General features: G+C 39.1%; 54 protein-coding genes and 2 tRNA genes (2 of these 56 cut by a window edge). 34 read left to right on the top strand and 22 right to left on the bottom strand.

Translation table 11 applies throughout. The features are described from left to right. The 6 genes from coaE to HSP_RS0108940 form a co-directional block, all read left to right on the top strand. Positions 1–610, top strand: the 3' portion of a protein-coding gene (coaE, locus tag HSP_RS0108965; RefSeq protein ID WP_007524804.1) for a dephospho-CoA kinase. It extends 23 nt beyond the left edge of the window; only the last 610 of its 633 coding nucleotides appear in the window; the start codon falls outside the window, past its left edge; the stop codon is at positions 608–610. Then, the gene (gene yacG / locus HSP_RS0108960) at positions 607–789 is read left to right on the top strand and encodes a DNA gyrase inhibitor YacG (protein ID WP_007525090.1); all 183 of its coding nucleotides are present in this window, start codon (positions 607–609) and stop codon (positions 787–789) included. The genes coaE and yacG overlap by 4 nt, the downstream gene beginning before the upstream one ends. Before the next feature lie 125 nt (positions 790–914). Beyond that, on the top strand, positions 915–1574 hold the full coding sequence (locus HSP_RS0108955; RefSeq protein ID WP_007524396.1) for an amino acid ABC transporter permease: 660 nt from the start codon (positions 915–917) through the stop codon (positions 1572–1574). Continuing rightward, positions 1564–2232: an amino acid ABC transporter permease gene (locus HSP_RS0108950; protein WP_007524761.1), complete on the top strand. Its 669-nt coding sequence runs from the start codon at positions 1564–1566 to the stop codon at positions 2230–2232. Before HSP_RS0108955 ends, HSP_RS0108950 begins: the two co-directional genes overlap by 11 nt. A 9-nt stretch (positions 2233–2241) precedes the next feature. Then, positions 2242–3006, top strand: coding sequence for an amino acid ABC transporter ATP-binding protein (locus HSP_RS0108945; RefSeq protein ID WP_010129909.1), 765 nt, complete (start codon positions 2242–2244; stop codon positions 3004–3006). Next, on the top strand, positions 2990–3841 hold the full coding sequence (locus HSP_RS0108940; protein ID WP_010129908.1) for a cysteine ABC transporter substrate-binding protein: 852 nt from the start codon (positions 2990–2992) through the stop codon (positions 3839–3841). Before HSP_RS0108945 ends, HSP_RS0108940 begins: the two co-directional genes overlap by 17 nt. Before the next feature lie 76 nt (positions 3842–3917). On the opposite strand, the gene dcd is transcribed toward HSP_RS0108940, so the two are convergent. Together dcd and udk are read right to left on the bottom strand one after the other, a co-directional pair. Then, positions 3918–4502: a dCTP deaminase gene (gene dcd, locus HSP_RS0108935; RefSeq protein ID WP_007525168.1), complete on the bottom strand. Its 585-nt coding sequence runs from the start codon at positions 4500–4502 to the stop codon at positions 3918–3920. A gap of 1 nt (position 4503) precedes the next feature. Beyond that, positions 4504–5160 carry a uridine kinase gene (gene udk, locus HSP_RS0108930; protein WP_010129907.1) on the bottom strand — a complete coding sequence of 219 codons (657 nt, stop codon included), beginning with the start codon at positions 5158–5160 and terminating at the stop codon, positions 4504–4506. A gap of 216 nt (positions 5161–5376) precedes the next feature. On the opposite strand from udk, the gene HSP_RS0108925 reads away from it, so the two are divergent. After that, positions 5377–5979 (top strand): NlpC/P60 family protein, encoded by a 603-nt coding sequence (locus HSP_RS0108925; protein ID WP_029495369.1) that lies wholly within the window; start codon positions 5377–5379, stop codon positions 5977–5979. A 61-nt stretch (positions 5980–6040) separates the two neighbouring features. On the opposite strand, the gene cmoB is transcribed toward HSP_RS0108925, so the two are convergent. Both cmoB and ycaO read right to left on the bottom strand, forming a co-directional pair. Next, positions 6041–7003 carry a tRNA 5-methoxyuridine(34)/uridine 5-oxyacetic acid(34) synthase CmoB gene (cmoB, locus tag HSP_RS0108920; RefSeq protein ID WP_010129905.1) on the bottom strand — a complete coding sequence of 321 codons (963 nt, stop codon included), beginning with the start codon at positions 7001–7003 and terminating at the stop codon, positions 6041–6043. 74 nt (positions 7004–7077) lie between these two features. Next, positions 7078–8841: a 30S ribosomal protein S12 methylthiotransferase accessory factor YcaO gene (ycaO, locus tag HSP_RS0108915; protein ID WP_010129904.1), complete on the bottom strand. Its 1764-nt coding sequence runs from the start codon at positions 8839–8841 to the stop codon at positions 7078–7080. Positions 8842–9003: 162 nt separating this feature from the next. Between ycaO and rng the strand changes: the two genes are divergently transcribed. From rng to HSP_RS0108880, 7 genes are all read left to right on the top strand, one after another. Continuing rightward, positions 9004–10479, top strand: coding sequence for a ribonuclease G (gene rng / locus HSP_RS0108910; RefSeq protein ID WP_010129903.1), 1476 nt, complete (start codon positions 9004–9006; stop codon positions 10477–10479). A gap of 127 nt (positions 10480–10606) precedes the next feature. Further along, positions 10607–12109, top strand: a complete 1503-nt coding sequence (lysS, locus tag HSP_RS0108905) for a lysine--tRNA ligase (protein ID WP_007525135.1) — start codon at positions 10607–10609, stop codon at positions 12107–12109. 200 nt (positions 12110–12309) lie between these two features. Next, positions 12310–12948, top strand: coding sequence for an outer membrane lipoprotein periplasmic chaperone LolA (lolA, locus tag HSP_RS0108900; RefSeq protein WP_007524345.1), 639 nt, complete (start codon positions 12310–12312; stop codon positions 12946–12948). Between the two features lie 67 nt (positions 12949–13015). Then, entirely contained in the window at positions 13016–13324 is a 309-nt protein-coding gene (trpR, locus tag HSP_RS0108895; protein ID WP_010129902.1) for a trp operon repressor, read from the top strand. Continuing rightward, on the top strand, positions 13311–14087 hold the full coding sequence (gene mtgA / locus HSP_RS0108890; RefSeq protein ID WP_010129901.1) for a monofunctional biosynthetic peptidoglycan transglycosylase: 777 nt from the start codon (positions 13311–13313) through the stop codon (positions 14085–14087). Before trpR ends, mtgA begins: the two co-directional genes overlap by 14 nt. A gap of 8 nt (positions 14088–14095) precedes the next feature. Continuing rightward, complete coding sequence (nfsA, locus tag HSP_RS0108885) at positions 14096–14815, top strand: oxygen-insensitive NADPH nitroreductase (RefSeq protein ID WP_007524924.1); 720 nt, start codon at positions 14096–14098, stop codon at positions 14813–14815. Then, positions 14812–15735: an ATP-grasp domain-containing protein gene (locus HSP_RS0108880; RefSeq protein ID WP_007524814.1), complete on the top strand. Its 924-nt coding sequence runs from the start codon at positions 14812–14814 to the stop codon at positions 15733–15735. The genes nfsA and HSP_RS0108880 overlap by 4 nt, the downstream gene beginning before the upstream one ends. Before the next feature lie 97 nt (positions 15736–15832). Here the strand turns inward: HSP_RS0108880 and HSP_RS0108875 are convergent, their stop codons facing one another. From HSP_RS0108875 to frr, 5 genes are all read right to left on the bottom strand, one after another. Beyond that, positions 15833–16042: a TOBE domain-containing protein gene (locus tag HSP_RS0108875; protein ID WP_007525241.1), complete on the bottom strand. Its 210-nt coding sequence runs from the start codon at positions 16040–16042 to the stop codon at positions 15833–15835. Between the two features lie 68 nt (positions 16043–16110). Further along, complete coding sequence (locus tag HSP_RS0108870; protein ID WP_007525110.1) at positions 16111–17145, bottom strand: ABC transporter substrate-binding protein; 1035 nt, start codon at positions 17143–17145, stop codon at positions 16111–16113. A gap of 21 nt (positions 17146–17166) precedes the next feature. Continuing rightward, the gene (locus HSP_RS0108865) at positions 17167–17955 is read right to left on the bottom strand and encodes an ABC transporter ATP-binding protein (RefSeq protein WP_007524944.1); all 789 of its coding nucleotides are present in this window, start codon (positions 17953–17955) and stop codon (positions 17167–17169) included. Further along, positions 17955–18941, bottom strand: coding sequence for a FecCD family ABC transporter permease (locus tag HSP_RS0108860; protein WP_007524589.1), 987 nt, complete (start codon positions 18939–18941; stop codon positions 17955–17957). The genes HSP_RS0108865 and HSP_RS0108860 overlap by 1 nt, the downstream gene beginning before the upstream one ends. Before the next feature lie 176 nt (positions 18942–19117). Further along, positions 19118–19675, bottom strand: coding sequence for a ribosome recycling factor (gene frr, locus HSP_RS0108855; protein ID WP_007524556.1), 558 nt, complete (start codon positions 19673–19675; stop codon positions 19118–19120). A 153-nt stretch (positions 19676–19828) separates the two neighbouring features. On the opposite strand from frr, the gene HSP_RS0108850 reads away from it, so the two are divergent. Both HSP_RS0108850 and HSP_RS0108845 read left to right on the top strand, forming a co-directional pair. Further along, positions 19829–20677 (top strand): DUF4189 domain-containing protein, encoded by an 849-nt coding sequence (locus HSP_RS0108850; RefSeq protein ID WP_007524370.1) that lies wholly within the window; start codon positions 19829–19831, stop codon positions 20675–20677. A gap of 73 nt (positions 20678–20750) precedes the next feature. After that, entirely contained in the window at positions 20751–21632 is an 882-nt protein-coding gene (locus HSP_RS0108845) for a DUF4189 domain-containing protein (protein WP_010129900.1), read from the top strand. Between the two features lie 61 nt (positions 21633–21693). Here the strand turns inward: HSP_RS0108845 and pyrH are convergent, their stop codons facing one another. Then, positions 21694–22407 carry a UMP kinase gene (gene pyrH / locus HSP_RS0108840; protein WP_007524599.1) on the bottom strand — a complete coding sequence of 238 codons (714 nt, stop codon included), beginning with the start codon at positions 22405–22407 and terminating at the stop codon, positions 21694–21696. 88 nt (positions 22408–22495) lie between these two features. On the opposite strand from pyrH, the gene HSP_RS0108835 reads away from it, so the two are divergent. The 7 genes from HSP_RS0108835 to HSP_RS0108805 all read left to right on the top strand — a co-directional run bounded on the left by HSP_RS0108835 (position 22496) and on the right by HSP_RS0108805 (position 29587). After that, positions 22496–24046, top strand: a complete 1551-nt coding sequence (locus HSP_RS0108835) for a phosphoethanolamine transferase (protein ID WP_007524410.1) — start codon at positions 22496–22498, stop codon at positions 24044–24046. Continuing rightward, positions 24046–25047, top strand: a complete 1002-nt coding sequence (gene yejK, locus HSP_RS0108830; protein WP_010129899.1) for a nucleoid-associated protein YejK — start codon at positions 24046–24048, stop codon at positions 25045–25047. The genes HSP_RS0108835 and yejK overlap by 1 nt, the downstream gene beginning before the upstream one ends. 64 nt (positions 25048–25111) lie before the next feature. Further along, complete coding sequence (gene bamE / locus HSP_RS0108825; protein ID WP_010129898.1) at positions 25112–25468, top strand: outer membrane protein assembly factor BamE; 357 nt, start codon at positions 25112–25114, stop codon at positions 25466–25468. A 79-nt stretch (positions 25469–25547) separates the two neighbouring features. Then, positions 25548–26177, top strand: a complete 630-nt coding sequence (locus tag HSP_RS0108820) for a hypothetical protein (protein WP_010129897.1) — start codon at positions 25548–25550, stop codon at positions 26175–26177. 301 nt (positions 26178–26478) lie between these two features. Further along, positions 26479–27828: an NADP-specific glutamate dehydrogenase gene (gdhA, locus tag HSP_RS0108815; RefSeq protein ID WP_010129896.1), complete on the top strand. Its 1350-nt coding sequence runs from the start codon at positions 26479–26481 to the stop codon at positions 27826–27828. A gap of 137 nt (positions 27829–27965) precedes the next feature. After that, a complete protein-coding gene (gene purR / locus HSP_RS0108810; RefSeq protein ID WP_007524936.1) occupies positions 27966–28982 on the top strand; it encodes an HTH-type transcriptional repressor PurR in 1017 nt (338 codons plus the stop codon). Between the two features lie 2 nt (positions 28983–28984). Beyond that, the gene (locus HSP_RS0108805) at positions 28985–29587 is read left to right on the top strand and encodes a DedA family protein (RefSeq protein WP_007525097.1); all 603 of its coding nucleotides are present in this window, start codon (positions 28985–28987) and stop codon (positions 29585–29587) included. Between the two features lie 46 nt (positions 29588–29633). Here the strand turns inward: HSP_RS0108805 and holA are convergent, their stop codons facing one another. The 3 genes from holA to leuS form a co-directional block, all read right to left on the bottom strand. After that, complete coding sequence (holA, locus tag HSP_RS0108800) at positions 29634–30659, bottom strand: DNA polymerase III subunit delta (protein WP_007524355.1); 1026 nt, start codon at positions 30657–30659, stop codon at positions 29634–29636. A gap of 35 nt (positions 30660–30694) precedes the next feature. Next, positions 30695–31201, bottom strand: a complete 507-nt coding sequence (locus HSP_RS0108795; protein WP_007524077.1) for an LPS-assembly lipoprotein LptE — start codon at positions 31199–31201, stop codon at positions 30695–30697. Between the two features lie 87 nt (positions 31202–31288). Then, on the bottom strand, positions 31289–33877 hold the full coding sequence (gene leuS, locus HSP_RS0108790; RefSeq protein ID WP_007524895.1) for a leucine--tRNA ligase: 2589 nt from the start codon (positions 33875–33877) through the stop codon (positions 31289–31291). A gap of 258 nt (positions 33878–34135) precedes the next feature. On the opposite strand from leuS, the gene hemA reads away from it, so the two are divergent. The 5 genes from hemA to purF all read left to right on the top strand — a co-directional run bounded on the left by hemA (position 34136) and on the right by purF (position 40338). Further along, a complete protein-coding gene (gene hemA, locus HSP_RS0108785) occupies positions 34136–35446 on the top strand; it encodes a glutamyl-tRNA reductase (RefSeq protein ID WP_007524644.1) in 1311 nt (436 codons plus the stop codon). Between the two features lie 239 nt (positions 35447–35685). Continuing rightward, entirely contained in the window at positions 35686–37692 is a 2007-nt protein-coding gene (gene mnmC / locus HSP_RS0108775; protein ID WP_007525192.1) for a bifunctional tRNA (5-methylaminomethyl-2-thiouridine)(34)-methyltransferase MnmC2/FAD-dependent 5-carboxymethylaminomethyl-2-thiouridine(34) oxidoreductase MnmC1, read from the top strand. An 8-nt stretch (positions 37693–37700) separates the two neighbouring features. Beyond that, positions 37701–38168: a ribonuclease HI gene (gene rnhA, locus HSP_RS0108770; protein ID WP_007524807.1), complete on the top strand. Its 468-nt coding sequence runs from the start codon at positions 37701–37703 to the stop codon at positions 38166–38168. A gap of 126 nt (positions 38169–38294) precedes the next feature. Beyond that, positions 38295–38801, top strand: coding sequence for a CvpA family protein (locus HSP_RS0108765; protein WP_007525477.1), 507 nt, complete (start codon positions 38295–38297; stop codon positions 38799–38801). Positions 38802–38814: 13 nt separating this feature from the next. After that, positions 38815–40338: an amidophosphoribosyltransferase gene (gene purF, locus HSP_RS0108760; RefSeq protein WP_007525228.1), complete on the top strand. Its 1524-nt coding sequence runs from the start codon at positions 38815–38817 to the stop codon at positions 40336–40338. A 139-nt stretch (positions 40339–40477) separates the two neighbouring features. On the opposite strand, the gene HSP_RS0108755 is transcribed toward purF, so the two are convergent. The 3 genes from HSP_RS0108755 to HSP_RS0108745 form a co-directional block, all read right to left on the bottom strand. Continuing rightward, on the bottom strand, positions 40478–41509 hold the full coding sequence (locus HSP_RS0108755) for an ATP-binding cassette domain-containing protein (protein WP_007525141.1): 1032 nt from the start codon (positions 41507–41509) through the stop codon (positions 40478–40480). A gap of 8 nt (positions 41510–41517) precedes the next feature. Further along, positions 41518–43527 (bottom strand): ABC transporter permease, encoded by a 2010-nt coding sequence (locus HSP_RS0108750; RefSeq protein WP_029495364.1) that lies wholly within the window; start codon positions 43525–43527, stop codon positions 41518–41520. Positions 43528–43608: 81 nt separating this feature from the next. Then, positions 43609–44655: an ABC transporter substrate-binding protein gene (locus HSP_RS0108745; protein ID WP_007525190.1), complete on the bottom strand. Its 1047-nt coding sequence runs from the start codon at positions 44653–44655 to the stop codon at positions 43609–43611. Positions 44656–44854: 199 nt separating this feature from the next. On the opposite strand from HSP_RS0108745, the gene HSP_RS0108740 reads away from it, so the two are divergent. Together HSP_RS0108740 and HSP_RS0108735 are read left to right on the top strand one after the other, a co-directional pair. Then, positions 44855–44930 (top strand) — tRNA-Gly (locus tag HSP_RS0108740). Positions 44931–44953: 23 nt separating this feature from the next. After that, positions 44954–45027: transfer RNA gene (locus HSP_RS0108735), tRNA-Cys, on the top strand. 74 nt (positions 45028–45101) lie between these two features. Here the strand turns inward: HSP_RS0108735 and HSP_RS11670 are convergent. The 6 genes from HSP_RS11670 to znuC all read right to left on the bottom strand — a co-directional run bounded on the left by HSP_RS11670 (position 45102) and on the right by znuC (position 52586). Beyond that, on the bottom strand, positions 45102–45230 hold the full coding sequence (locus HSP_RS11670; RefSeq protein ID WP_424320154.1) for a transposase-like zinc-binding domain-containing protein: 129 nt from the start codon (positions 45228–45230) through the stop codon (positions 45102–45104). 105 nt (positions 45231–45335) lie between these two features. Continuing rightward, positions 45336–46205 (bottom strand): succinate--CoA ligase subunit alpha, encoded by an 870-nt coding sequence (gene sucD, locus HSP_RS0108730; RefSeq protein WP_007524543.1) that lies wholly within the window; start codon positions 46203–46205, stop codon positions 45336–45338. Continuing rightward, complete coding sequence (sucC, locus tag HSP_RS0108725) at positions 46206–47372, bottom strand: ADP-forming succinate--CoA ligase subunit beta (RefSeq protein ID WP_007524364.1); 1167 nt, start codon at positions 47370–47372, stop codon at positions 46206–46208. It abuts the gene before it with no gap. 108 nt (positions 47373–47480) lie between these two features. Then, a complete protein-coding gene (odhB, locus tag HSP_RS0108720) occupies positions 47481–48707 on the bottom strand; it encodes a 2-oxoglutarate dehydrogenase complex dihydrolipoyllysine-residue succinyltransferase (protein WP_007524073.1) in 1227 nt (408 codons plus the stop codon). Between the two features lie 69 nt (positions 48708–48776). Beyond that, positions 48777–51590 carry a 2-oxoglutarate dehydrogenase E1 component gene (gene sucA / locus HSP_RS0108715; protein ID WP_007525267.1) on the bottom strand — a complete coding sequence of 938 codons (2814 nt, stop codon included), beginning with the start codon at positions 51588–51590 and terminating at the stop codon, positions 48777–48779. 189 nt (positions 51591–51779) lie between these two features. Next, on the bottom strand, positions 51780–52586 hold the full coding sequence (gene znuC / locus HSP_RS0108710; RefSeq protein WP_010129894.1) for a zinc ABC transporter ATP-binding protein ZnuC: 807 nt from the start codon (positions 52584–52586) through the stop codon (positions 51780–51782). Positions 52587–52712: 126 nt separating this feature from the next. Between znuC and mepM the strand changes: the two genes are divergently transcribed. The 4 genes from mepM to HSP_RS0108690 form a co-directional block, all read left to right on the top strand. After that, complete coding sequence (gene mepM, locus HSP_RS0108705; RefSeq protein WP_007525392.1) at positions 52713–54260, top strand: murein DD-endopeptidase MepM; 1548 nt, start codon at positions 52713–52715, stop codon at positions 54258–54260. An 18-nt stretch (positions 54261–54278) separates the two neighbouring features. Next, positions 54279–54971, top strand: coding sequence for a bifunctional protein-disulfide isomerase/oxidoreductase DsbC (dsbC, locus tag HSP_RS0108700; protein WP_007525022.1), 693 nt, complete (start codon positions 54279–54281; stop codon positions 54969–54971). 104 nt (positions 54972–55075) lie between these two features. Continuing rightward, complete coding sequence (gene recJ, locus HSP_RS0108695) at positions 55076–56791, top strand: single-stranded-DNA-specific exonuclease RecJ (RefSeq protein WP_007524872.1); 1716 nt, start codon at positions 55076–55078, stop codon at positions 56789–56791. A 117-nt stretch (positions 56792–56908) separates the two neighbouring features. Next, positions 56909–57671, top strand: partial view of an OmpA family protein gene (locus HSP_RS0108690; protein ID WP_007524601.1) — the 5' portion only. 89 nt of this gene lie beyond the right edge of the window; only the first 763 of its 852 coding nucleotides appear in the window; its start codon is at positions 56909–56911; its stop codon lies off the right edge, out of view.

Here is a 57671-nt window from a genome sequence, read left to right as displayed (position 1 = left end):
TGGTGGAATTGGTAGTGGGAAAAGTTTAATTGCCAATCTCTTTACTGAACTGGGTGTATCGATAGTCGATGCTGATGTAGTGGCAAGAACTGTGGTGGAGAAAGGTTCGCCATTACTTGCAAAAATTGCTGATCATTTTGGTGAATCTGTATTAAATGAGAAAGGCGAGCTCAATCGGGCTTATTTACGCTCATATATTTTTGGACATCCAGCAGAAAAAGAGTGGTTAAATAACTTACTGCATCCAGCGATTCGAACAGAAATGTTAGCCCAAATACAGGCAGTGGAAGCCCCTTATCTTTTATTAGTTGTGCCACTGCTAATTGAAAATCAGTTAACAACGTTATGCGACAGAGTGCTAGTTGTGGATGTGCCAATGGAAGTACAAATTGCTAGAACCACAGAGCGTGATGGGAGTGCGCTTGAAACGGTTAAGCAAATCATTGCCGCACAAGTTAATCGAGAAACCCGTTTGCAATATGCAGATGATGTTATCGAAAATGCACTTCCGTTAGCACAGAATTTAGTGAATTTAAAAGCCCAAGTGCTACAATTACATCAACGTTATTTATCATTAGCTGCACAGAAACAGAAAAAGGAAACTTTATGACAACTATTGTAAATTGCCCAACTTGCCAAACTGAAGTGATTTGGGCGAAAGAAAGCCATTATCGCCCATTTTGTAGTGAGCGCTGCCAGCTGATTGATTTAGGCGAATGGGCAAATGAAGAAAAGCGCATTGCAGCAGTAGAAGATGAGCCAATGAGTGGAGAATTAGAATCTTGGTAATAGAGAAAGCGAAGTTAGACTTCGCTTTTTTATTGCCTAAAATTATAAATAAGATATTTTCATTCTTTTGTGTTCTATTCGTTCTCTTCTAATATTCCTACATAACAATAGTGATGGATGTCGTTATGAATTGGGAATATATCTGGTCTGTTTTACCTCGTTTTGTCGATGCGACAGCTATGACGTTGCATCTTGCCTTTTGGGGCATTTTCATTTCTTTAGTGTTAGGGCTGTTATGTGCTGTGATTACAACTTATCGGATTAAACCTTTCGATTGGATTGTAAAAGGGTACATTGAACTTTCTCGCAACACCCCATTATTGATTCAAGTTTTTTTCCTCTATTTTGGCTTATCGAAAATAGGTATCAAGCTCGATGGCTTTACCTGTGGCGTTATTGGCTTAGCATTTTTAGGTGGTAGCTATATGGCTGAAGCGATTCGGGGCGGATTAGAAGCGGTTTCTAAAGGGCAGATTGAGTCTGCATTAAGCATTGGTTTAACTCCGTTGCAAGCTTTTCGTTATGTAATTTTCCCGCAAGCTTTTGCGATTGCGATACCGGCTATTGGCGCTAATTGCTTATTTTTAATGAAAGAAACTTCGGTAATTAGTGCAGTCGCTGTTGCAGAACTCATGTTTATGGCAAAAGAAATTATCGGAATGGATTATAAAACCAATGAAGCGCTATTTTTGTTAGTTGTGTTTTATCTGATTATTTTATTGCCGGTATCCATTTTAATTCGTTATATCGAGCGTCGTATGCGAGGAGCAAAATATGGGGCTTAACTTATTATGGGAAGGTAGTAATCTGAGCCGTTTGTTAAATGGGCTGGCGATTACCGCAGAAATCGCATTTATTTCCGTCTTCTTCGCTTGCATTTTTGGCGTGGTTTTTGGGCTGATAATGACGATAAAAAATAAATGGGTTCAAGCTATTAGCCATTTCTATTTAGAGTTCGTGCGCATTATTCCTTTACTCGCCTTACTCTTTATTGCCTATTTTGGTTTGGCAAAATGGTTCGATATTCATTTAAATGGCATAACCGTTTGTATTTTGGTCTTTATTTTTTGGGGCACGGCAGAGATGGGCGATTTAATGCGTGGTGCGCTCACTTCAATAGAAAAGCATCAATTGGAATCGGCCTACGCATTGGGATTAAATCGTTTACAAACATTTTACTATATTTTGCTGCCACAAAGCATTAAACGTGTCACACCTAGTGCAATTAACTTATTTACTCGAATGGTAAAAACAAGTTCATTAGCAATGCTAATTGGGGTGTTAGAAGTGATTAAAGTCGGACAACAAATTATAGAAACTTCTTTATTTACCGACCCAAGCGCTGCATTGTGGATTTATGGCGTGATTTTTATGCTTTATTTTGTGATTTGTTATCCATTATCACTCTTTTCGCGTTATTTAGAAAAACGTTGGATAGATTAAGGAATTTTTATGGCGTTATTAGAAATTAAACAATTAGTGAAAAACTACGGTGAAGTTGAAGCTTTAAAGGGAATTAACCTAAGTGTAGAAAAAGGCGAGGTTGTTGTCATTTTAGGGCCATCTGGCTGTGGTAAGAGCACTTTCTTACGCTGTATTAACGGCTTAGAATCAATTCAAAGTGGACAAATTTTACTCGAAGATGCAGGTGAATTAGGGAAAGATATTTCGTGGACAAAAGCACGTCAACGTATTGGTATGGTCTTTCAAAGCTATGAATTATTTTCTCATCTTTCAGTCATTGAAAATATCTTGCTTGGCCCACTGAAAGTGCAGCATCGTGATCGCGCAGAAGCAGAAAAGCAGGCTGATGAATTATTAAAACGAGTTGGGCTTTATGAGCGTAAAAATGCTTATCCGCGAGAACTTTCAGGCGGGCAAAAACAACGAATTGCGATTGTGCGTTCGTTATGTATGAATCCTGAAATCATTTTATTTGATGAAGTGACAGCAGCACTAGATCCGGAAATGGTCAGAGAGGTGCTAGATGTGATTTTAGGGTTAGCAAAAGAGGGGATGACCATGTTAATTGTGACCCATGAAATGAGTTTCGCTCGTCAAGTAGCTAATCGTATTATTTTTATGGATAAAGGCGAGATTATTGAGCAATCCACGCCAGAAGATTTCTTTACTAATCCAAGCTCTAATCGAGCAAAAACTTTCTTAAACATTTTAAATTATGAACCAAGAGGAACAAACTATGAAGACAACATTTAAGAAAATCAGCGCAATTTTAGCTTCTGTATTACTCGCAGTGGGCATTACTGCTTGTAATGAAAAGGAACCTGCAAACGCACAAAAAACAACATCAACAATTGAACAGCTTAAACAGGTTGGCAAAGTTCGTATTGGGGTATTTAGCGATAAACCACCATTTGGTTATGTTGATGCACAGGGTAAGAGCCAAGGCTTTGATGTTGAAATCGCCAAAGCAATAACGAAGGATTTATTAGGCGATGAAAACAAAGCAGAATTTGTTTTGGTTGAAGCAGCCAACCGTGCAGAATATTTAGTTTCTAACAAGGTTGATATTATTCTTGCTAATTTTACGGTAACGCCAGCACGTAAAGAAGTGGTTGATTTTGCTAACCCATACATGAAGGTGGCATTAGGTGTAGTGTCTAAAGATGGTGGAGTCATTACAGATATTGAGCAGCTAAAAGGGAAAACCTTATTACTGAATAAGGGGACAACAGCAGATGCTTATTTCACTAAAAATTACCCAGACATTAAAACTTTAAAATTTGAACAAAATACGGAAACTTTCGAAGCATTACGTGATGGGCGTGGTGATGCATTAGCGCATGACAATACTTTGCTATTTGCATGGGCAAAAGAAAATCCGGGCTTTACTGTGGGTATTAAAAATCTAGGCGATCAAGATACGATTGCGCCAGCAGTGAAAAAAGGTGATACCGAATTACTAAATTGGTTAAATGCAGAAATTCAGAAATTAGGTAAAGAAGGTGTTTTAAAACAAGCTTATGATAAAACTTTATTGCCAATTTATGGCGATGCAATTAGCGAAAAAGATGTGGTCGTCAGTTACTAAGTGATTTTGCAAAACTTTTCTGAAATGAGACCGCTTGTTAGCGAAAAAGCCTCAATCTGCTGATTGAGGCTTTTGTTTATTTATCTTCGTTAATACGGCTTGAAACAGCGCTTTGTTGGTTTTTATATTTGGCATCTTTGCGGGCATAATAAGGTTTTTCTGCGTGTCCGCTTAATACCTCAAAACTTAATGCACCGATTGCCATATTAGGGCGCAATGCCAGTGGTAATTTTCCAGCATTGAAAAATTCTAAAACGATTTTTCCCTCCCAACCCGGGTCAATTCGATGTGCAGTCACATGCACCATCAACCCTAAACGGGCAAGCGATGAACGGCCATCTAACCAGCCGACAATATTTGAAGGAAGTTTTACTGACTCAAGTGTGACTGACAGTGCTAGTTCACCAGGATGTAAGAAGAAGGCTTCATCATCTCCAATCACAATTTCCTCACTCATAACCTTATTCAGTTGTGCCGTGACTGCTTCACGAGGGCCACTGACATCAATATAAGGGGTAGAGTGTTCTCTGAAAATACGAAATGAGTTACCTAAACGTACATCGACTGTTGCACCGGAAATTTTATCATTCGTTGGGCGAGGGGTAATTTCAATTAACCCTTCGTCCAGATAACGAACAATATCAGTATCACAAAGACGCATATTATTTTCCTTTATGAAGTAATTGTTTGATTTGCGCTTTTAGAATATTGATAGCAATACGGTTTTTACCGCCTTTTGGTACGATAATATCTGCATATTGTTTAGAAGGTTCGATAAATTGTAAGAACATCGGACGAACCGTTTGGCGGTATTGTTTAATAATTGATTCCATTGAGCGACCACGCTCAACCATGTCGCGCTGTAAACGGCGAATGAAACAAATATCTAATGGGGCATCAACGAATATAGACACATTGATTTCATTACGAATTTCTTCATCAGTGAGCAATAGAATCCCTTCTAGGATAATGATTTTTTTTGGCTCGAAATGTTTGGTCGTTGTTTTGCGGTTGTGTTCGGTATAGTCGTATTCTGGAATCTCAATCGATTTATTTTGTTTGAGTAAACGTAAATGTTCGACTAATAAATGATGATCCATAGAACTTGGATGGTCATAGTTGGTTTTTATCCGTTCTTCCATGGTCAGATGGCTTTGGTCTTTGTAATACGCATCTTCTGAAATAATCCCGATATCATGCGTGCCTAATTCCTCCTGAAGTTCTTTATAAATGGTTGATGCGATAAGACTTTTTCCTGAAGCGGAAGCGCCTGCAATAGCAATAACAATACAAGCTGGGGTTTCATTTATTTCTAACATGGGATTCTCTCATCAAAAAAATTTGCAGAATTATACCTGATTTTGCCATATATCTCTGCCTATTTATGCAAAAAAATGAATAAAGTTTAGACTTTGATGTATTTTTAGCATATACTTGCCGAGTTTTTCTAAAAACCATTTTTATTATGGTTTTTTATTTTACGTATTAAATAGGATTATTGACGCTTAAGGTGTTCTGGCGAGACAAATATTATGATGAATAAAACAACTGCTTTAACTAAACTCAAACCACTTTTTTTACTTTCTCTTTTTACCGTTTTTAATGGGTATCATGCTAGTGCGCAAGCCAGTTTAAGCAGTCATCAACCTATCTTCTCTCGTATTGTGGCAACAGCAGCAACGCCAGAACAGATTCAAGCAACGGCTGCAACTCAAGCTCAAGTTCAAGCAATTACAGCACCAAGTGTAAAAACTTCAACTTTATCAGGTGAATCTCATCACGTAGCAAATCAAAAAATCAATAAAGTTTATCGTCAATGGGCGGGAACGCGTTATCGTATGGGCGGTACAGGTAGCGGTGGCATTGATTGTTCTGCCTTTGTACAAAAGGCAATGAGTGGCGCATTTGGCTTAGATTTACCCCGTTCAACCTCAGAACAACGTTATGAAGGTCATTCTATTTCAAAATCAGACTTACGTCCTGGCGATTTAGTATTCTTCCGTAAAAATCATCACGTTGGTGTGTATATCGGTAACGGTTTATTTGTTCATGCAAGCACTAGCCAAGGTGTAACGACCAGCTCATTAAGCGAAAGTTATTGGGCAAGAAATTATACCCAATCTCGTCGTGTACTATAAATTTAGCGTTTGTTGTGAAGATAAAAAGAAACCATGCTCTCAAGCATGGTTTTTTGTTTTTTTAGCTATTAGCAAGAATAACGGCACGTTTAGGTGCTGGAAGCCCTTCAATTGTCTTGCTGTGATCGTTAGGATCTAAGAAATCCACTAAGCTTTCATTTTCCAACCAGTCAGTTTTACGCTGTTCTTCAAGTGTAGTGATGGCTTGCTCGACGCAACGTACATTTTTAAAGCCCACTTTCTCTAGCCAGTTAATGAGCGCTGGAACTGATGGAATAAAGTAAACATTTTTCATTTTGGCATAGCGATCAGCTGGGACTAACACATCATTAACATCGCCATCAATTACTAACGTTTCTAAGACTAATTCTCCGCCTTTGACTAATTGTGCTTTAAGTTGCGAAAGATGATCTAAAGGTGATTTCCGGTGATATAACACGCCCATAGAGAAAACCGTATCAAAAGCTGCAAGCGGTTGCATTTCTTCAATACCTAGCGGAATTAAATTAGCACGACGGTCATTACCTAAGAGTTTTCGCACGACTTCAAATTGGCAAAGGAATAATTCAGTAGGGTCAATTCCCACAACCATTTTGGCGCCTTCCCCAACCATTCGCCACATATGATAGCCACTCCCGCAGCCGACATCTAAAATAGTTCGGTCTTTTAAAGGGGCAAGGTGAGGTAGTACGCGATCCCATTTAAAATCTGAGCGCCACTCGGTATCAATATGAATACCATGCAGATGATAAGGGCCTTTACGCCAAGGCATCAGCTGTTTGAGATGGTGTACTATGCGCTGTTGCTCACCGGCTGAAAGTGGTTCTGTTGGAATGGATTCCACTTTGTCTTTTAGGTTAATGCAAGCGGTCGAATTTGGCATAAAATCTGCAATTTTTGCCCACTTTGCATAATCGCCATGGGTTGTTTTTTCCCATTGCTTGAGTTGAGCGGGTAAGGTTTCAAGCCACGCAGAAAGATTCGTGGTGGCAATTTGTTGGTAAAATGGACGGAAGTCTATCATAGTGTTATTGAATGTTATGCTATGGTTTTAGCATAGGTTATGTATAAATCAGCCCCTGATGGGGCTGTGATAAATTAACGAGAAATAGGATTTACTTTCGCTTTTTGCAATTTGCGATAAGCATTCAGTAATTTCTGATGTGCCGCCATATTTTCAAGGGCTTCATCAGAGGCGGTTAAACCGTTAAATGGATTGCCTCCATTGATGGCATTCCAGGCAAATTCAACGGCTTGGCTGCCATACATTTTCTCAAAGACTGAGCGATATTGTGCCGGTTCGCGGTTTTTATCTAAGAACAATTCAATACTTTGAATTAAGCAGCGGTAGTAGTTATTACGCTCTGCTGAGAATACTGAACCATTCATATTTGCAGTCCAGTTTGCCCAATCTAAGGCTTCCTCTAAATTGCCTAAAGCTAAATGTAGCATCGATTTTAATTCACCAATACGTAAAGTCTGCATGGCTGAACCTTTTTCTGCCACGATACCGATGAATTCACGCACGCGAGTTAAATCATCGATGCCTTGCTCATCTAACTCATCTAAAAGCTCTTGATAAGTTTCTTTATCATGATGGAAATGCGGTAGGTCTAATAAAATCTCACGCCAATCCATGCCCATATTGTTATTGGCATAGATAAGGTCGTCCGACGGGTAAATGTTTGACATACCTGGCGATAAAATACGGCAAGCATAAACGCCTAAATGCTCATAATCCATAATATAAACAGGCTGTTTATATTTATTGAAAATAGCCATTAAGTGATTAAATTCTTGTTCGGTAGTACCAGAAAAATCCCAATACACAAATGGATAATCTGCGTCTTTCTTGAAAAGATCCCACGAAATTAGACCGCTTGAGTCAATAAAATGTGTTTCAAGGTTAGCATGTTCAGCTACATCTTCATTATTAAATGAAGGTGGGGCAAATACATCTAAATCTTTTAAACTACGACCTTGTAAAAGCTCGGTAACCGTACGCTCAAATGCCACTTGGAAATTCGGGTGTGCGCCGAAAGAGGCAAAGCAAGTGCCGTTATTTGGGTTTAATAAGATCACACAAATAACAGGGAATTCACCGCCCAATGATGCGTCATAACATAAAATTGGGAAACCTTCTTGCGCTAATTTTTCGATGGAAGCTTTAATTGTTGGGTAACTTTCAATCACAGCTTGTGGAATTTCAGGTAAGCTGATGGCTTCGCTAATAATGCGGTTTTTCACAAAACGCTCAAAAACTTCAGATAAACCTTGTACACGCGCTTCATTTTTGGTGTTACCCGCGGACATTCCGTTAGAAACAAAAAGGTTTGCAATGATGCTTTGTGGAATGTAAACCGTTTGATTGTCTGATTGGCGCACATAAGGCAATGCGACGATACCGCGATCGTAGTTACCTGATTGTAAATCGACTAATAATTCAGGTGTTAATTCACCATTAGGGTCAAAATATTCCCATAAAAAATCATCCATCATTTCTGCTGGTGGGAGTGCTTCATCTTCAATCACAAACCATTTTTCACTTGGGTAATGAACAAAGTCGCTATTTGCAATTTCTTGACCTAAATAGAAATCTGCCCAGAAATAGTTGGTTGATAAACGTTCGAAATACTCGCCTAAAGCAGAAGCAAGCGCTGCTTTCTTACTTGCACCTTTACCGTTTGAGAAACATTGTGGGCAATCAGCATCACGGATATGTACCGACCAAACATTTGGTACAGGGTTTAACCAAGAGGCTTCTTCAATATTAAAACCAAGTGTTTTTAGTTTATGTTGGAATGAGGCAATACTGTCTTCAAGCGCAGCGTCTTTGCCTGTAATAAAAGTTTGTTCAGACATTCAAATAGACCTTAAATGAGGTAAAAAATCGGCGTATTTTAGCAAACTTTAGGGCAAATAACTAAAAAAGATTGTGAGGCGTTCATCGGTATCTGATTTTCTTTTCGATAAGCGAAGTGGTAAACTAAATTTACTAAAATGAATAAAAAGCAATAAATTAAAATGAATAGTGCAGAATTATTAGTCAACGTAACGCCCCATGAAACGCGAGTGTCGTTAGTTGAAAATGGACTTTTAAAAGAGCTTCATATTGAACGAGAAGCTAAACGTGGCATTGTGGGTAATATTTATAAAGGTAGAGTTACTCGTGTTTTACCGGGAATGCAGTCTGCTTTTGTGGATATTGGATTGGAAAAAGCGGCTTTTTTGCATGCTTCGGATATTGTTTCACACACCGAATGTGTGGATGAAAATGAGAAAAAGCAATTCGTTGTAAAAGATATTGGGCAATTGGTGCGAGAAGGTCAGGATATTATTGTTCAAGTAGTAAAAGATCCGCTCGGCACTAAGGGTGCACGTTTAACAACAGATATCACATTACCTTCGCGTTATTTGGTTTTTATGCCAGAAAACAGCCATGTTGGGGTTTCTCAACGTATTGAAAGTGAAGCTGAACGTGAGCGCCTTAAAGCCTTAGTTGAGCCTTATTGCGATGAGTTAGGTGGGTTTATTGTTCGTACTGCAGCAGAAGATGTTGCCTCTGAAAGTATTGAACAAGATACGATTTTCCTAAAACGTCTATGGCGTAAAGTGTTAGAGCGTAAAGCAAAATATCCGCCGAAATCAATGTTATATGGAGAACTTGCACTTGCTCAACGCGTGTTGCGTGATTTTGTTGGCACGCATATTAGCTCGGTAAAAATTGACTCTAAGATGACTTATGAGCGCGTGAAGGAATTTTTATCAGAATTTATGCCAGAATTAACGGACAGTGTTTCGCTTTATAGTGGTACACAAACGTTGTTTGATGCTTATGGTGTGGAAGAAGCCATTCAAAAAGCGTTAGATAAACGAGTGAATTTAAAATCAGGCGGTTATCTGATTATTGAACAAACTGAAGCCATGACGACAATCGACATCAATACAGGCGCTTTTGTCGGGCATCGAAATCTATCGCATACTATTTTCAACACTAATATTGAAGCAACACAAGCGATTGCTCATCAATTACAGCTACGAAATCTTGGCGGTATTATCATTATTGATTTTATTGATATGCAAGAAGAAGAACATCGTCAGCGTGTATTACAATCATTAGAAGATGCACTAAAAGGTGATCGAGTCAAAACGAATGTGAATGGATTTACACAGCTTGGTTTAGTTGAAATGACACGTAAACGCACACGTGAAAGCCTTGAGCGTGTACTCTGCTGTGATTGCCCAACTTGTCATGGGCGTGGCACAATCAAAAGTGTGGAAACGGTTTGTTATGAAATTTTGCGAGAAATTGTGCGGGTGCATCGTTCATTTAGTACTGAAAGAGTACGCGTTTATGCATCCAAAGAGGTTGCAGAATACTTAATTGATCAAGAGTCACATGGCTCGATTGCTGAATTAGAGGCTTTCATCGGAAAAAATATCGAAATTAAATTAGAGCCATATTATCATCAAGATCAGTTTGATGTGGTGGTGATGTAACTGTCTGCAAGCGGTTTATTTTTGCAAATCTTTTGCAAAATTAGACCGCTTGTTTCCTATTCAATCCCTTGAAAATTCGCTATAATTACAAAGTTTTTCAATTTAAATAAAATCCAAAGGTATTCGAATGTCTGAAGTAGAAAATACAGAATTAGATCTTAATGGCGAAATGATTGCTCGCCGTGAAAAATTAGCGCAATTACGTGAGCGCGGTAACCCATTCCCAAATACTTTCCGTCGTGAAGATAAAGCAGCTGATTTACATCAAAAATATAACGACGTTGAGGGTGAAGAATTAAAAGAAAAAGCAATTCCAGCAGCGGTGGCCGGTCGTATCATGTTACGTCGTGTAATGGGTAAAGCGACTTTTATTACCATTCAAGATGTCAGTGGTCAAATTCAGCTTTATGTCGCGCGCGATAATTTACCAGAAGGTGAATATCAAAACACTGTTGGCTTATTAGATTTAGGCGACATTATTGGGGTGAAAGGAACCTTATTTAAAACCAAAACTGGCGAGTTAACTGTTCGTGCTTCAGAATTACAGTTATTAACCAAAGCACTCCGTCCGTTACCAAACAAACATAAAGGGTTAACCGACCAAGAAACTCGCTATCGTCAGCGTTATCTAGACTTAATTGCAAATGAAGAGTCTCGTCGTACCTTTGTGATTCGTTCTAAAGTGGTTTCTGGCATTCGTCAATTCTTCTTAGATAAAGGCTTTATCGAAGTTGAAACCCCAATGTTACAAGTGATTCCAGGTGGTGCAGCCGCAAAACCTTTTATTACTCACCATAATGCATTAGACGTAGATATGTATTTGCGTATTGCTCCTGAGCTTTATTTAAAACGCTTAGTAGTAGGTGGTTTTGAACGTGTGTTTGAGTTAAACCGTAACTTCCGTAATGAAGGTGTTTCTGTTCGTCATAATCCTGAATTTACGATGATTGAATACTATCAGGCTTATGCAGATTACATTGATTTAATGGATAACACTGAAGAATTATTACGTAAATTAGCAATTGATATTTTAGGCACTACCACCGTACCTTATGGCGAATATGTCTTTGATTTTGGTAAACCATTCGAGCGTATTACGATGCATGATGCGATTGTTAAATATGGCAACGGTATCAAACGTGAAGATTTAGATAACTTCGAAAAATCGGTTGAAATTGCTAAAGGTTTAGGCATCGAAATTCAAAAATCTTGGGGTCTAGGTTCAGTAGTGAATGCAATTTTTGAAGAAGTGGCTGAACACCAATTAATTCAACCAACTTTCTTAATGGCGCACCCAGCAGAAATTTCTCCGCTTGCTCGTCGTAATGATGTGAATCCAGAAGTGACAGATCGCTTTGAATTATTTATTGGCGGTCGTGAAATTGGTAATGGTTTCTCAGAATTAAATGATGCTGAAGACCAAGCTGAACGTTTCCAAGCGCAAGTTGCAGCAAAAGAAGCTGGTGATGATGAAGCGATGTTCTATGATGATGATTTCGTGGTTGCATTAGAACATGGTTTACCACCAACAGCAGGTGAAGGTTTAGGCATTGACCGCTTAGCGATGATTTATGCCAATGCACCGTCAATTCGTGATGTAATTCTTTTCCCTGCGATGCGTCAGAAATAATCAATAGAAAATAAGATAAAGGCGAAGAGAGATTCTTCGCCTTTTTTATCGAAAAAATTAAGCGAGTAGTCATTGCTAAAAGCAAATGAACGGTAGATTTTCATCTGTTTAAATGCAATACTACGCTAGTGCAATGGTCGAACTTTTTTCGATTTTATTGTCAAAGAAGCAACTTTCTTTGTCTTCTAAAAGGAATATTTATGAAAACATTTTTTAAAAAATCGTTAATTGGTTTAGCTTTTTTCTCATTATCACAAATGGCATTAGCAGATGCTCAAGCGGTAAGCGAATTACAAAGTCGCTTAGAAAAAGTAAGTCAATATAGCGCGGATTTCGAACAAACAGTACGCTCAAGCAAAGGAAAACAAGTACAAAGTGGAAAGGGCAAATTTCAAGTAAAACGTCCTAACTTATTCCGTATGGATACTAAGTCACCACAAGAAAATTTGATTGTTTCGGATGGTGAAAATGTATGGTTCTATGATCCTTTTGTTTCACAAGTAACGGTAAATACGGTGCAAGATGCAGTAAATAATACGCCATTTGTACTTCTTACCAGTAATAACGAAAATCACTGGGCACAGTATGATGTTACACAAAATGTTGATACTTTCGTACTTAAACCAAAATCGAAGAAAAGTAGCTTAAAACAATTTGATGTGCGTATTGATGCGAATGGATTATTAAAAGGGTTCAGCACCATTGAGCGCGATGGTCAAAGCAATCTTTATAATTTACGAAACATTAACAACAACCCAATTGCAGCTGATCTCTTCAAATTTGACGTGCCAAAAGGCGTAGAAGTGGATGATCAACGCGGCGGTAAAAAGAAAAAATAGCATATAACAAGCGGTCTGATTTTGGCAAAATTTTGCGAAAATGAGACCGCTTTTCTGGTGGCTGATTATGAAAATACTAGAAAATCAACGAGATGCAAATGAGTGGCAAGATTTTATTGATTTACTCAAAGTCGCGGTAAAAGAAGAACGGTTAGATGAATTTTTTTCCTGTTTTCTAACGCCTGATGAGCGAGAGTCAATGGGGCTTCGTTTAAGAATTGTGCAAGCTCTGTTAAAAAATGATTGTTCGCAGCGTGAGATTCAACAAAAGCTTAACACGAGTGCTGCAACCATTACGCGTGGGTCAAATATGTTAAAAACGTTAAATCCCGATTTTTTAGTTTGGATAAACGAGAATTTAAATGGCAAAGCGTAGAAAATCCAGTTGGATGAATCGTCTTTTGCAACAAGTCATTCGTTTTTTTGTGCCAAAGCAGATTCGCTCAAAAATGGGCTGGTTCTGGTTTGGCTCAACTCGTTTAGGGACTAGCCTTGTAGGGGGATTTTTAGCACTCGTGATGCTATTTAGTGTATTACCGGTGCCATACTCTGCTTATATGTTGCAACAGAAAGTTTATCATTTGTTTGCTGATGAACGTTATGACATCCAAAAAAAATGGGTCAGCCTAGATCAAATTGCGTGGCAGATGCAAATGGCCGTGATTGCTAGTGAAGACCAAACCTTTGAAAGCCATTTTGGCATTGATTTAAATGCGATTCAGCGCGCGTTGATCCGCAACGGTAAATCGAAAAAGGTTGTAGGGGCTTCAACCATTTCTCAACAAACCGTTAAAAATATGTTTTTGTGGCATGGACAGAGCTGGATTCGTAAAGGTATTGAGTTACCGATGACTTTAGTGGTGGAAAATGTTTGGGGCAAAGCGCGGATTTTAGAAGTATATCTCAACGTGGCAGAATTTGGTGATGGGATTTTTGGTGTTGAAGCGGCAGCCCGACATTTCTTTAATAAATCGGCTAATCAACTCAGTCTCCAAGAAGCTGCACTATTGGCGGCCTCTTTACCGAATCCACAAGTTTATCGAGTGAATAAACCTGGCCCAACGATGAGAAAACGCCAAGCGTGGATTATGCGCCAAGTGAACAATTTAGGTGGCAAAAATTATTTAGAAAAACTTTAAGAGGTAATATGCAAAGCAAATCAACATTAGAAACGGCATTGGCTCATCGTTCTATTCGAAAATTCACAGATGAGCCGATTTCGGAAAATCTATTCCAACAGCTTATTGCTGCAGGGCAGTCAGCATCAAGTTCCAATCACTTGCAATGTGTAACCGTAATTCGAGTGACAGATCAAGATATTCGTCAACAAATTAGTGCTTTATCCAGTATGGCATATGTCGCGGAATGTGCTGAGTTTTTAGTGTTCTGTATTGATTTTTCAAAACATAAACAGCTTCAGCCAGAATCACAGTTGGATTGGGCAGAGGTTTCATTGATTGGTGCAGTTGATGTTGGCATCTTCGCGCAAAATGTACTGCTTACAGCAGAGTCTTTGGGATTAGGCGGTGTGTATATCGGTGCCTTGCGCAATGAAATTGAAGCAGTCGCAACATTACTTCACTTGCCTCAATATTGCGTGCCATTGGTTGGGTTGTGTTTGGGTTACCCTGCGCAAGATCCTGCATTAAAACCTCGTTTCCCTCAATCATTAGTTTGCTTTGAAAATCAGCATCAACCTTTAAATGAGACTGAATTTGCAAAATATAATGCAGAATTGACCGCTTACTATCAAGCGCGTACGGGGCAAGCTCAAGGTTGGGAAGTGGCACTGAATAAAACATTGAATCAACCGGTTCGCCCACATATTTTGCCATTTTTACAATCTAAAGGATTGATAAAACGATGAAATGGTTGGTACTTTGTCGAGAGCCTCGTTTATATAGTTGTGAACGTTTGAAGCAAGCTTGTGAGGCAAAAGGGATTGAACTGGATATTCTTGATCCAAATAAAATGTCGCTTAAGTTAGTAAAGCAGCAAAATAACGTGCAGTGCGAAGTATGGTATCAAGCGGGTGATAATCCTAAAAATCGCCAAGTTCCAGTTGAAATTAGTGATTACCAAGCTGTTTTACCTCGCTTTGGCACTTCAAGTACAGAAATGGGTTGCAGAGTTGTACAACTTTTTGAGGCGCTAGGCATTCCAACGCTGAATACAGCGCAAGCCATTGGGCTCGCTCGAGATAAATGGCAGAGTTTACAAGTTTTAGCTGCTAATCATATTCCTATTCCGACGAGCTCTTTATCTGGCTCTCTCTTTGAAAAAAAATCGGCAGTGCAATGGCATTCATCACCTGTTGTGATAAAAACTTTAGTTGGTTCGCAAGGCATTGGGGTGATGTTATCTGACAATCAGCCACAAGCGGTCAGTTTATTAGAAACTTTTACGCAAGCAAATATTCAAGCCTTGTTACAAGATTTTGTGCCAGAAGCCAAAGGGCAGGATATTCGCGCTTTTGTTATCGGTAACCAAGTTATAGCCGCGATGCAGCGTTCAGGCGCAGAAAATGACTTCCGAGCCAATTTACACCAAGGTGGACAGGCTAAAAAAATTGAGTTATCTCAAGCGCTACAAGATTTGGCAGTACGTGCGGCTAGAGTGATTGGGTTAGATGTAGCTGGTGTTGATTTAATTCAATCTGCAGATGGCTTTTTAGTGCTAGAGGTTAATGCTAGCCCAGGATTAGAAGGCATTGAACAGGCTACAGGTATGAATATTGCAAAACAGATGGTAGAGTATTTATTTGCGAAAAAAGAGAAAACCGTTTAAGTTTTTTGGGATATTTGAAGTCCTATTTATACCTTATTTGCTTGTTAAAGCACAAAAAAATAGCCGTATATTACGGCTATTTTTTTATAGTAAGAGATTATTCAACACCAACCATTACAGAGGTTGCTTTGATAATCGCATATGCCTCTTTACCAACTGCTAAACCTAATTCTTTTACTGCATCGATAGAGATGGTAGAAGAAATTACGTTACCGTTACCGATATCAATGTGTACAATTGCGTTCACTGAACCAGTTTCGATTGATTTTACAGTACCTTTAAGTTGATTTCTTGCGCTAATTTTCATTAAGCATTTCCTTATGTTTGAGTTAAACAGAGTAGGTATTATATAGGTAAATATATAAGTTGAAAATACTACTTAATAGGTGATAAGCCTTTTAAGATTCGCTCGGCATTTTCTTTACTTAACGCATAGCCGTAATATTTTTTGTAGAAGGCTTGTGTTTTTTCCACCATATTCAAATCTTTAAATTGTTCAGGATGGAAAAGTTGAGCTGCCCAAAGAATTTGTAACGCTTCTTCTGCACTATAGCGATCCCATGGGAATGTGCCGGTTGGGTTGGCATAAATACGATTATTTTTGACCGCACTTATTGATTGCCATGCTGGATCAGCTTTGATTTTTTCGATTGCCGCTTGGGCTTTATTGCCGCTGCTGCCAATAATAATAACATCTGGATTCGCTTGAATAATGCTTTCTACGGTCACGGTTACCATATTGGCTTCATCTGGTAACACGCTTTTACCGCCGGCTAATTTAATCCATTCGCCGATCATGGATTTTCCGCCGTCAATCATCAACAAATCAGAGCCTTTAGTGATATGTAACACCGTTGGGCGTTGTTCATCTTTGAGGTCTTTAAGACGACCCTCCACAAATTGAATGTTACCTTCTAATTCTTTGATATAGCTTTCTGCGATTTCAGGGGCTTTATCACCTAACACTTCAGCTGTGATGCGTACAGTTTTCTTCAAGCCATCAAAATCTTGGAAACTTACACGAACACCTTTTAAGCCCGCTTGTTCCACTTCAGTTAACATGGATTTTTTCGAGAGCAATACTGCATCTGGTTTGTGGCTCAATAGTTCTTCCGTTTGAATGGTTTCGCCGTTGGTTAATACCGGTACGTTTTTGATATTGGGATATACTTCGCTATACCAAGGATTGGCTGCGATAGATGTAGTCGTGCCAACCAGTTTATTTGCACCGCCTAATAACAAGACGATTTGGTTATTGGCATGCCAAAGATCGGCAACGCGTTGAACGTTGTCTGGTAGTTCGATTTTGTTTCCTTCAACATCCGTGATAACTTTCGCTTGCAGCGGTAGGGCAAAACAGGCAGCAAGAGAAAGGGCAATCAAGCCTTTTTTTAGAGAATGTTTCAACATATGAATTTCCTTCTAGTGGGTTTATAAATGGGTTATCGCACAAATTTGGCGCTGTAATGCCGGCACATCAACTAAGCGTAAATCCGTTTGATAAAGCGCTTTCAGGTTGGCTTCGGTAATGATTTCTGGTGCCGTACCTGTTTGTAATTTGCCGTGTTCATTTAAGATGCTTACACGGCTGTGGGGCAGTGCGCTATGCAACAACATGGGATGATCGGGATTGTGTGTTGTCATGATAATGGTAAAGCCTTGTTGTGAGAGCTCTTTTATTAGGCTTAAGGTTTTAAACACATTGCCATAATCCAATGCCGAAGTGGGTTCATCAAATAAAATTAGTTGCGGTTGTTGCACCAAAATACGCGCAAGATTGACCAGTTGCTTTTCACCGCCACTCATTTGCATATAAATTCTGTCAGCAAAATGGCTAATGCCGAGTTTATTTAAAGCTTCATCAACCAATGCAAAATCAGTTTCATTAGGTTTATCAAGCACACCTAAATGCGCAGCGCGTCCGAGAACCACATAATCACGCACGCGATATTGATAGGTTTGCGGGCTATGTTGCGAGACATAAGCAATTTTTTGAGCAATTTGCTTACTGCTCATTTCGCTTAATTTGCAATTATCCAACAAAATCTGACCGCTCTTTGGTTTCAAAAGCCCCGCGATACAGTTTAATAACGTTGATTTACCACGACCATTAGCACCAAGAATGGTTAGCAGTTCACCTTTCTGTAAAGTGAGATCAATACCATTGAGTAGCGAATGTTCAACGTTGTGCCAGTAATACAGATTGTCAATTTTCAGCATTAGTCCACCACCTTTTGTTTAATCAGAACCCAAGCAAAGAATGGCGCACCGATAAAGCCGGTGAGAATGCCGAGCGGAATTTCTTGAATGTATAAGTTGCGGGCGAGAGTGTCGATAACGAGCAAGAAAATAGCGCCGATAAGTCCAGCTAGCGGTAAACTTTTAACATTGTTATCACCAATGAAAAGACGCGCTAAATGCGGAATCACTAAACCTAGCCAACCGATTGTCCCGCTTAAGCAAACGGATGAAGCGGTCAACAACGTGGCACAAACTACCATTAATCCACGCTCTAATCGAATATTTGCCCCAATTAATTTTGCTTCACGATCCCCCAATGAAAGCACATTGATACGCCAACGCATTAAAAATAAGCCAAGGGTAGTAAGTAAAATGATTGGTGAAAGGACGAGCAAGTTATCGTAGTTAGATTTGGTTAGGCTACCTAATTGCCAGTAAACGATATCAGCCAGCTGAGTTTCAGGATCAGCAAGATATTTCAATAGGCCTAATGTCGCCATCATAAAGCCCGAAACGATAATGCCGGAAAGCACTAAAACAATGGTGGAGTCGCGTTGAATTAAACGTGGTAAATTCATGGTGAGTAAGACGGCAATCAAACCACCGACAAAGGCAAAGGCTTGAATGCCCAGCATCCCTGAACCGATTAAAATCGCCAATGCCGCACCAACACAAGCGCCATTAGATACCCCTAAAATATCAGGTGAAACCAAAGGATTGCGGAAAATACCTTGATATACCACACCCGCAATAGCTAATGAAGCACCGACAAGCATGGCAGCAATTACACGAGGCAAACGAAGGTTAAAAATAATGTTGTTTTGCACATCATTGATATTATTGCCAATAAGACTTTGTACAACATTCTCAAGCGGAATCGCAAAACGCCCCCAAGAAAGCGAACATAAAATGAGCCCAATAAGCAGGCAAAGTAAAAGGGGAAAGGTAAGGGAGGATTTTTTCATGCTCTAATTAAATGGTTATTTATATAATTATATAATGAATTGCATGATAAACTCTTTATGTATTTTTGTATATAGCATTATTGGGTTAAGGAATGTAAGATCAATAAGCAATAAAAAAGCACCTACATTGCTGCGGGTGCTATACAAGCGGTGTGTTTTTTAACGCATTTTGCAAATTAGAAATCGAGTAACTCTTTTTCTTTTGCTGCTAATACTTCATCAACTTTTTTCACATAGCTGTCGGTTAATTTTTGAATTTCTTCTTCTGCTTTGTGTTGTTCATTTTCGCTGATTTCTTTGTCTTTTAATAATGCTTTGATTTGATCATTGGCATCACGACGTACGTTACGAACAGCAATTTTACCTTGTTCGCCTTCAGATTTAACGATTTTGATTAAATCGCGACGACGTTCTTCTGTTAATGGTGGAAGTGGAACACGGATAGTGGTACCAGCAGAAGATGGGTTTAAACCTAAATCTGAAGTTAAAATGGCTTTTTCTACAGCACCAATCAGGCTTTTATCAAATACGTTTACTGCTAAAGTACGTGCATCTTCAGCAACAACGTTAGCAACTTGACGTAATGGTGTTGGTGAACCGTAGTATTCTACTTGTAAACCATCTAATAAAGATGGTTGTGCACGACCTGTGCGGATTTTTGAAATATGGCTTTTTAACGCTTCTAAGCTTTTTTCCATACGAGCTTGTGCATCTTGTTTGATTTCGTTAATCATTCAATTGTCCTTTCAATAGATAAAGATAAACATCGTGATTTTACTGGATTTTTAGCAAATTTTGAATCTTTTATTTTTTCTATAGAAATTTATATTGTGTAAGGTGCAACTTTATAGTATGCTTCAGGGGCTTTAATACCAAAGGAGATTAGTATGATTTTTAGTGGAAAACGTTTATTGCATGTCTCAGCAGCATTATGTGCTTCAATGTGGTTATCTGGCTGTGCAACTTATGCTCATCTAGGTACAACATTATATTGGTCAGGTAAAGATATTAACGAATTTATAGCAGATAAAGGGGTTGAGCCAGATACTAAAAAGATTTGTAAGGATAAAGATAAGCCATTTCTTATTTATGGTTTTGCTAAACCTATTTACCATACATATGACCGTGAAGTAGGCCGAGGCCATCATGCTTATGGTACAACTATTTATACGCAAACAGAACATCAATTTACAGGTAGATATAGATGGAATTATGTATTTACTGACATTGAAGGCAAAATTACTTCTGACCGTTCTGATACGGGGTTTGGTGATATTGATAAAGAATTTAATTGTCAAAATATGGATGAGGTAGCCTATGATGAGGCCAAATTAGCACAAACGTTAACACGACAAAGTTTATGGATGAGTATTGCTAACTCTGCGGATAATAACAAAATGATGTGGGGATCGGATAAAGCATATAGCTCGCGAAAAGAGGCTGAAGAAGATGCTTTAGAGCAATGTAAAGATGATGGCGGTAAGGCTTGTAAAGTAGTTGTATCTTATAGCAACCTCTGTCTATCAAGTGGAACGGGGGAGCGTAATGGGGCTTACTTTGATGTGTTTGGTGTAGGTGCCAATAAAGCAGGCGCAAATAAAGATGTGATTGCGCAATGTCAGTCAAAAGGTGGGCGTAACTGTAAAACGGTCATGGAAGGCCTTTGTGCAACAGCTTGCGATATGGAGAATGAGACAGGTTGTATATTGCCAAAACCAGAAGTCATTACACCATAATATAAAACAAACCGCTTATTGTTAAAGTAAGCGGTTATATTTTCACTAAAAAATTCGATATAAAGAGTTTCATATGAAATATTCAATAAAACCATTATTAAAGCTCGCGTTTTTTACTTCTATTTACGGATTATTAAGCAGTTGCTCCACTTATGTTCATCTTGGTACAACACTTTATTGGTCAGGAAAAGATGTCAATGAATTTATGGAAAGCAAAGGGCTTTATCCAGATGATATTAAACAATGTTCAAGTGAAAAGGAGACTTTCTTAATTTATGGTTTTGCTAGACCGCTTTACAATGTTTTAGAATATGAAGTAGGGCGTGGCCATCATGCTTATGGCACAACCATTTATACCAAAAAAGAAAAAGTCTTTACAGGTAACCATAAGTGGACTTATGTCTTTACCGATATGAATGGCAAAATTAAATCTCATCGTGCTGAGACTGGGTTTGGTGATATTGATAAAGAATTCAAATGTAATGGATATTACGATACAAGCAAACTAGAATTAAAACCTCGCACTTGGTCTGTTGTTGCCGTAAGACAAGGAAATAAAAAACAAGGAATATGGGGTAATGATGTTCCTACTCCAAATTTAGCCAATGCCAAAAAAGAAGCCATTAGCCAGTGTGAAAAAGAAAGTGGTGAACGTTGCGAGTTTCTATTTGGATTTAGTAATGCTTGTTTAAGTGTCGCACATGCAGAGAAAAATGGACCTACATCTTATTTCGGATTAGGGATTCTTGGCCAGCGCTCCAAAGATGACGCCTTAGCAAATTGCAAAGAAGATGGCGCTTCAAATTGCCAAGTATCAAATATTTATCCTGTGTGTTCTACGCCATGCGATTATGAGAAAGATAAACAATGCTTCTTTGATAAGTCACAATTAGCCAAACCAGGCAAAAATGGTCAAGATGACATTTTTAATGCTGGGGAAAAGAACTTATTTTAATTAACAAAAAACGGTAGAAATCATCATTTCTACCGTTTCTTTATTTTTTATTCAGCTTCTATTAGCGAATGGTTGTACCTTCTTCTTCACCTAAAATCACTTGGCGTAATGCACCTGGTTTGCCCATATTAAATACACGAATCGGCATACCGTGGTCACGAGCAAGCGTAAACGCTGCTAAGTCCATCACTTGTAGTTCTTTATCAATCACTTCTGCATAAGAAAGGCTGTTGAATAACTGAGCATCATTGTGTTTTGCTGGGTCTTTATCATAAACACCATCTACTTTAGTAGCTTTTAATACTACATCGGCTTCAATTTCAATACCACGTAAGCAAGCTGCAGAGTCAGTTGTAAAGAATGGGCTACCTGTACCGGCAGAGAAAATGACCACGCGTTTTTCACGTAACATTTTGATTGCTTCAGACCAGTTATAAGTATCACAAATACCATTTAATTGGAAAGCTGACATCAATTTCGCATTCACATCTGCACGGTGAAGCGCATCACGCATTGCTAAACCATTCATTACCGTTGCAAGCATCCCCATGTGGTCGCCTACAACACGATTCATACCCGCTTTAGCTAATTTTGCGCCACGGAATAAGTTACCGCCACCGATGACTACGCCGACTTCTACGCCCATTTCAATGAGTTCTTTAATCTCAAGCGCCATACGATCTAAAATAGACGGATCGATACCAAATCCTTCTTCGCCTTGCAGCGCTTCGCCGCTTAATTTTAATAAAATACGGTTATAAATTGGTTTACTCATTTTAATTGCCTCTATGATTGGTGTACTAAAAACAAAATTGCGTTATTATAGAACAATCTTGTTTAACTAGAAATAGAGAATTCAAACAATGTCTGGAAAGAAAATTGGGTGGGCGTTGCTCGCCTTTTTATTGGCATTTAGTGCAGCTTTTTTAATGTTAAAAGGCTCTGGTTTTTTCCCTGAACCTAACATTTTAGATGTGCTTAGCTTAATGGTGCTTATCATTACCTTAAGTGCTAGTAAAAAAACATTCTACTTTTTGTTACTCCCAATCAGTATTGGTTATGCCCTTTATACGCCAGTAGGAATTACCTTTGGTGCGCCAACTTATCAATATATTGCATCGATTTTTGCGACCGATTTAATGGAAAGCAAAGAGTTTCTCATGCAGATCTCGTGGTTGAACTATGCGAGTGCAGTTGCGATTTTACTAGCGGTCATTTTTTATCGAAAAATTACAAATGAGTTTAATCTTCAGCCGATTAAAAATAAAACTTTTGTGATTTTTGGGGTGCTGTTATTGGCTTTACCATCTAGTGGACTAAAATTTTTCCAAGTTTTTTATACCGAAAGTATGAAGGTAAAAAAAGAGCTAGATGTGCTTAATAACTTAACCATTGAGCCGAAATGGGGTAAATCCACTTTATCAAGTGCATCGAAATATGATGATTATGTGTTAATTATTGGTGAAAGTGCGCGTAAAGATTATCATCATGCGTATGGCTATCCATCTGGAAATACGCCTTTTATGAGTCAGGCAAATGGCACATTAATTGATGGTTTTACCTCTGGTGGAACTAACACAATTGCTTCTTTGCGGTTAATGTTGACTAAACCCGATACGAAAAACTGGGAAAGTAATTATGAGTTGAGCTTGATTGATTTAATTAAATCGGCGGGTATTCAAACTTATTGGCTTTCTAATCAAGGTTATTTGGGTGAGTTTGATACGCCGATTTCATCGTTAGCAAATAAAAGTGATGTGAAAATTTTTACTAAAGCTGGCGATTCATTAAATCAGAATATCAGTGATTTTGAGTTGCTTCCAAAATTTGATGAAGTGCTTAAGCAACCACATCAAGGCAAGCGCTTTATTGTAGTGCATTTGTATGGTTCGCATCCAATTAGCTGCGATCGCTTAACGGATTATCCGAAAATGTATGATGATGAAAGCTTGCCGAAAAAATATTTCAACGTGAATTGTTATGTTTCTTCAATTAAGAAAACAGATGAAGTCATCAAACGTATTTATGAGGCTTTACGCCAGAATGAAACGACATCTAATCGTAGTTTCTCAATGATTTATTTCTCTGATCATGGCTTATCGCATGAAATCAGTGAAGATAATATTAAAATTCACAATAGCAGTGGTAAAAGCAAGCTGCATTTTAATGTGCCGCTGTTTAAAATTTCGAGTGATGATACAGAACGTCATGTTTATAAGGTATTTAAATCTGGTTTAAACTTTACGGATGGTATCGCAAAATGGATTGGTATTGAAAATCCATTGCTGAATAAAGAAGTGGATTTATTCAGTAATCAACCAGATAAAGACGATTATGGTTTAAAAGCCATCATTGATAAAATTGATGCGCCGTTAGATCCAGCAGTTGAGATTCCTAGTCAAGAGAAGAAATAATGAGTATAAATGTAACAGAGATAGTGCTTCACCAACTTCAACAAGGAGAAGGTGAAATGCCAAGTTTAACCACTCATCTAAGAGATAATTTGTTAGTGGTTAATGCTGATGTTGAGCAGATGATGCTGCAACTTCATCAAGCATATCAAGCAAAAGCGAAAGCCTATGGCATATTTAAGTCGGAGTCAGTTTTTGCCCAACAGCTTAATCGCTTGTTAGAACAGGAGGTAGATTTTCTGCCATTTAGCCAAAGCTGTGCCAATATGTTAGCCACAGAGTTAGCTAAATATCCATTTGCTTCAGGTGGAACTTTTATTCTTTGCCGCTATAATTTTTTAGCGACTGACTATTTATTTGTTGCGTTAATTGATAGCAGAAGTTCGATGTTAGTCAATGAACAGCTAGAGATTCAACAAACGCAATATTTAGAGATCACGCAATATGACATTGCTTGTCGAATCAATTTAACTGAATTGAAACTTAACGCGCAATCTAATCGCTATTTAACCTTTATTAAAGGGCGAGTAGGGCGGAAAATTGCAGATTTCTTTATGGACTTTTTAAGTGCAGAAGAAGGTTTTAACCCGCAAGTACAGAACCAAACATTATTACAAGCAGTAAGCGATTACTGTGAACAAGGGGAACTTTCTGCCCCTCAAACGCGCGAAGTAAAAAAACAAGTGTTTGATTATTGCAAAGGTCAAATTGCTAGTGGCGAAGAAATTGTGCTGACAGAACTTTCAGAATCAATGCCAACGTTAAATGAGTTAGATTTTGCGCAATTTGCTCAAACACAAGAATATGGTTTAGAAGAATCTATTCCCCCTGTGCGTAATGCGTTGAAGACGCTCACCAAATTTTCAGGATCTGGAAAAGGGGTCACAATTAGTTTTAATGCTGAACTTTTAGGAGAACGCCTGATTTGGGATGAACTAAACGACACATTAACAATCAAAGGATTGCCGGCGAATCTTCGCGATCAGCTTGAGCGTAATAAATAATCGTCTTTTTCTAGCTAATTTGGTATGATGCGCCAAATTACAGTTTTTCAAAGGTCAACTATATATGAAAATGAAATCTCTTCTTGCAGTGCTTGCATTAGTGATGGGTGTTAGCGCGTGTTCTACGGTAAAAAAAGTCGTCTATCGTATTGATGTACCTCAAGGTAACTATTTAGAACAAGATAAAATTGATCAGATCAAAATCGGTATGACGCCAGTTCAAGTGCAATATTTATTAGGCACGCCAATGTTGAAAAACGTATTTGGCGAAAATCGTTGGGATTACGTCTTTATTAAGCGTGAGGGTTATAACGATCCAATTCAGCGTACTTTATACGTTTACTTCGATAATCAAGGTTTAGTGAGTGATGTGAAGTTAGATAAACCTCTCACTGATAATGCGCCAAACCCAGCTCAATAAGCTCAGCAAGCGGTAGAATTTTTGTAAAATTTTGCAGAAAATCTACCGCTTGTATTTAGTTCGAACTTAGGAGTTTAGTATGAAAAAAATTATTCTATCTAGCCTATTAGCGATAAGTGTATTGTCGTTTTCAGCTTGTCAAAGTCAAGCTGCTTATGTAGAAAGACCAATGCCAACTGAAAAATTGGTGAATAATCAACTTCCAGATATACCGGCGGATTTATTAAAGCCTATTCCGATTTCGAATATGCAATCGCCAACAGGTAAAGATGATTTCACAAAATTCTTCAAGTGGATGTCTGATACGAATAGTACTTTTATGCCGAATTTCGAAGAGCAGCTTTTATCAAGCTGTGAAAAATTTTGTGGTGATTTTGATAAGAAGAATATCAAAATGGTGATTGAGGACTATAAACAAAATGTTTGGAATCAATCGGAAAAAGAAGTTAAACAATTAACGGAATTAAAAGCCAAAGTGAAGGATAAAGAGGTAAAAGCAATTATCCAATATCTAATTGATGTATATCATTTCTCTATGGATAGCTGGGCAAAAATGGCAAATACTTATATTAAGCCAGAAAAAGCTTCAGCCGATGAATTCCGTTTATTTAAAGAAAAAAATATTGAATTTGAACGGAAAGCCCAACCTATTAAAAATATCTTCCTTAATGCAATTTCAAAATTTATGAAAAAGTATGAAGAAAAGTAGTTGTTGAAGAAACACTTTTAATTACCCATCAGGCCTATAAGCTTGGTAGGTTTTTGTTATAAATTTTTCTAATCCATAAAAACTTCTAATAGAGTGCTAAGTGATTAAAAGCGTGATTTCTGTCACAAAAAAATGATAAATTCGCTCTAATTGAGCAAAAAATAGGCGTTTAAACTTAATTTTTCTAATTTATTGCATTATTTTTTGTAATTATACTTTTCAAGTAAAAAAAGTATTGATAAACTCAAAACCACTTTAAAACACAACATTCTTTTAAAATTATAACTAACAGGAGCCAACCATGAGCGAATTACACGCATTAGATTCATTGTTCCAAAAAATTAAACAACGCGATCCAAATCAAGCACCATTCCACCAAGCGGTTGAAGAAGTGTTTATTTCTCTAGCGCCATTTTTAGCTAAAAATCCACAATATACTAAACATGGTATTTTAGAGCGCTTAGTTGAACCGGAACGAGTGATTACTTTCCGTGTAACTTGGGTTGATGATAATGGTAACGTACAAGTTAACCGTGGCTACCGTGTCCAAATGAACTCAGCAATTGGCCCTTATAAAGGTGGGATTCGTTTCCATCCGACGGTCGATTTAGGCGTATTAAAATTCTTAGCTTTTGAGCAAGTATTCAAGAATGCATTAACAACATTGCCAATGGGTGGTGGTAAAGGTGGTTCAGACTTTGATCCAAAAGGCAAATCAGACGCTGAAGTAATGCGTTTCTGCCAAGCATTCATGACCGAACTTTCTCGCCATATTGGTGCAGATACTGATGTTCCTGCGGGTGATATTGGTGTAGGTGGTCGTGAAATCGGTTATATGTATGGTCAGTATAAAAAATTACGTAATGAATTTACTTCTGTACTAACAGGTAAAAGTTTAACTTGGGGCGGTAGCTTAATTCGACCTGAAGCGACCGGTTATGGTGCGGTTTATTTTGCTGATGCAATGCTATCAACCCGTGGGCAAGGTTTTGAAGGCAAACGTGTAGTCATTTCTGGTTCAGGTAATGTAGCGCAATATGCGGCTGAAAAAGCTATCCAAAAAGGGGCAAAAGTCTTAACTGTTTCAGATTCAAATGGCTATGTCTTATTCTCTGATGCAGGCATGACCGAATCTCAACTAGCTGCTTTATTAGTCTTGAAAAATGAACGTCGTGAACGTTTATCTGTGTATGCCAAAGAGCAAGGATTACAATACTTTGAAGGTCAAAAACCTTGGGGTGTAAAATGTGATATTGCATTGCCTTGTGCAACACAAAATGAATTAGATGGCAATGATGCAAAAGAATTGGTTAAAAATGGTTGCATCTGTGTAGCAGAAGGTGCGAATATGCCAACAACTTTAGACGGTGTTGAAGTATTCTTAGCGGCAAAAATTCTTTATGCGCCAGGTAAAGCGGCAAATGCTGGTGGTGTAGCAACTTCAGGTTTAGAAATGAGCCAAAATGCAATGCGTTTATCTTGGACTCGTGAAGAAGTTGATCAACGTTTATTCGGTATTATGAGCGCAATTCATGAAAACTGCGTTGAAAATGGTCGCGAAGCCGATGGTTTTGTGAACTACGTAAATGGTGCAAACATTGCGGGCTTCAAAAAAGTGGCAACAGCAATGTTAGAACAAGGTGTATTATAATTTATTTGTTCAAGCAATTTGAGAAACCCTCCTCGGAGGGTTTTATTTTTTTGTGTAAAAAAATTCTAATTGTTCACGCTCTTGTTTAAAATCGTTATAATAAAACGTTACTATTTTAGAATAAAAGTGAGTTTTTTATGGCGACGATTAAAGATGTTGCAAAACATGCTGGCGTGTCAACCACGACAGTTTCTCATGTTATTAATAAAACCCGATTTGTAGCAGAAGATACAACTAAAGCGGTATGGGATGCTGTGAAAGCATTAAACTATTCGCCTAGTGCAGTTGCGCGTAGCTTAAAAGTGAATACGACTAAATCTATCGGGATGATTATTACAACCAGTGAATCGCCATATTTTGCTGAAGTGGTGCTCGCAGTTGAAGAGCAGTGTTATCGACAAGGTTATTCTCTCTTTTTATGTAATACACAAAATGAGCCGGAGAAAATCCAAAATCACTTAGATATGCTAATTAAAAAACGCGTAGATGGTATTTTAGTTATGTGTTCAGAATATACTGAAAAATCTTTAGCGTTATTTAATGGAACTAATGTGCCTATGGTAGTAATGGACTGGGGCGTACACGATGGTAAAAGCGATCGTATTTTAGATAATAGTGTTGAAGGTGGTTATTTAGCTACGCGTCATTTGATTGAAAAAGGACATAAAGCCATTGGTGTTATTGCTGGATCTTTAGAAAAAACAATCTCTAAATTGCGTTTAGAGGGATTTACTAAAGCTATGGAAGAGGCTAATTTACCTATCAATCAAGATTGGATTTTTGATGGTGACTTTGAACCAGAAGATGGTTTTGAATGTATGAATAATATGTTCCGCCAAAAAGAATTGCCAACTGCTATTTTCTGTTTTAGTGATGTTCAGGCTTTAGGCGCAATTTCATCTATTACTGAAAAGGGGCTATCTGTGCCAAGTGATATTTCTATCATAGGTTATGATAATATTCATAGCTCTCGCTTTTACGCGCCACCGCTAACCACGATTCATCAATCAAAATCTCGTTTAGGTAGAGCTGCCTTAGATTTATTGTTAGAACGTATTCAAAATAGCGAAAAAGCAAGTGAGCCACATACATTAGAATTCCACCCGGAATTGGTTGTGCGTCACTCAGTAAAAGATCTTAATCAACAAGGATAGACATGGAATTTTTAATTGAATTTTTTAGTAGTTATGGTTATTGGGCGGTATTTTTAGTTTTATTAGCCTGTGGTTTTGGTGTACCGATTCCCGAAGATGTTACTTTAGTTTCTGGTGGTGTAATTTCTGGACTGGGTTATACCAATGTTCATTGGATGCTTGTTGTGAGTATGCTTGGCGTATTGGTAGGTGATAGCACTATGTACTGGTTAGGGCGTATTTACGGTGAGAAAATTAGACAATTCCCGCTAATTCGTAATATTGTGACTGAAAGCCGTTATGTGGCAGTGCAAGAGCGTTTTGAAAAACAAGGTAATCGCCTATTATTTTTAGCGCGTTTCTTACCAGGATTAAGAGCGGTTGTTTATTTAGTTTCAGGCATTACTCGTCGCGTAAGCTATACGCAATTTATTGCAGTTGATTTCTGTGCAGCAATTATCTCTGTTCCGATTTGGGTTTATTTAGGCGATTATGGTGCGAAAAATTTAGAATGGTTAGAGCATCAAGTGAAAAATGGACAACATATTATTTTTAGTATATTAGGCGTTTTAGCGCTCTATTTCGGCTGGAAATGGTATCGAAATCGTAAAAATAAATCAGCTTAAAACCAAATTTAATATGAAAGAAAACCTAGCCAAATGGCTAGGTTTTCTATTTAAATAAAGCTGAGAATTGGGCTAATCCTATCCAAACTTGTTCATCGAAGGTTTGTTTGACTTGGCGTTCTAATTCAGCAAGTTTTTGAATAAGTTGATATAGTTGTTGATAGGTTAGGCGTTGGCACGCTTGTTGATAAGCCATTCTCCGATTTTGCCAAATTTTCAAGCGGTCGAATTCTGCACGTAAATTACCAATATAAAGCGGTGTTTGACTATGTAAAACAGGTGCTGGTGAGCGAGTCAGTTCTAGTAGAATCATTAGTTCTTTTTGAATAATACGTAGTAACATAACTGGCTGAACATCTTCATTTTTTAAATGCGCCAGAATACGTTCTGCACGGGCAATTTTCCCATTTAATAACGCATCTACCCATTGAAATGGGTTAAATTGTGCGGATTGCTCAACAATTTCTTTTGCTCGATTGAGCGTGATTTTCCCATCAGTAAAATGTAATTGAAGTAATTGTAATGCTTGTTTGAGTGCTAATAAATTCCCTTCATAGCTATAACAGAGCAATTGAACAGCCTCTAGTTCAATTTGAAGTGATAAGGTCTTTGCACGCATACCTACCCAAGCAGGTAGTTTACTGATTTCGGGCGTTTGGCAGTTTACTTGAATGGCTTGCGCATCAATCTGATGTAGCCAATTTTGCTTTTCAAGTGCTTTTGTCCATTTTGGTAGGCAAAAAATCAATAATAAATCTGAATGGCTGAGCTGACAGAGTGTTTCTAGCTGTTTAGCCTGTTGGGTTGTGATGTTGTCAGGCAGATTAAGAATAATAATCTGGCGATTGAAAAATAAACCCATAGATTGTGCACTTTCCAAAAGCGTGTCCCAAGGCGTTTCTTGATTCACGGTAAATTCCGTTTTTTCATCAAAACCTTGTTCTCTAGCTGCTTGGATAATTTGCACTTTCGCTTCATCTAACAAAAGTAAATCGGTTCCTGTCAGTAAATAATAGGGTGATAGGACTTTGTTGAGCTGTAAAGTGAGTGCTTCAGGAAAGATTCTTTGCATAGTGATAAGAAAATCCCCCAAAATGGGGGATTGGGTTATTTTGCCTGATGAAGTTCTTGATGTAAGCCCGTCATTTTAATAATTAACTGACGTGCAGCTTGTTCATACATATCTTTCATAATCATCTCTTGTTCTGCAGATTTTGCTAATGCAGCACGAGAGTCATCAAAGAAAGTACGGTGTACCGAAACTTCTAGCGGGTAAGCACCTTTGTTTGGAACATCTACAACAGCTTGTACATTTAATGTTAATAATTTTTCTGCCTCGCGAGCCTGTTTAAATACAGACACCACTTTGCTACCACTTGAAGCATTAACTAAACGTAATTTAGCAACATGGTCTTGGCTAGAAACTAATTTTACGTCGTTAAGCTGTAATTGATTACGCAGAACGCGAGACATATCACTGTGTTGATCGGCACTTTCAAATGTTAGTGTGCGCAATTCAGTTGGTAACATTTCATTATTCTTAAAATGCCATCCACAAGCGGTCAGAAAAACCGTTGCCCCAACTAAGCAGATCGTTTTGATTGATTTCATCATAAAAATTACCTGTAAAATTCACCGCACTTTATTTTGTTTAAGAGTCCTTTATGCAACGCTTAGAATAAAATGCGGTTATTTTATGGATTATTGCGGTTTAACCACCACATTTAACAATTTACCTGGTACATAAATCACTTTCACGATTTGTGTATTGTCAGTAAATTTCTTCACATTTTCATCTGCAAATGCAACAGTTTTCACGGTTTCTTCATCCGCATCAGCTGCAACAGTCACTTTGCCACGAACTTTACCGTTGACTTGTACCACGATAAGTTTTTCGTCTTCTACCATCGCAGCTTCGTCAGCTTTCACCCATTCTGCATGGTCGATATTGCTTTCGTTACCTAAAGCTTTCCATAATTCAAAGCAGATATGTGGTGTGATAGGGTAAAGCATACGTACTACAGCGCTTAATGCTTCTGCCATAACCGCACGATCTTGTTCGCTTTCTAATGGTGCACGGGTTAATTTGTTCATTAACTCCATCACTGCCGCGATAGCGGTATTGAAGGTTTGACGGCGACCAATATCATCGCTCACTTTCGCGATCGTTTTATGCACATCACGGCGAAGCGCTTTTTGGTCTGCAGAAAGTGCGGTCACATCTAAAGCGGTTTTTGCAGGATTTTGGCTGTATTCATACACTAAATTCCATACACGGCCTAAGAAACGTTTCGCACCTTCTACGCCGGATTCTTGCCATTCAAGCGTCATTTCTGCAGGAGACGCGAACATCATAAATAGACGCACAGTATCTGCACCGTATTTTTCCACCATCTCTTGTGGGTCGATACCGTTGTTTTTGGATTTCGACATTTTGGTCATACCGGTATGCACCAATTCACGGCCTTCCGGATCGGTTGCTTTGATAATACGACCTTTTTCATCACGCTCAAGGGTCACTTGCGTTGGGCTCACCCAAATACGCTCGTTAGTCGGACTGGTGTAGTAGAACGCATCCGCTAATACCATGCCTTGGCATAATAATTTTTGTGCCGGCTCATCGCTCGTTACGAAACCTGCATCACGCAATAATTTGTGGAAGAAACGGAAGTAGAGCAAGTGCATTGTCGCGTGCTCGATACCGCCGATATATTGATCCACCGGTAACCAGTAATTCGCTTCCTCTTTATCCAACATGCCTTCCGCATAGCTTGGTGAGGTGTAGCGCGCGTAGTACCAAGATGATTCCATAAAGGTATCAAAGGTATCGGTTTCTTTTAATGCAGGTTCACCGTTGAAGGTGGTTTTTGCCCAGTTTGGATCCGCTTTAATTGGGCTTTTCACGCCATCCATGACCACATCTTCCGGCAGAATAATCGGTAAATCTTCGATTGGTGCTGGCACAGTTTCACCGTTTGGTAAGGTGAGCATTGGAATTGGTGCCCCCCAATAACGCTGACGAGAAACGCCCCAGTCACGCAAACGATAGTTAACTTGGCGTTTACCCACGCCTAATTTTTCTAATTTGTCCGCAATACCGTTGAATGCAGCATCAAAATCCAAACCATCAAACTCAGCAGAGTTCACTAATTTACCGTGTTCAACGAAAGCTTGTTTGGTTAAATCAATTTCTTCATCTGCAAGCGGTGCGATTACCTGTTTAATTGGCAAATTGTATTTTTGAGCAAATTCAAAGTCGCGTTGGTCGTGTGCTGGAACCGCCATTACTGCGCCAGTACCGTAGTGCATTAACACAAAGTTCGCGACCCAAATTGGTAATTTTTCACCGGTTAATGGATGAATAGCGAATAAGCCCGTTGCCATCCCTTTTTTCTCCATAGTGGCAAGGTCTGCTTCGGCCACTTTGGCATTTTTCGCTTCACGGATAAATTCAGCCAATTGAGGATTTTTTTCTGCCGCTAATTCTGCTAATGGGTGCGCTGCCGCGATACCTAAATAGCTCACACCATAGAAAGTATCTGGGCGGGTGGTATAAACCGCAACTTTTTCTGCGGTATCTGCCACATCAAATGTAATTTCCACCCCTTCAGAACGACCAATCCAGTTACGTTGCATGGTTTTTACCATATCCGGCCATTGTGGCAGTTGGTCTAATCCACCTAGTAATTGTTCTGCATAGTCAGTGATTTTAATAAACCATTGTGGGATTTCTTTTTGTTCGACCGGAGTGTCACAACGCCAGCAGCAACCTTCGTGCACCTGTTCGTTAGCCAATACGGTTTCATCGTTTGGACACCAGTTTACAGTTGAGGTTTTTTTATAAACTAAGCCTTTTTTATAAAGCTCGGTGAAGAACCATTGTTCCCATTTGTAGTATTCTGGACGGCAAGTCGCAATTTCGCGATCCCAGTCATAACCAAAGCCCAACATTTTGAGCTGGTTTTTCATGTATTCGATATTTTCGTAAGTCCATTTTGCGGGTGCAGTTTTATTTTTAATTGCAGCACCTTCAGCCGGCAAACCAAATGCATCCCAACCAATTGGCTGTAATACATTTTTGCCGTTCATACGTTGATAACGAGAAACCACATCACCGATGGTGTAGTTACGCACGTGACCCATGTGTAAACGGCCTGATGGGTAAGGGAACATTGAAAGACAGTAATATTTTTCTTTAGACGTATCTTTGATCGCTTTGAAGACTTTATTTTCAGCCCAATATTGTTGAACAGCGGGTTCAATCTGGCTTGGGTTATATTGTTGTTGCATAAATGTTAACCTTGTTTGTTCGCAAAAATGATGAGAATCATACCGCAAAATCGCGCTTTTTTGAATGGTAAGCGGTCGGATTTTCCGAAAAGTTTGCAAATTTGCATGATTCATCAGCTAAAGCTGAAAAATGAGCTTTTCTCTATCCCTATTTCTAGGTGGTTTATTGTGATAAATCAAAGCAGCTCTTACAATTATTTGCGTGCTTATAGCTGATTAGCTAGAATAGAAGTCTATTTTTACTGGAATGACGATAACATGACCATATTAGCACTTGGCATTAACCATAAAACCGCATCTGTTGATGTGCGGGGAAAAGTGGCGTTTGATGATATCAAACGCCAACTTGCGTTTATGCAAATTCAAGAAAGAGCGTTGGCAGAAAGTGTGGTGATCTTATCGACCTGCAACCGTACAGAGCTTTATTTCCATCAGCCAAATATTACGCCTCAAGAAGATCATATTGATAACCAAAGCTGGCGAGAGCAGTGTTTAAAATGGTTCGCGGAAATTCACCAAATCAGTGAAAGTGAATTACGTGAATGCATTTATTTTAAACAGAATTTAGAAGCTGCTCGTCATTTAATGAGTGTAGCTTGTGGATTGGATTCTTTAATTTTAGGTGAACCCCAAATCCTTGGACAAGTAAAACAGGCTTATCAATTTAGTGAAGCTTTTTATGCTTCTCAACACCAAAGCATTTCAACTAAATTATCTCGTTTATTCCAACGGACATTCTCCACGGCAAAGCGTGTCCGTTCAGAAACAGAAATTGGTGCGAGTGCGGTGTCTGTAGCTTATGCAGCCTGTGGGTTAGCTCGCCAAATTTTTGATCGTTTTGATAAATTACGTTTTTTATTAGTTGGTGCAGGTGAAACTATTGAGCTTGTTGCGCGCTATTTAATTCAACATGGCGCAAAAAATATTATGGTGGCCAACCGTACTCATGTTCGTGCTGAAATGTTGGCAGAAAAACTTGAAACGCCAATGCAAATCCTTTCACTAAGTGCCATGCAGTTAGGATTAAATCAAGCTGATGTGGTTATTAGCTCAACGGGTAGCCCAGATGTGTTGATTAGTAAAGAAATGGTCGAAATTGCCCAAAAGCAGCGCCAATATGATCCTTTATTGCTGATTGATATTGCGGTCCCTCGTGATATTGATGAAAACGCGGGTGAATTAGATTCAGTATATGCTTATAGCGTGGACGATCTGCAAAATATTATCCAACGCAACTTAGCCCAACGTGAGTTAGCAGCAAAACAAGCGGCAGATATTGTAGATGAAGAGTGTAAAGCATTTTTTGTTTGGTTGAAGCAACAACAATCAAGCGATTTAATTAAGCGTTATCGCCAAGATGCAGAACAACTTCGTCAGCAATTATTAGCAAAAGCTATCCAAGCGCTACAACAAGGGCAAGATAGTGAAAAAGTATTGCATGAATTAAGTTATAAACTGACAAACAGCTTATTACATACGCCAACACAAGCGTTACAAAGTATGGCAAAAGCAGGGAATTCAAAAGGATTGCAAAGTTTTTCTCAAGCTTTAAAAATTGAGGCAGAATAATTTATTTCAGCTATGCTGGAAAACTTGGTTTGCTCAATAATTTTGAGTATAATCAAGGCGTATTTTTTTAAATTGACAAAGAGGTTCTTATGGGTACTTTAGGTTATACCATTTTAACAGTGGCTTTTTCATTAGGTATGATCGTTTTATTCGCATCACTCATTTTCTAATAAAAAGCTTCGGTAGATGGCACAAGCAGAAACTTGTGCCTTTTCTTTTTTATAACCCTAATTTCTTTTATGCAAAAGCTTACTTTCGCCACATTAGATTTTAATGCTCAAAATACACCGGTTTCGACCGTTTTTGACGATATTTATTTTTCAAGCCAAGATGGTTTGGCAGAAAGCTATTATGTTTTTCAAGAAGGCAACCAACTTTGGGAACGCTGGTTAGCTTGCCAGCAAGCGGCTTTTGTTATTGCGGAAACTGGATTTGGCACTAGTTTAAATTTTCTTGCCGTTGCAGAGAAATTTCAACAATTTCGCCAAGCGTATCCAAATAATCCTTTAAAGCGTTTATATTTCATCTCTTTTGAAAAATTTCCGCTTACTTCGGTGCAATTAGCTCAAATACATCAATCTTATCCGCAATTTTCAGTGCTTTCAGAAAAGTTGGTTGACGTTTGGCGTCCACGCCAAACTGGTTGCCAGCGCTATCATTTTAATGAAGTTTATTTAGATCTCTGGTTTGGTGAGTTGGCAGAAAATCTACCGCAATTAGGTGATTTCTATCAAGGCGAAATTGATGCATGGTTTTTAGATGGTTTTTCGCCTGATAAAAATCCAGAAATGTGGCAAGAAAATCTTTACCAGCAAATGTTTCGATTAAGTCGAAATGGCGGAACCTTTGCAACCTTTACTGCAGCAAGTAAGGTAAGAAAAGGATTAGTCGCGGCAGGATTTGACGTATTCAAACGTAAAGGATTCGGTAAAAAAAGAGAAATGCTGTGGGGGCAGAAACCATTAACGGCAGAACACCAAGCGCCGAGTTATCCATATTTCTATACAGAAATAACGCAAAATAGCGATGATATTGCTTTAGTTGGTGGTGGTGTGGCGAGTTTATTTTTGGCGCTTTCTTTATTAGAACGAGGGAAAAAAGTCACACTATATTGTAAGGATCCTGACGTTGCAATGAATGCATCAGGGAATTTACAAGGCGCTATTTATCCACAGCTAAGTGATGATGATGAACGCAATGTGCGTTTTTATATTCATAGTTTTGATTATGCATTGCAGCGCTTAAAACAGCTTTCACCGAAAATTCAATTTGAACAGGGCTTAACTGGCGTTGCGTTAATGGCGTATAACGAGAAAACCGCGCTGAAATTAGCGAAAATAGCCAAACAAATTGATGATTCGAATTTATTTGAACTTTGCACAGCAAAAACCTTAAGTGAAAGAATCGGTTTACCAGTACAAGATGGTGGGGCATTTATTGCTGAGGGGGGCTGGCTTTCACCACATCAATTAGTTAAAAATGGTTTCGATTATTTGATTCGTCAAGGACTAAAAATTGTCTTTAATCACGAAGTTAAATCCCCTATTTTCCGTGATGGTCAGTGGCATTGGCAGTGGCAAAACCAAGATTATGCGCATGATATTTTGGTGCTAACAAATGGCAATGGTCTGATGGCATTTGAACAAAGTAAAGGTATTCCGCTTTACCCGGTTCGTGGGCAAGTTAGTCAGATTCCAACAACGCCAGATTTACAAAAACTACAGTGTGTGGTTTGTTATGATGGTTATTTAACGCCAGTTTCAGCAGAGAATATGCATTGTTTAGGTGCTAGCCATGTGCGTAATAATGATGAACGCCATTTTTCATTGAGCGAACATCACGAGAATTTAGCAAAATTACAGCAAAATATGACCGCTTGCGATTGGACGAAAAATATTGATTTATCCGCAAATTGGGCGAAACAAGGTGTTCGTGCAGCATTGCGTGATCGATTACCGATTGTGGGGGCAGTGCCGGATTATGTGGCACAAAAACAGCAATATGCGAACCTGTACAATGCACTTCGTCGCAAACAAGCGGTTGAAAATGCTAAAAATTTTACTAATCTGTATCTCATTAACGGGCTGGGATCGCGCGGCTTAACTACCGCTCCACTATTAGCGGAAATGTTAGCTGGGTTAATTTGTCGAGAGCCGATTCCGATGGGGGACGATATTTGGCGGATGTTATCACCTAATCGTGCTTGGATGAGAAAATTATTAAAAGGCAGTAAATTAGATGAGTAAGAGGGCAAATGAAGCAGGTTGAAATTTTTACTGATGGGTCTTGTTTAGGCAACCCAGGGCCGGGAGGTATTGGGATTTTGCTGCGCTATCAGGGACATGAAAAAACACTCAGCCAAGGGTATTTTCAAACGACCAATAATCGAATGGAACTTCGGGCGGTCATTATTGCCTTACAACGGCTAAAAGAATCTTGCCATGTTCAGTTACATTCTGATAGCCAATATATGAAAAATGGCATCACACAATGGATTTTTAGCTGGAAGCAGAAAGGGTGGAAAACGGCAAATGGTAAGTCTGTCAAAAACCAAGATTTATGGCAACAGCTTGATAGTGAAATTCGACGCCATCAAATTGAATGGTGTTGGGTAAAAGGGCACGCTGGGCATCGTGAAAACGAAATTTGCGATGAATTAGCAAAAGCAGGTGCAAATGCACCGACACAAGCAGATGAGGGTTACCAAGTAGAGGCTGATTAAAGTATATTGGTAAAATTTTAGTAAAATCAGACCGCTTGTTAAATTATTGTATTTTTATGGTGTTTGCTCTACGCAAACGTTTTCTTTTTTTGTAGAATAGGGGCTGTTTTGCCCATAGAGGTTTTTATGGTTGATATTATTATCATCGGAATTATTGCATTTTCTATCTTAGTGAGCCTATGGCGTGGTTTCGTTAGCGAAGCACTTTCACTAGGTGGCTGGATTATTGCATTTTGGATAGCAAGTAGCTTCTATCCTTATCTTAGCAGCTATTTAGCACAGATTAATTCCGTGTATTTGCAAAATTCTGAATTTTTACGTAATGGCGTAGCTGCGGCAATTTTATTTATTATCACCTTAATTGTTTGCGGCATTATTAGTGGTTTATTGCAAAAAATGGTGGATATGACAGGCGTACTTTCGACTACAGACCGAATTTTAGGCGGTGCTTTTGGCGTATTGCGTGGCGTATTGATTGTTGCAGCGCTTTTATTCTTTGCAGATACCTTCACTTCTATCAACCAAAACGAATTATGGACGGAATCAAAATTGATTCCTCACTTTGATTTTATTGTGAAATGGTTTTTTGAACAGCTACAAGCCAATTCGAGTTTCTTAAAAACGACTAACTAAGAGGTAATTTATTATGTGCGGCATTGTTGGTATTATCGGGCATTCGCCTGTTAATCAGGCTCTTTATGATGGGTTAACACTACTTCAACATCGGGGGCAAGATGCCGCAGGTATCGTTACCATTGACGCTGGAAACTGTTTTCGTTTACGAAAATCAAATGGCTTGGTAAGTGAAGTATTCAGACAAGAACATATGCTTAGACTGCAAGGTAATGCAGGTATTGGGCATGTGCGCTATCCCACAGCAGGCTCTTCTAGTGCATCAGAAGCACAACCATTCTATGTAAATTCACCATTCGGTTTAACGTTAGTGCATAATGGGAATTTAACTAACAGCGCTGAACTTAAAGAGCATCTTTTTAAAGAAGCTCGCCGCCATGTTAATACCAATTCTGATTCTGAAGCTTTACTCAACATTTTTGCACACTATCTTGATCAATATCCTACCAACCACCTTACTCCTGAAAATATTTTCGAAACGGTTCGTCAAACGAATAAAACAATTAAAGGCGCTTATGCCTGTATTGCGATGGTCATTGGCCATGGAATGATTGCATTTCGTGATCCATTTGGAATTCGACCATTAGTGTTAGGCAAACGTGAAGTAGATGGCAAAGTGGAATATATGTTTGCCTCTGAAAGTGTCGCGTTAGATATTGTAGGTTTTGAGTTTGTGCGTGATGTGCAACCTGGTGAGGCGATCTACATTACCTTTGATGGTGAATTATATTCTGCTAGTTGTGCAGAAGATCCGAAACTAAATCCGTGTATTTTCGAATTTGTGTATTTTGCCCGTCCAGACTCGGTTATTGATGGCGTTTCTGTCTATGCATCACGTGTGCATATGGGAGAAATGTTGGGTGAAAAAATCAAAAAAGAGTGGGGGCGCATGATTGATGAAATTGATGTTGTTATCCCAATTCCTGAAACTTCAAACGACATTGCTGTGCGCATTGCAAATGTATTATATAAGCCATATCGCCAAGGTTTTGTAAAAAACCGCTATGTTGCAAGAACCTTTATTATGCCAGGGCAAGAGCAGCGTAAGAGCTCCGTACGCCGTAAACTCAACCCAATTTCGGCTGAATTTAAAGGCAAAAATGTTTTATTAGTTGATGATTCTATTGTTCGTGGAACAACGTCGGAGCAAATCGTCGAAATGGCAAGAGCGGCAGGCGCGAAAAAAGTGTATTTTGCCTCAGCAGCTCCAGAAATTCGTTATCCTAATGTTTATGGCATTGATATGCCAACTAGTGAAGAATTAGTTGCTTATAAACGTAATGTAGATGAAATTGCTCAAATGATTGGCGTTGATAAACTAATTTTCCAAGATTTATCTGCATTGATTAAATCTGTTCAATTAGAAAATCCAGCGATTAAGCAGTTCGATGCTTCTGTCTTTACCGGCGAATATATTACGGGTGATATTGATGAAACTTATTTGAGTGCAATTGCCTCAGCGAGAAATGACAACGCTAAAGCAAAATTAGCTGCACAATCAGCTAATCTAGAAATGCATAATATTAGTTCTAACTAATTATTGTATTAGCCTTAAATAACAACGCCCGTATCAATCTTGAGCGGGTGTTTTGTCCTATATGCCACCAAAATTTAACCGCTTGTTATGCCAAATAATTGGTTACAAGCGGTTATTTTTTATGAAACTTTTACTCATTCTACGCAGGGAGTAAAAACAGCCCTTTCGGTGCAAAAGCCATTTCATAATGGGTAATTTCGCGCTCAAAACTAGCAGAAGAGACCTTCGCTAATAAGGGCGAACCTTGCCAATCCAAATGCAGTTCCAAATAAGCGCCCATATAATCGGCTTTGAGCACTTTGGCTGCGGTATTTGAATCTGGTTTTGCAGGAGATAATCGAATGGCTTCTGGGCGAATGCCTAATCGGCAATCACCATCAGCTAATGTACTTTCTAACCTAATTGTTTGTGAACCCACCGTTATTTTATCGCCCTTTTTCTTGGCTGGAACAAAGCTAGCCTCACCCATAAATTGGGCGATAAATTGATTTTTTGGTGCTTGATAAAGCTGCTCTGGGCTGCCTTGTTGAACAATCTGCCCTTTATCCATCACCACAATTTGATCTGAAACGGCAAAAGCCTCACTTTGGTCATGTGTGACATATACCGCAGTGATATTTAATCGTTGTTGTAATGCGCGAATTTTCTCACGCATAACTTGACGCAAATTGCTATCTAAATTAGAAAGTGGCTCGTCAAACAATAAAATTTTCGGTTTCAATACCAAAGCTCTGGCTAGCGCCACACGCTGTTGTTGCCCACCCGAAATCTGATCGATAAAGCGATCTTCAAAGCCTGCAAGCTCAACTAATGCTAAAGCCTCTTTTACTCGCTCAAGTCGCTCTGTTTTCTTTACACCAGCCATTTTCAAGCTAAATCCTACATTCTCACCAATCGTTAAATGTGGGAAAAGCGCATAAGATTGAAACACGATGCCAATATCTCGATACTGCGGGGCAAGTTGTCCAATTTCGTTATTTTCTAACAAAATCTGACCGCTTGTTGCAAGCTCAAGGCCTGCAATTAGGCGTAAAATCGTTGTTTTACCACAGCCAGAGGGGCCTAGAATTGTCACCATTTTGCCTTTTTCGATGCTGAGATTAAAATCGGTCACAATTTTATTTTGCCCAAATTGCTTGGAAATCTTTTTCAATTCAAGAAATGCGCTCATATTCCTCCTTATCGCACACTATCTGCGCGCATTCTTGGCGCCAGTAATAAGTTAAAAATTAAGATAATACTCATCATCGTCACAATTAAGGTTGCCCCATAAGCGATAGCTAAACCGTAATCCCCATCTTCGACACGATTTAAAATATAAGAGGTTGCGACTCGGGTTGTTGGCGTCACTAAGAAAATAATCGCACTAATGGTTGTCATTGAGCGCACAAAACTGCTGACTAATGCCGACAACAACGCGGGTTTTAATAATGGAAATACAACATAAACCAACGTTTTCCAACCATTTGCTTTAAGCGTGAATGCCGCTTCTTCTAACGATTTATCAATTTGATTTAATGCTGCAATTGCAGAACGCATCCCAACGGGCATATTGCGAGTCACCATTGAAAGCACAATAATCGCACTCGTGCCCGTTAAATAAATTGGCGATTGATTAAATGCTAATAAATACGAAACACCAGCCACAGTGCCAGGAACCGCAAAACATAATAGCGTTAAAAAAGCTAAACTCTCACGCCCTTTAAATGTTTTACGGGTAGTTAAATAAGCTAATAATAAACCAACTAATGCTGTGATTGGCGCGGCACAAAGTGCATATAACACAGTTTGAATCAAAGAAGGGAAACCGCCAAAATCAATGCCTTGTCCGAATAATTTTTGGTAATTTTCAAAGGTAAAACTATGATTTACTCCCCAGTTCACGGTAAAACTGCCAAAGAAAATTGAGCCATAAAGCACTAAATTAAATAATGCCCAGCAACTTAATGCCACAATCACGAGATATTTTATGCCCAGTGGTAGCGCTTGACGATTCGCATGGCTCATTTTGCCAGATTGCGTAACATAAGATTGCTTACCAAGCCAATAATGCTGGACAAAAAAGATGGCCAGTGAAACCAGCAACAAAAGACTACCCAAAGTTGCCGCAATCGCATAATCAGGATTTGCGCCCACCATATAAAAATAAATTTGGCTGGCAAGAACATCAAAATCCCCACCCAATACAAATGGCGTACTAAAATCAGCTAATGATTGAATAAACGTAATCAAAAAAGCGTTCGCTAGTGCAGGTTTCAGGAGTGGCAATAATACATAAAAGAAAATTTGGTTACGTGAAGCGTGTAAAGTATATCCAGCCTCTTCTAGCGTTGCCGGAATCGCTTTTAGTGCGCCTTCAATAATCATGAAAGCCATTGGTGTTAATGCCAAAGTATGAGAAATTGCAATACCATTAAAGCCATAAAGCCAATTTTTACTCATACCGAGATAATTAACTAAAAACTCTGTCACATACCCTGCGCGACCAAACAACATTGCAATACCCAGTCCAACCACAAAAGGTGGAGTTACAATAGGCAACATCGAAAAGGTCTTACTAATAAAGCGAGTTCGCTTACCAATTCGCGTGGTGTAAAGGGCGAATAGCAGTCCGAAGAAAGTAGAAAGCAGCCCAACCGCACCTGAAACTGACAGTGAATTTAAAATTACTCGCCCCATTTGTGGCTGGGAAAATACACTTAAGCTATGGGAAAGATTGAATTGCCCTTCGCTATAAAACAGTGTGCTAAAAAGTATCCCCGTAGGATAGACAATAAATAGCCCGATAATAATTAACATGCCAATAAAGGCAGCAATAATAAAACGGTCACCTTGCATAAACTGGAGCTTAGCCAGGTTTTCAACCAGAAGTGCGGTTAGGGTAATAAAAAGTACAATGCTAGAATAGCCTAAACTAAATTGAGTCAGTTTAGCTGAAATCAACACAAACAGTGTAATGGCTATCAGAAAGATAACGTTCCACTTTGGGCGTTGTAATTTAGCAAGAATTGGCAACAGCCAAGGCAAGGCAAACCAGAACCAACTAAGATTATATTGCGCATAGCCCATCGCCGCATGAACTTCATCTACGGTAGATTCGGCCAAACCATAATATAGCGCTCGACTCGGCAAAACAAAAAAGGCAAGTAGCGACAGCCCAAGCCATAAATAAGAAGAAATACGCAACATAAAGAGAAAACAAGCGGTTAATTTTGTGTAACTTTTTGCAAAGTGTAACAAAGAATTAACCGCTTGCGACATTTCATTAGATTATTTTGTTAATTTATTAGCAAGTTTGACATCATTTAACCATTTATCAATCAAACGCTTGCCTTCTTCGCTCGAACCAAATTTATCAAAATCAAATTCGATTAAATCTAATTTTTTCGGCTCTGGCGATTTCTCTGAGGCTTGCGCATCTACGGTGACTGGAATTTGGTAAAGTTTGTGATCACGCCATGGCATTTCTTGAATTTCTTTAGATAGCACAAAATCTGCAAATAATTTCGCGTTTTCTAAATTACGTGCATTTTTGATAATGCTTGTTCCACCTAATGCATAACCCACTTTGCCTTCTGGAATCACATATTCAATCGGTGCCCCTTTTTCTTTTTCCGTAGTATAAGCATGAATAAAACCAATACTTTCTGTAATTTCACCACGTGTTAAATTCGTGGTGACTAAATTACTTTTTGGATATTGCGAAATGTTTTGATCTAATTTCTTCAAATATTCAAAGGCTTTTTCCTCTCCCATTAAAGAGATAAAGGTTGCCATTGCTGTAAAGGTTGTGCCTGATGAACGAGGATCTGGCAGCTGAATTTCACCACTAAGTTTTGGGTCAAGTAAATCATCCCATGTTTTCGGCATTGGTAAGCCTAATTTTGCAAGTTTCTCCGTATTTACGCCAATTCCCAACACTAACATATATGTAGCAGAGGTATATTCCCCTTTCGATGAACTCATTAAATTTTTAAATTGAGGCAGAATATTAGCCTGATTTTTCGGACGATATGCCTCAAGTAAACCTAACTCTCCTGCTTGAAAGTGAGGTTCAATCGTACCGCCATACCAAACATCAGCCTGTGGATTATCTTTTTCAGCTTTTAATTTACCTAATACAGTACCTGTACTAGCTTGAATAAAAGAGGTTTTCACATCATACTTTTGACTAAAGCGCTGCGCAACATCTTCACATGCTTGATTTTGCACAGTGCAATAAATGGTAAGTCTTCCTTCTGCCTGAGCACTTTGCGATGTAAGTGCAGCGATTGCTAAGCTGCTAGCTAATGTGATTTTTTTTAATGCGTGTTTCATGTGTTATAATCCTACATATATTAGGGGAATTGAGTTGCCAAGTGTAGCATTTAATTTCCTTATTGCAATGTATCTTGCTAATAAAAGTTCGGCATAATGCAGAATTTTTCGGCATATAAAATTATTTTTAAAATTTCTGTTTGACAGCACTCTTAAAATCCGTAAAATACGCAGCATCTCTTCTAGAGAACCTCCAAACGCGGGAATAGCTCAGTTGGTAGAGCACGACCTTGCCAAGGTCGGGGTCGCGAGTTCGAGCCTCGTTTCCCGCTCCATTTTCTTCATCGTTCAAATCTTAGGCGTGTTAGCAAAGCGGTTATGCACTGGATTGCAAATCCATGTAGCTCGGTTCGACTCCGGGACACGCCTCCATTATCTATTTTTTAATACTTAATTTAATATATCTCGGCATATAGGACAAAACCAACGGAACAATCTAACCAAATTTAGTTAGGATTTAATTTAGATTTAAACGTAAATGTTTTATTGCAATGGAAACATTTATAGCGTTGAAGATTATTTTGTCTGACATGCTTCTGAATAGAAGAGTGTAAGCAAAAAGGACAGTTTTTTATTCATATTTCAAAAAGTGTGCTTAAAGCCTTGTACTATAAGGCTTTAAGCACCTTTTTACCAACTATTTTGTCCTATATGGCTAAAAATTTACAAAATACTGAAGGTTAGCCAAGTAAGCTTTTAAGCGCTTGGCCGATATCGGCTAGGCTTCTTACCGTTTTCACGCCTGCGACTTCTAAGGCTGCAAATTTTTCATCGGCTGTGCCTTTTCCACCACTGATAATTGCGCCTGCGTGCCCCATTCGTTTACCTTTTGGTGCAGTCACACCAGCAATGTAGCTCACAACAGGTTTCGTTACATTTGTTTTAATGAACGCTGCCGCTTCTTCTTCTGCAGTGCCACCAATTTCACCAATCATGACAATCGCTTCTGTTTCAGGATCTTCTTGGAAGAGTTTAAGAATATCAATAAAGTTAGAACCTGGAATTGGGTCACCACCGATGCCTACGCAAGTTGATTGCCCAAAACCTTCATCGGTAGTTTGTTTTACCGCTTCATAAGTAAGCGTACCTGAACGGGAAACAATGCCGACTTTACCTTTTTTATGAATGCTGCCTGGCATAATGCCGATTTTGCATTCACCTGGTGTAATGACGCCTGGGCAGTTAGGCCCAATCATACGCACGCCAGTTTCTTTTAATTTTTGTTTTACTAGCACCATATCCAAGGTTGGAATGCCTTCGGTAATACAAACAATTAATTGAATACCAGCATCAATCGCTTCTAAAATGGCATCTTTACAAAAAGCAGCTGGTACATAGATAACCGTTGCTGTTGCGCCAGTGGCTTCTACGGCTTCACGCACGGTGTTAAATACAGGTAAGCCTAAATGTATTGTGCCACCTTTATTAGGAGAGACACCACCTACTAATTGGGTACCATAAGCTAAGGCTTGTTCACTATGGAATGTTCCTTGTCCACCAGTAAAACCTTGGCAGATTACTTTTGTATTTTTATCAATTAAAATCGCCATTTAATTTTCCTCCGCTGCACGAACAGAAAGTGTTGCTGCTTCTGTTAAACTTTTTGCTGGAATAATGCTTAATCCACTTTTGGCAAGAATTTCACGCCCTTGCTCTGCGTTAGTGCCTTCAAGTCGAACAATGACTGGCACATGCACGCCCACTTCATTGAAGGCTGCAATAATACCATCGGCAATTAAGTCACAACGCACAATACCGCCGAAAATGTTAACTAACACGGCTTTCACTTTGCTATCCGAAAGAATTAGTTTAAATGCTTGGGCAACACGCTCTTTCGTTGCGCCACCACCAACATCTAAGAAGTTAGCAGGTTGACCGCCATGTAATTTCACAATATCCATAGTGCCCATTGCAAGCCCTGCACCGTTTACCATACAGCCAATATTGCCGTCTAATGCAACATAGTTAAGCTCCCATTCAGCCGCTTCTGCTTCTCGTGGGTCTTCTTGTTTTGGATCTTGCATCGCTTTTAGCGCAGGTTGGCGATAAAGAGCGTTATTATCCACAATCATTTTGCCATCTAAGCAAATCAACTTATTATCAGGGGTAAGAATTAACGGGTTGATTTCAAGTAGAGCTAAATCTTTCTCAACAAAGAGTTTAGCAAGTTTCACGAAAAGATCAGCAAATTGATGAACCGCTTTTTCTTTTAACCCTAATTTGAAGGCTAACTCTCTGCCTTGATAGGGTTGTCCGCCTACAAGCGGGTCGATTTCGGTTTTAAAAAGCAAATGTGGTGTTTGAGCTGCGACTTCTTCAATGTTCATTCCACCCGCAGAAGAAGCAATAAACACGATTTTTTGTGCACTGCGGTCAATCACGGCACTTAAATAAAGTTCTTGTGCAATTTGACAGGTTTCTTCAATGTAAATGTAATCAACAGGCTGGCCTTGCGCATCGGTTTGGAAAGTCACTAAACGTTGACCTAACCAAAGATCGGCAAAGCGACGAGCTTCTTCTTCATTGTGAACTAATTTCACACCACCGGCTTTTCCTCGACCACCACCATGAATCTGACATTTGGCTGCCCATGATTCACCGTTTAGGCGTTTTAAAGCACTGGCAACTTCATCGGCAGATTGGCATACAATACCTTGGCTAATTGGAAGTTGATATTCCGCTAAAATCTGTTTGGCTTGGTATTCATGTAGATTCATACCTTCTCCTTTTACTAAATAAGTCGAGACTAAATTTTTGTGAAAATTTGCAAATGCCAGTATAAAAATGACCGCTTGTTTATTTCAAACGGCCATTAGTAAAAAGGCTTAAATTTCAAGTAATAAGCGTGTTGGATCTTCTAATAAATCACGTACAGCAACTAAGAAGCCGACAGACTCACGACCATCAATTAAACGGTGATCGTAAGAAAGCGCTAAATACATCATTGGGCGAATTACCACCTGACCATCTACAGCAACAGGACGCTCTTTAATCGCATGCATGCCTAAAATGGCGCTTTGCGGTGGGTTGATAATTGGCGTAGACATCAATGAACCAAAAACACCACCATTGGTAATCGTGAAGTTACCACCAGTTAAATCTTCTACGGTGAGTTTGCCGTCACGCCCTTTTTCAGCTAACACTTTGATGGTTTTTTCAATATCTGCCATCGAAAGTTTGTCGCAGTTGCGTACTACTGGAGTAACTAAACCGCGTGGGGTAGAAACAGCAATACTGATGTCGAAATAGTTGTGATAAACCACATCGTCGCCATCAATAGACGCGTTAACTTCAGGATAGCGTTTTAATGCTTCCACCACAGCTTTAATGTAGAACGACATAAAGCCTAATCGCACACCATGTTGTTTTTCGAATTTATCGCCATAAGTTTTGCGTAAATCCATAATCGGTTTCATATCCACTTCATTAAAGGTGGTAAGCATTGCAGTACTGTTTTTCGCTTCTAATAAACGTTCTGCGATACGTTTACGTAAACGGGTCATCGGCACGCGTTTTTCACTACGTGCAGAGTAAGCAACGGTGCTGATTGTATTGGATTCGCTTGCTTCAGTTCTTGCAGTTTGTGCTTGTTGTTTAGCAATATAAGCATTGATATCTTCGCGCGTTAAACGACCGCCCACGCCAGTGCCTTGTACTTTGTGTGCTTCAATCCCGTGTTCAGCTAATAAACGGCGAATGGCTGGGCCTTGAGAATCTGCATCAGAATGGTCGTTTTCAATCGCAGAAGTGTGGCGATCGCTCGGGGTTGGTTCTACATCAGGTTTTGCAGAAGTTTCAATAATATCGCCCGCTTGTTGTGTAGAAATTTTACCTAAAACTTGTTGTGAAATAACGGTTGCGCCAGTTTCTTGTAAAATTTCAGCTAATACACCATCAACCGGTGCCGGCACTTCTAATACCACTTTATCCGTTTCAATTTCCACTAAAACTTCATCGCGCTTAATGCGGTCCCCAGCTTTTTTATGCCAAGTTGCGACAGTCGCATCAGCTACAGATTCAGGTAATACGGGAGTAAGAATTTCAATAGTCATTTTGTTCTTCCTTTTTTATGGATAACCGAAGAAAGAATTTGCTTCGGTTATCATCAATCGTTTATGCGATTATAAACTTAATGCTTTTTCAATGATTTCACGTTGTTGCTGATTATGTAATGAAACATAACCCACCGCTGGTGATGCTGATGCAGGGCGGCTGACTAAAGTCAATGAAGCGCCTTTTGGAATAGAAGCTTCAAAGTTATGTTTACTACAATACCACGCCCCTTGGTTTAATGGTTCTTCTTGGCACCAAACGAAATCTGTAACATGCGCATAAGGTTCAAGCACTTTTGCCATATCGGTATAAGGGAATGGATAAAGTTGTTCGATACGAATAATCGCAATGTCGGTTTGATTATTTTTACGGCGCTCTTCAAGTAAGTCGTAATAGACTTTACCTGAACAAAGAATAACGCGTTTCACTGCTTTAGGGTTAATTTCATCAATTTCGCCAATCACATTTTGGAATGTACCATCGGTCAGTTCTTCTAAACGCGAAACAGCTAATGGATGGCGTAATAATGATTTTGGAGAAATCGCAACTAATGGACGACGCATTTTGCGTAATGCTTGGCGACGTAACATATGGTAAACCTGTGCAGGTGTACTCGGGATACATACCTGAATATTTTGTTCAGCACAAAGTTGTAGGTAACGTTCAAGACGAGCAGAGGAGTGCTCAGGGCCTTGTCCTTCATAGCCGTGTGGTAATAACATGACTAAGCCACACATTCTGCCCCATTTTTGTTCGCCCGAGCTAATAAATTGGTCAATCACAATTTGTGCACCGTTAGCAAAGTCACCAAATTGAGCTTCCCAAATAGTTAAGGTTTTCGGATCGGTGGTTGCAAAACCATATTCAAATGCAAGCACGGCTTCTTCAGAGAGTACGGAATCCCATACTTGGAAGCGACCTTGGTTAGCATGTAAATGGGTTAATGGTACAAAGCCTGTGCCATCGTTTTGGTTATGGACTACAGCATGGCGGTGGAAGAATGTACCACGGCCAGCATCTTCGCCTGAAATACGTACATGAGTGCCTTCATCTAATAAGGTTGCGTACGCCATGGTTTCAGCCATACCCCAATCGAGCAATTTTTTACCATCAGCCATCTCTTTACGATCAGCATAGATTTTTTCAACACGAGAATGTGCTTTTACGTTTTCAGGATATTCTGAAACACGTTTTGCTAAAGTGGTAAAGCGATCTACAGGGAATTTGTTTTCATATTCCGCAGTCCAGTCGTAGTTAAGGTATTGCAACCAATCTACCGCAGCCATATCCATTTCACGCCATTCAGGCACAACGCATTCGCCTTTATCTAAGGCATCGCGGTAGTTATTCATCATCTCGGTGGCTTCATCTTGATTTAAGACACCTTCTGCGGTTAAGCGATCTGCATAAACTTTACGTGGCGTTGGATGTTTTTTAATGATGCTATACATCATAGGTTGAGTTGCTAATGGTTCATCGGCTTCATTATGACCATGACGACGATATGAAATGAGGTCAATGAAAATATCTCGTTTGAATTTTGTACGATATTCCACCGCCATTCTTGCTGCAAATGCGACTGCTTCTGGATCATCGCCGTTAACATGAATAATCGGTGCTTGGATCATTTTCGCAATATCGGTACAGAATTCGGTTGAACGGGTGTCGTTCGGATTAGATGTCGTGAAACCAATTTGGTTATTGATCACAATACGAATCGTACCACCAACACGATAACCACGCGCGTTAGACATATTCAACGTTTCTTGTACAACACCTTGACCCGTAATAGCAGAATCTCCATGTACGGTAATTGCTAACACCTTCTCGAATTCTTTATCGCCTATGCGTTCTTGGCGAGCACGCACAGCACCAATGACCACAGGGCTTACAATTTCTAAGTGAGATGGGTTAAAGGCGAGGGTAAGGTGTACGCGTTTGTCATCAACCGCAAAATCTGAAGAGAAACCTTGGTGATATTTTACATCACCAGTACGATTATCATGTGCGTGTTTACCGGCAAATTCATCAAAGAGATTCTCAGGGCGTTTACCTAATACGTTAACCAACATATTTAAGCGACCACGGTGTGCCATTCCCATAACGATATCTTTAATGCCATTACGGCTTGCATGGCGGATAATCTCTTTCATCATTGGAATAAAGGCATCAGATCCCTCTAAAGAGAAACGTTTTGCACCAGGGAATTTCGCACCAATATAACGTTCTAAACCATCTGCAGCAGTTAACTCTTCTAATAGATTTACTTTTTCCGCTTTTGTAAATAACGGTTTGTTATTGATGGTTTCAATTTTGCTTTGTAGCCAGTTACGCTGTTCCATATCTTGAACATGCATAAATTCTAGGCCGATAGTACCTAAATAGGTTTCCTTTAACGCTTCGGCAAGTTCACCTAATTTCATGGTGTCTTTGCCATAAACATATTTCCCAACGGTCACGGTTTCATTGAGATCTTGCTCGCTAAAGCCATGGCTTTGATAGTCTAATTCCGGCACGCTAGAGGTTTTCCAACGATAATAGCCTAATGGGTCAAGATTTGCCTGCGTATAGCCACGGAAACGATAGGCGTTAATCCATTGCAATAAACGCACTTGGCGCGCACCTGCATCTGGGTCAACAACATTAATGGATTCTGGAATGTTTTCGCGGGCTAATTTTCGGAAATAATCACGAACTTGAGAGTGGGGTTGTTCAACCACTGAGGTTGTCGGGAAACTATTAAAGACGGCTTGCCATGAAGGGTCAACGGAGTGAGGATCGTCCAAATATTGTTCGTAGATTTCTTCAATATAGGACTGGTTGCTTCCCCCAAATGGAGAAGACGCTAACCAATCATCAAAGTTTTTGTATTGTTTTTGCATATGAACCTAACCTGTGTTGAGGGAGATTAGGCGCATTATACCCGAAAGCAAAAGTAAATAATGTGAGCTAAGTCAGATTTTTGAATTTTTTTAACAAAAAAACAACAAAAAAAGAAGTACTTCTCCCTTTTAGCTCTTATTTACATAAAAATTAGCAAAATATTGGAAAAATTTAACCGCTTGTTATGCTTATTTTTCACACTGACAAACACCACTACAGATATCGCCATGTAAATTATGGTGGTGATTATGGTGATGTGAGTAAAAGGCTACGTTCTTCGCAAATTGGTCACCAAAGAAATGAATAAAATGCGGATCATTGGTAATCATTTCTGGAGAACCCGCGCAACAGATGTGTTTGTTTACACATAATACCTCATCGGTATTGGCCATTACGATATTTAAATCGTGCGAAACCATTAAAATTGCGCAATTTAACCAGCTTCTAGTGTGATTTAGTAGTTGATAGAGTTCCGTTTGCCCTGTAATATCCACACCTTGCATTGGTTCATCAAGCACTAACAGTTGTGGGTGATTTAAAATTGCACGCGCTAAAAGCACACGCTGTAATTCTCCACCGGAAAGTTTTTGCATGCTATTTTCGGTTAAATGCGTAATCGAGAGTAGCGTTAAAACTTCTTGGATATTCGTTTCAGTACAATTGGGCTTGAGTGATAAAAACTTATGCACGGTAATCGGCATTGAATGATCAAGATGTAACTTCTGAGGAACATAGCCGATTTTTAAGCCTTTTTGATGAATAACGCTGCCTTTTGTAGGTGTGAGTAACTTCAAAAGTACCTTAAGCAAGGTTGATTTGCCGCCGCCATTCGGACCTACAATGGTTGTAATTGAATTTGGATAAATGGCAAGATTGATATTTTGTAACGCATGATTGCCGTTAAAAGAGACGTCAATATGCTTGAGCTGAACCAACGGTTCTCCTTGCGCAGTAGTATTTTTTGATGAAATAGGCGTGAGTTTAGAAATTTGCATCATAATAAGAAATTAAGAAAAATCCTCATCAAATTAGCGGATTTTGATTAAAATGACAAGAATGAATTTTTGAGCCACGATTTTGTCAATAATTAGCATTTAAAAGAAAAAGAATTAGGATATATTTTGCAACACGTTATTTTAGCCAGAGATCGGAGAAAGAAAAAAAATCGCTTAAAAGTGATCTTGTTTCTTTCTGCGATTTTTTCTGTTTGTATCGGTATTTTACTTGCCGTCAAAAATCAAACGCCAGTAAATGAGCCTGAGCAACAGGCTTATGTTGCGTTAGAAGAGCGCGCGCCGGCAGCAACGGAAACTCAGACAGAAACTCAAACGATAGTAAACGATACGCCAACAGAATCAATAAAAGCAACTGATCCGAACGAAATACAAACAGCGCAATCAAACGAACCAGAAGAACAGGAAGCAGATGAAGAGTCTGAAAGCATGGGTAAAGAAGATCAAAATGCGACTTCTTATGATGATGAATTAGCTTCTGAAGATGATGCAGAAGAAGGCGATGAAACTGCGAAAACAGATGATAAACCTGAAGAAAAACTACCAGCAGAAGCAGAAAAAGTAATTGAAGATTTGCTAGATGTTGCCGATGAAGCGCTACGCATTCAAGACCAATTTAGCTATACGGTTACCAAAGGGGATAAATTAAAAGACGTATTAGAACAATCTGGTTTAGGTAATTCTGTTGCTAAAGCCTTAATCCGCCAATATCCTTCACTTGGGAATTTGGAGGCTGGACAGCAATTTTATTGGGTGTTGGATAAACACGGCGAACTAGAATATATGAACTGGTTGGTTTCTGAAAAAGAAGAACGTATTTACGAACGCCAAAGTAACGGTAGCTTTGCTTATCAAAAAATTGAGAAGCAAGGGGTATGGCGTCAAGATGTAGTTCGTGGTGTGATTCAGGGCAGTTTTGCGTCTAGCTTAAAAGATGTTGGGCTATCGGATCGCCAAATTAACCAACTAGCGGTCGGATTACAGTCACAAATTGCAACTAGCAAATTGAAAAAAGGAGATCGTTTTGCTATTTTGGTGAAACGAGAATATATCAACGGCACTGTGACTGATTTAGGAAATGTGGAAGGGATTTTGGTTTCTAACGAAGGCAAAAAATATTATGCAATTCAAGCGGATAACGGACGTTATTATAGCTCACACGGGGAAACCTTAAGCCGAGGATTTGCGCGAATTCCGCTTTTATTTAATGCACGAGTATCATCCCCATATAATCCAAGACGACTCCATCCAATTACTAAGCGAGTTCGCCCGCATAATGGCGTGGACTTTGGCGTACCAACGGGTACACCAGTTATCGCACCTAGTGATGGGGTAGTTGAACATGTGGCATTCCAAGCACGAGGCGCGGGGCGCTACATTAAGGTTCGCCATGGACATATTACGACTGTTTATATGCACTTGAGTAAACCGCTTGTCAGAGCTGGACAATCAGTGAAAAAAGGGGAGCGTATTGCGCTTTCTGGAAACACAGGTGGCTCGACGGGGCCACACTTACACTATGAATTCCATATTAACGGACGTCCAGTTAACCCGATGACTGTTAAATTACCGGGATCTGGAACCGGAATGGAAAGCAAAGAACGTAAAAACTTCTTAGAACGCGCGAAAAGCGTGGAAGCGAAACTTAAACTTTAATTGAAATAGGAAAATTAAATGAAAAAGACCAAAATTGCCTTATTAGCCTTATCATTATTCGCAGGCTCGGCGATGGCAGATGATGCTTCATTAAAAAGCAGCTTAGAAAAAATCGGGGCAACGAATGTTCGTTTGTCTGAATCGCCTTTACCAGGGTTTAGATTGGCAACCTCGAATGAAGGTATAGTACACATTAGCGAGAATGGTCAATATGTTGTGCAAGGTAATTTTAACGTTCTGGAATTAAAAAACGGTAAAGCGACAGACATTACACATAAAGCACAAATGGCAAGCCTTAATGCGTTAAGTAATGAAATGATTATTTATCCAGCAAAACAAGAAAAACATGTTGTGACTGTATTTATGGATATTACTTGCCACTATTGCCATATTTTATTTGAAAATGTCAAAGCTTATAACGAAGAAGGGATTACATTACGTTTCTTAGCGTTTCCTCGTGCGGGCGTAAACACTCAAACAGCAAAACAAATGGAAGCAATTTGGCAAGCTAAAGATCGTATGAAAGCATTAGAAGATGCTGAAGCGGGTAACTTACCAAAAGAGTTAAAAACCCCAAATCTGGTGAAAAAACATTATGAATTAGGGATTCAATTTGGCGTAACGGGTACACCATATATGGTCACGGATAAAGGGGAAGTTATCGGGGGATATGTGCCGGCTAAAGAATTAGCGAAAATGTTAAGCGAATAAACCCCGATTTACGAAATATTCTATTTATAGACACAAGCGGTCTGATTTTGTAAAATTTTTACCAAATCAGACCGCTTTATATTAGAAAATTTTTAGAGAACATTGTGCAGCCTATTATTCAGCAACGCGCTAGACAGACAACCGCGCATCTATCAGATCATCCATTACTCAATCGTTTATACCAAAGTCGCGGAGTGAAATCTCCCGAAGAGCTTGTGCATACTTTCCCCGCCTTACTTACCCCTAATCGACTAGCAAATATTGAGCCAGCAGTTGAGTTGCTTTTAGGAGCTTTTCAAACACAAAAGCGGATTGTCATTGTGGGCGATTTTGATGCAGATGGTGCAACTAGCACAGCATTGGCGATGTTAGCTTTACGCCAGTTTGGTTTTAAGCATGTGGCGTATTTAATCCCAGATCGTTTCTCGCAAGGCTATGGTTTAAGTGTTGCGGTTGCTAAAATGGTATTAGCAAAAGGCGCTGATTTAGTGATGACTGTGGATAATGGGATCTCATCTTTTGAAGGCATTGCATTATTAAAATCGCATGGTGTTCAGGTATTGGTTACCGATCACCATTTACCAGCAGAACAGCTTCCTGATGCAGATGCAATGGTGAATCCTAATTTAGTTGATTGTGAGTTTCCGTCTAAATCACTTGCTGGAGTTGGTGTGACTTTTTATGTCATGATGGCATTAAGAGCCCAAATGCGTGAACGTAATCTATTTAATGGAAAAGAACCGAATATTGCGAATTTATTAGATCTTGTTGCATTAGGAACGGTGGCTGATGTTGTGCCACTTGATCAGAATAACCGCATTTTAGTTCAGCAAGGATTAGCAAGAATTCGCGCTGGATATTGTCGTCCAGGCATTCGGGCTTTAATTGAGGTGGGAAAACGTAGTTTAGATTCTTTGCAAGCAAGTGATTTGGGTTTTGCAATTGCACCTAGATTGAATGCTGCTGGACGTTTAGAAAATATGTCATTAGGTGTGGAGTTGTTATTAACTGACAATATGGATTTAGCGCGTCAATTAGCTTTAGAGTTAGATGAACTGAATCAAACCCGAAAATCTTTTGAACAAGAGATGAAGGCTGAAGCGTTAGCCATTTGTGCTAAATTACCACAACTTAATCAAGAAGCACAGGCGCATGGCATTGTGCTTTATCAACCTGATTGGCATCAAGGTGTTATTGGTATTTTAGCTTCTCGCATTAAAGATCAATTTCATCGTCCGGTTATTGTGTTTGCGCAAGAATCTGATGAGAGTGAATATTTAAAAGGCTCTGCCCGTTCAATTAGCGGATTGCATATGCGAGATGTGTTAGAACGAATTGATTCACAACATCCAAACCTGATTTTAAAGTTTGGCGGGCATGCCATGGCGGCAGGTTTAACCTTACATCAAGCTAATTTAAGCGCTTTTCAAAAAGTCTTTGATGAAACGATTGATGAGATGTTAACGCCAGAACAATTAAAAGGGATTATTTACACCGATGGTGAATTAAAAGCGGGTGAATTTTCTCTCGAAATTGCAGAATTATTACAACAATCTGGCCCTTGGGGACAGCATTTCCCTGAACCGACTTTTGAAGGGGATTTTCGCCTTTTGCAACAAAGATTATTAGCAGGCAAGCATTTAAAAATGATGGTGGAAAATGCCTATGGCCAATTATTTGATGCAATTTGGTTTAATGTTGATACTCGATTTTTCCCTGATTTTTCCTTAAAACAGGCTAAATTAGTTTATAAACTTGACATAAATGAATACAAAGGTAACCGTAATTTACAATTGCGGGTTGAAAGCGTAATTGTTTAATAAATATCATAGATAAAACTAGAATTAGAAAAAAGAGTGTTGTAGAATTTGAAAGCCTCAATTCAACTAGAACTGATGAGCTGAAAAGTTTTAACTCAAATAAAGGAATAAATAACGATGAAAAAAACAGCTGTTTTTCGTGGATTATTACTTTCAAGTGTAGCACTTGCAGTCGCAGCTTGTGGTAATTTAAGCAAGGTGACAGATGAAGGTACTACGGAGAACCCAGTGTTCCCTAAAATTGCCGAATCTGAATTTAACCATGATGGTTCACAATTTGGTTCATGGCCAAACTGGGAAAATGTGCGTCAAATTGAACGTGGTATGAACAAAGACCAAATCTATAACCTAATTGGTCGCCCACACTTTGAAGAAGGTTTATACGGCGTGCGTGAATGGGATTACGCGTTTAACTACCGTGAGCAAGGCGTGCACAAAATTTGTCAATACAAAATTTTATTTGACAAAAACATGAACGCACAAAGCTTCTTCTGGTACCCGAATGGTTGTAATGGTAACTCTTCATTTAACTTAAGCGGTGACTTCTTATTCGACTTCGATAAAGATACTTTAACTGCGAAAGGTCGTGAAGTGGTTGATAACGTTGCTCAACAATTAAAATCTTCTGGTGCTGCAAAAGTTAAAATTGAAGGTTATACAGACCGTTTAGGTTCAGTAGCATATAACTTAGACTTATCTAACCGTCGTGCTAACCGCGTGAAAAACCGCTTAATCGAACAAGGCGTGAACGCTGAATTCGAGGCAATCGGTCACGGTAAAGCAAACCAAGTTAAAGCTTGTGCAGGTATGAAAGGTCAAGCAGAGAAAGATTGTTTACGTCCTAACCGTCGTGTAATCATTTCTGCAAGTGGTAACGTAT

It is taken from the genome of Haemophilus sputorum CCUG 13788 (assembly GCF_000238795.1).
GTDB lineage: Bacteria > Pseudomonadota > Gammaproteobacteria > Enterobacterales > Pasteurellaceae > Haemophilus_A > Haemophilus_A sputorum.
The sequence above is the reverse complement of the archived record's forward strand: the minus strand, read 5'-3'. Positions and strand labels throughout refer to the sequence as shown.

Bases quoted from the DNA above. Each gene is read 5' to 3' on its own strand.
- yacG (WP_007525090.1), top strand. From the start codon at position 607: ATGACAACTATTGTAAATTGCCCAACTTGCCAAACTGAAGTGATTTGG.
- HSP_RS0108955 (WP_007524396.1), top strand. From the start codon at position 915: ATGAATTGGGAATATATCTGGTCTGTTTTACCTCGTTTTGTCGATGCG.
- HSP_RS0108950 (WP_007524761.1), top strand. From the start codon at position 1,564: ATGGGGCTTAACTTATTATGGGAAGGTAGTAATCTGAGCCGTTTGTTA.
- HSP_RS0108945 (WP_010129909.1), top strand. From the start codon at position 2,242: ATGGCGTTATTAGAAATTAAACAATTAGTGAAAAACTACGGTGAAGTT.
- HSP_RS0108940 (WP_010129908.1), top strand. From the start codon at position 2,990: ATGAAGACAACATTTAAGAAAATCAGCGCAATTTTAGCTTCTGTATTA.
- dcd (WP_007525168.1), bottom strand. From the start codon at position 4,502: ATGCGTCTTTGTGATACTGATATTGTTCGTTATCTGGACGAAGGGTTA.
- udk (WP_010129907.1), bottom strand. From the start codon at position 5,160: ATGTTAGAAATAAATGAAACCCCAGCTTGTATTGTTATTGCTATTGCA.
- HSP_RS0108925 (WP_029495369.1), top strand. From the start codon at position 5,377: ATGAATAAAACAACTGCTTTAACTAAACTCAAACCACTTTTTTTACTT.
- cmoB (WP_010129905.1), bottom strand. From the start codon at position 7,003: ATGATAGACTTCCGTCCATTTTACCAACAAATTGCCACCACGAATCTT.
- ycaO (WP_010129904.1), bottom strand. From the start codon at position 8,841: ATGTCTGAACAAACTTTTATTACAGGCAAAGACGCTGCGCTTGAAGAC.
- rng (WP_010129903.1), top strand. From the start codon at position 9,004: ATGAATAGTGCAGAATTATTAGTCAACGTAACGCCCCATGAAACGCGA.
- lysS (WP_007525135.1), top strand. From the start codon at position 10,607: ATGTCTGAAGTAGAAAATACAGAATTAGATCTTAATGGCGAAATGATT.
- lolA (WP_007524345.1), top strand. From the start codon at position 12,310: ATGAAAACATTTTTTAAAAAATCGTTAATTGGTTTAGCTTTTTTCTCA.
- trpR (WP_010129902.1), top strand. From the start codon at position 13,016: ATGAAAATACTAGAAAATCAACGAGATGCAAATGAGTGGCAAGATTTT.
- mtgA (WP_010129901.1), top strand. From the start codon at position 13,311: ATGGCAAAGCGTAGAAAATCCAGTTGGATGAATCGTCTTTTGCAACAA.
- nfsA (WP_007524924.1), top strand. From the start codon at position 14,096: ATGCAAAGCAAATCAACATTAGAAACGGCATTGGCTCATCGTTCTATT.
- HSP_RS0108880 (WP_007524814.1), top strand. From the start codon at position 14,812: ATGAAATGGTTGGTACTTTGTCGAGAGCCTCGTTTATATAGTTGTGAA.
- HSP_RS0108875 (WP_007525241.1), bottom strand. From the start codon at position 16,042: ATGAAAATTAGCGCAAGAAATCAACTTAAAGGTACTGTAAAATCAATC.
- HSP_RS0108870 (WP_007525110.1), bottom strand. From the start codon at position 17,145: ATGTTGAAACATTCTCTAAAAAAAGGCTTGATTGCCCTTTCTCTTGCT.
- HSP_RS0108865 (WP_007524944.1), bottom strand. From the start codon at position 17,955: ATGCTGAAAATTGACAATCTGTATTACTGGCACAACGTTGAACATTCG.
- HSP_RS0108860 (WP_007524589.1), bottom strand. From the start codon at position 18,941: ATGAAAAAATCCTCCCTTACCTTTCCCCTTTTACTTTGCCTGCTTATT.
- frr (WP_007524556.1), bottom strand. From the start codon at position 19,675: ATGATTAACGAAATCAAACAAGATGCACAAGCTCGTATGGAAAAAAGC.
- HSP_RS0108850 (WP_007524370.1), top strand. From the start codon at position 19,829: ATGATTTTTAGTGGAAAACGTTTATTGCATGTCTCAGCAGCATTATGT.
- HSP_RS0108845 (WP_010129900.1), top strand. From the start codon at position 20,751: ATGAAATATTCAATAAAACCATTATTAAAGCTCGCGTTTTTTACTTCT.
- pyrH (WP_007524599.1), bottom strand. From the start codon at position 22,407: ATGAGTAAACCAATTTATAACCGTATTTTATTAAAATTAAGCGGCGAA.
- HSP_RS0108835 (WP_007524410.1), top strand. From the start codon at position 22,496: ATGTCTGGAAAGAAAATTGGGTGGGCGTTGCTCGCCTTTTTATTGGCA.
- yejK (WP_010129899.1), top strand. From the start codon at position 24,046: ATGAGTATAAATGTAACAGAGATAGTGCTTCACCAACTTCAACAAGGA.
- bamE (WP_010129898.1), top strand. From the start codon at position 25,112: ATGAAAATGAAATCTCTTCTTGCAGTGCTTGCATTAGTGATGGGTGTT.
- HSP_RS0108820 (WP_010129897.1), top strand. From the start codon at position 25,548: ATGAAAAAAATTATTCTATCTAGCCTATTAGCGATAAGTGTATTGTCG.
- gdhA (WP_010129896.1), top strand. From the start codon at position 26,479: ATGAGCGAATTACACGCATTAGATTCATTGTTCCAAAAAATTAAACAA.
- purR (WP_007524936.1), top strand. From the start codon at position 27,966: ATGGCGACGATTAAAGATGTTGCAAAACATGCTGGCGTGTCAACCACG.
- HSP_RS0108805 (WP_007525097.1), top strand. From the start codon at position 28,985: ATGGAATTTTTAATTGAATTTTTTAGTAGTTATGGTTATTGGGCGGTA.
- holA (WP_007524355.1), bottom strand. From the start codon at position 30,659: ATGCAAAGAATCTTTCCTGAAGCACTCACTTTACAGCTCAACAAAGTC.
- HSP_RS0108795 (WP_007524077.1), bottom strand. From the start codon at position 31,201: ATGATGAAATCAATCAAAACGATCTGCTTAGTTGGGGCAACGGTTTTT.
- leuS (WP_007524895.1), bottom strand. From the start codon at position 33,877: ATGCAACAACAATATAACCCAAGCCAGATTGAACCCGCTGTTCAACAA.
- hemA (WP_007524644.1), top strand. From the start codon at position 34,136: ATGACCATATTAGCACTTGGCATTAACCATAAAACCGCATCTGTTGAT.
- mnmC (WP_007525192.1), top strand. From the start codon at position 35,686: ATGCAAAAGCTTACTTTCGCCACATTAGATTTTAATGCTCAAAATACA.
- rnhA (WP_007524807.1), top strand. From the start codon at position 37,701: ATGAAGCAGGTTGAAATTTTTACTGATGGGTCTTGTTTAGGCAACCCA.
- HSP_RS0108765 (WP_007525477.1), top strand. From the start codon at position 38,295: ATGGTTGATATTATTATCATCGGAATTATTGCATTTTCTATCTTAGTG.
- purF (WP_007525228.1), top strand. From the start codon at position 38,815: ATGTGCGGCATTGTTGGTATTATCGGGCATTCGCCTGTTAATCAGGCT.
- HSP_RS0108755 (WP_007525141.1), bottom strand. From the start codon at position 41,509: ATGAGCGCATTTCTTGAATTGAAAAAGATTTCCAAGCAATTTGGGCAA.
- HSP_RS0108750 (WP_029495364.1), bottom strand. From the start codon at position 43,527: ATGTTGCGTATTTCTTCTTATTTATGGCTTGGGCTGTCGCTACTTGCC.
- HSP_RS0108745 (WP_007525190.1), bottom strand. From the start codon at position 44,655: ATGAAACACGCATTAAAAAAAATCACATTAGCTAGCAGCTTAGCAATC.
- sucD (WP_007524543.1), bottom strand. From the start codon at position 46,205: ATGGCGATTTTAATTGATAAAAATACAAAAGTAATCTGCCAAGGTTTT.
- sucC (WP_007524364.1), bottom strand. From the start codon at position 47,372: ATGAATCTACATGAATACCAAGCCAAACAGATTTTAGCGGAATATCAA.
- odhB (WP_007524073.1), bottom strand. From the start codon at position 48,707: ATGACTATTGAAATTCTTACTCCCGTATTACCTGAATCTGTAGCTGAT.
- sucA (WP_007525267.1), bottom strand. From the start codon at position 51,590: ATGCAAAAACAATACAAAAACTTTGATGATTGGTTAGCGTCTTCTCCA.
- znuC (WP_010129894.1), bottom strand. From the start codon at position 52,586: ATGCAAATTTCTAAACTCACGCCTATTTCATCAAAAAATACTACTGCG.
- dsbC (WP_007525022.1), top strand. From the start codon at position 54,279: ATGAAAAAGACCAAAATTGCCTTATTAGCCTTATCATTATTCGCAGGC.